This window comes from Niabella aquatica (assembly GCF_054779315.1).
Window position 1 is genome coordinate 72,482 of record NZ_BAAGYM010000015.1, and the last position, 57,671, is coordinate 130,152.

35 protein-coding genes (1 of these 35 cut by a window edge) are annotated in these 57,671 nt (G+C 44.1%); 6 read left to right on the top strand and 29 right to left on the bottom strand.

Annotated elements, in window-relative coordinates; all coding sequences use genetic code 11:
• Positions 1–295 precede the first annotated feature (295 nt).
• Both ACYVBM_RS12875 and ACYVBM_RS12880 read left to right on the top strand, forming a co-directional pair.
• Positions 296–2,413, top strand: a complete 2,118-nt coding sequence (locus tag ACYVBM_RS12875) for a helix-turn-helix domain-containing protein (protein ID WP_460686075.1) — start codon at positions 296–298, stop codon at positions 2,411–2,413.
• 307 nt (positions 2,414–2,720) lie between these two features.
• Positions 2,721–2,999 (top strand): hypothetical protein, encoded by a 279-nt coding sequence (locus ACYVBM_RS12880; protein ID WP_460686076.1) that lies wholly within the window; start codon positions 2,721–2,723, stop codon positions 2,997–2,999.
• 125 nt (positions 3,000–3,124) lie between these two features.
• On the opposite strand, the gene lptB is transcribed toward ACYVBM_RS12880, so the two are convergent.
• The 4 genes from lptB to carB all read right to left on the bottom strand — a co-directional run bounded on the left by lptB (position 3,125) and on the right by carB (position 9,192).
• On the bottom strand, positions 3,125–3,949 hold the full coding sequence (gene lptB / locus ACYVBM_RS12885) for an LPS export ABC transporter ATP-binding protein (protein ID WP_460686077.1): 825 nt from the start codon (positions 3,947–3,949) through the stop codon (positions 3,125–3,127).
• 69 nt (positions 3,950–4,018) lie between these two features.
• Positions 4,019–5,551 carry a GH3 auxin-responsive promoter family protein gene (locus ACYVBM_RS12890; RefSeq protein ID WP_460686078.1) on the bottom strand — a complete coding sequence of 511 codons (1,533 nt, stop codon included), beginning with the start codon at positions 5,549–5,551 and terminating at the stop codon, positions 4,019–4,021.
• A 117-nt stretch (positions 5,552–5,668) separates the two neighbouring features.
• Complete coding sequence (gene idi, locus ACYVBM_RS12895; protein WP_460686079.1) at positions 5,669–6,217, bottom strand: isopentenyl-diphosphate Delta-isomerase; 549 nt, start codon at positions 6,215–6,217, stop codon at positions 5,669–5,671.
• A 125-nt stretch (positions 6,218–6,342) separates the two neighbouring features.
• On the bottom strand, positions 6,343–9,192 hold the full coding sequence (carB, locus tag ACYVBM_RS12900; RefSeq protein WP_460686080.1) for a carbamoyl-phosphate synthase large subunit: 2,850 nt from the start codon (positions 9,190–9,192) through the stop codon (positions 6,343–6,345).
• A 404-nt stretch (positions 9,193–9,596) separates the two neighbouring features.
• Between carB and ACYVBM_RS12905 the strand changes: the two genes are divergently transcribed.
• Together ACYVBM_RS12905 and bcp are read left to right on the top strand one after the other, a co-directional pair.
• Positions 9,597–11,639 (top strand): peptidoglycan DD-metalloendopeptidase family protein, encoded by a 2,043-nt coding sequence (locus ACYVBM_RS12905; RefSeq protein WP_460686081.1) that lies wholly within the window; start codon positions 9,597–9,599, stop codon positions 11,637–11,639.
• A gap of 35 nt (positions 11,640–11,674) precedes the next feature.
• A complete protein-coding gene (gene bcp, locus ACYVBM_RS12910) occupies positions 11,675–12,136 on the top strand; it encodes a thioredoxin-dependent thiol peroxidase (RefSeq protein ID WP_460686082.1) in 462 nt (153 codons plus the stop codon).
• A 675-nt stretch (positions 12,137–12,811) separates the two neighbouring features.
• Here the strand turns inward: bcp and bglX (ACYVBM_RS12915) are convergent.
• The 23 genes from bglX (ACYVBM_RS12915) to ACYVBM_RS13025 form a co-directional block, all read right to left on the bottom strand.
• A complete protein-coding gene (gene bglX, locus ACYVBM_RS12915; protein WP_460686083.1) occupies positions 12,812–15,094 on the bottom strand; it encodes a beta-glucosidase BglX in 2,283 nt (760 codons plus the stop codon).
• Positions 15,095–15,281: 187 nt separating this feature from the next.
• Positions 15,282–15,950 carry a GDSL-type esterase/lipase family protein gene (locus tag ACYVBM_RS12920; RefSeq protein WP_460686084.1) on the bottom strand — a complete coding sequence of 223 codons (669 nt, stop codon included), beginning with the start codon at positions 15,948–15,950 and terminating at the stop codon, positions 15,282–15,284.
• Positions 15,951–16,108: 158 nt separating this feature from the next.
• Entirely contained in the window at positions 16,109–16,666 is a 558-nt protein-coding gene (locus ACYVBM_RS12925; RefSeq protein ID WP_460686085.1) for an REP-associated tyrosine transposase, read from the bottom strand.
• A gap of 138 nt (positions 16,667–16,804) precedes the next feature.
• On the bottom strand, positions 16,805–18,580 hold the full coding sequence (locus ACYVBM_RS12930; protein ID WP_460686086.1) for a family 43 glycosylhydrolase: 1,776 nt from the start codon (positions 18,578–18,580) through the stop codon (positions 16,805–16,807).
• Positions 18,581–18,742: 162 nt separating this feature from the next.
• Positions 18,743–20,974, bottom strand: coding sequence for a beta-glucosidase BglX (bglX, locus tag ACYVBM_RS12935; RefSeq protein ID WP_460686087.1), 2,232 nt, complete (start codon positions 20,972–20,974; stop codon positions 18,743–18,745).
• A gap of 256 nt (positions 20,975–21,230) precedes the next feature.
• On the bottom strand, positions 21,231–22,952 hold the full coding sequence (locus ACYVBM_RS12940; RefSeq protein ID WP_460686088.1) for a GMC oxidoreductase: 1,722 nt from the start codon (positions 22,950–22,952) through the stop codon (positions 21,231–21,233).
• Between the two features lie 734 nt (positions 22,953–23,686).
• Complete coding sequence (locus tag ACYVBM_RS12945) at positions 23,687–24,955, bottom strand: glucoamylase family protein (RefSeq protein WP_460686089.1); 1,269 nt, start codon at positions 24,953–24,955, stop codon at positions 23,687–23,689.
• The gene (locus ACYVBM_RS12950) at positions 24,939–26,294 is read right to left on the bottom strand and encodes a glucoamylase family protein (RefSeq protein WP_460686090.1); all 1,356 of its coding nucleotides are present in this window, start codon (positions 26,292–26,294) and stop codon (positions 24,939–24,941) included. Before ACYVBM_RS12950 ends, ACYVBM_RS12945 begins: the two co-directional genes overlap by 17 nt.
• Positions 26,295–26,593: 299 nt before the next feature.
• Positions 26,594–27,607: a family 43 glycosylhydrolase gene (locus ACYVBM_RS12955; RefSeq protein WP_460686091.1), complete on the bottom strand. Its 1,014-nt coding sequence runs from the start codon at positions 27,605–27,607 to the stop codon at positions 26,594–26,596.
• A gap of 30 nt (positions 27,608–27,637) precedes the next feature.
• Positions 27,638–28,069: a DUF3788 family protein gene (locus ACYVBM_RS12960; protein ID WP_460686092.1), complete on the bottom strand. Its 432-nt coding sequence runs from the start codon at positions 28,067–28,069 to the stop codon at positions 27,638–27,640.
• Between the two features lie 14 nt (positions 28,070–28,083).
• Positions 28,084–30,060: an alpha-L-arabinofuranosidase C-terminal domain-containing protein gene (locus ACYVBM_RS12965; RefSeq protein WP_460686093.1), complete on the bottom strand. Its 1,977-nt coding sequence runs from the start codon at positions 30,058–30,060 to the stop codon at positions 28,084–28,086.
• A gap of 107 nt (positions 30,061–30,167) precedes the next feature.
• Positions 30,168–31,679, bottom strand: a complete 1,512-nt coding sequence (locus tag ACYVBM_RS12970) for a family 43 glycosylhydrolase (RefSeq protein ID WP_460686094.1) — start codon at positions 31,677–31,679, stop codon at positions 30,168–30,170.
• Positions 31,680–31,779: 100 nt separating this feature from the next.
• On the bottom strand, positions 31,780–33,351 hold the full coding sequence (locus tag ACYVBM_RS12975; protein ID WP_460686095.1) for a RagB/SusD family nutrient uptake outer membrane protein: 1,572 nt from the start codon (positions 33,349–33,351) through the stop codon (positions 31,780–31,782).
• Positions 33,352–33,375: 24 nt separating this feature from the next.
• The gene (locus ACYVBM_RS12980; protein ID WP_460686096.1) at positions 33,376–36,681 is read right to left on the bottom strand and encodes a TonB-dependent receptor; all 3,306 of its coding nucleotides are present in this window, start codon (positions 36,679–36,681) and stop codon (positions 33,376–33,378) included.
• Positions 36,682–36,875: 194 nt separating this feature from the next.
• Positions 36,876–38,015: a FecR family protein gene (locus ACYVBM_RS12985; RefSeq protein ID WP_460686097.1), complete on the bottom strand. Its 1,140-nt coding sequence runs from the start codon at positions 38,013–38,015 to the stop codon at positions 36,876–36,878.
• Positions 38,016–38,154: 139 nt separating this feature from the next.
• A complete protein-coding gene (locus ACYVBM_RS12990) occupies positions 38,155–38,742 on the bottom strand; it encodes an RNA polymerase sigma factor (protein WP_460686098.1) in 588 nt (195 codons plus the stop codon).
• A gap of 570 nt (positions 38,743–39,312) precedes the next feature.
• Positions 39,313–40,392 carry a family 16 glycosylhydrolase gene (locus ACYVBM_RS12995; protein WP_460686099.1) on the bottom strand — a complete coding sequence of 360 codons (1,080 nt, stop codon included), beginning with the start codon at positions 40,390–40,392 and terminating at the stop codon, positions 39,313–39,315.
• 70 nt (positions 40,393–40,462) lie between these two features.
• Positions 40,463–42,322, bottom strand: coding sequence for a hypothetical protein (locus tag ACYVBM_RS13000; protein WP_460686100.1), 1,860 nt, complete (start codon positions 42,320–42,322; stop codon positions 40,463–40,465).
• A gap of 131 nt (positions 42,323–42,453) precedes the next feature.
• Positions 42,454–43,971, bottom strand: a complete 1,518-nt coding sequence (locus ACYVBM_RS13005; RefSeq protein ID WP_460686101.1) for a RagB/SusD family nutrient uptake outer membrane protein — start codon at positions 43,969–43,971, stop codon at positions 42,454–42,456.
• A gap of 17 nt (positions 43,972–43,988) precedes the next feature.
• Positions 43,989–47,435 (bottom strand): SusC/RagA family TonB-linked outer membrane protein, encoded by a 3,447-nt coding sequence (locus tag ACYVBM_RS13010; RefSeq protein ID WP_460686102.1) that lies wholly within the window; start codon positions 47,433–47,435, stop codon positions 43,989–43,991.
• A 158-nt stretch (positions 47,436–47,593) separates the two neighbouring features.
• Positions 47,594–48,616, bottom strand: coding sequence for a FecR family protein (locus tag ACYVBM_RS13015; RefSeq protein ID WP_460686103.1), 1,023 nt, complete (start codon positions 48,614–48,616; stop codon positions 47,594–47,596).
• A 134-nt stretch (positions 48,617–48,750) separates the two neighbouring features.
• Positions 48,751–49,335, bottom strand: coding sequence for an RNA polymerase sigma-70 factor (locus ACYVBM_RS13020; RefSeq protein ID WP_460686104.1), 585 nt, complete (start codon positions 49,333–49,335; stop codon positions 48,751–48,753).
• A gap of 195 nt (positions 49,336–49,530) precedes the next feature.
• On the bottom strand, positions 49,531–50,856 hold the full coding sequence (locus tag ACYVBM_RS13025) for a sensor histidine kinase (protein WP_460686105.1): 1,326 nt from the start codon (positions 50,854–50,856) through the stop codon (positions 49,531–49,533).
• Positions 50,857–51,133: 277 nt separating this feature from the next.
• Here ACYVBM_RS13025 and ygiD point away from each other — a divergent pair, with 277 nt between their 5' ends.
• Positions 51,134–51,970, top strand: coding sequence for a 4,5-DOPA-extradiol-dioxygenase (ygiD, locus tag ACYVBM_RS13030; protein ID WP_460686106.1), 837 nt, complete (start codon positions 51,134–51,136; stop codon positions 51,968–51,970).
• A 37-nt stretch (positions 51,971–52,007) separates the two neighbouring features.
• Here ygiD and ACYVBM_RS13035 read toward each other — a convergent pair whose 3' ends face one another.
• Positions 52,008–53,180 (bottom strand): redoxin domain-containing protein, encoded by a 1,173-nt coding sequence (locus ACYVBM_RS13035; RefSeq protein WP_460686107.1) that lies wholly within the window; start codon positions 53,178–53,180, stop codon positions 52,008–52,010.
• A gap of 75 nt (positions 53,181–53,255) precedes the next feature.
• On the bottom strand, positions 53,256–54,728 hold the full coding sequence (gatB, locus tag ACYVBM_RS13040) for an Asp-tRNA(Asn)/Glu-tRNA(Gln) amidotransferase subunit GatB (protein ID WP_460686108.1): 1,473 nt from the start codon (positions 54,726–54,728) through the stop codon (positions 53,256–53,258).
• Between the two features lie 601 nt (positions 54,729–55,329).
• On the opposite strand from gatB, the gene ACYVBM_RS13045 reads away from it, so the two are divergent.
• Positions 55,330–57,671, top strand: partial view of an SdrD B-like domain-containing protein gene (locus tag ACYVBM_RS13045; protein ID WP_460686109.1) — the 5' portion only. The gene runs 247 nt beyond the window's last position; the window shows 2,342 of its 2,589 coding nt (coding positions 1–2,342); it begins with the start codon at positions 55,330–55,332; its stop codon lies beyond the right edge, outside the window.

Sequence of the window (57,671 nt, forward strand, 5' to 3'; positions counted from 1 at the left end):
GCTCACCTGGTAGAAAAAGAAGGTGTAAGCAGCGACAGGTTTATCTTTAGTTCCGGCCAGGAAGGTGGTGATTGTGATGCGGTAGACATTCGTGCTGCTGCTCCCGGAGAAGATGGTCCGAACACTGTAGCTCCTCCGCACCCCAATCTTCGTAAAAACTAATTGACTTTTTGCAATAAACAGAACCGCCTCAGCTTTGGGGCGGTTTTTTTATGGAAGAAACTTTAGGGGTAGTATTTTTCAATGAAATAGTAGCATCTTTACATAATCAATGTAAACCGGTAAAGCGTATTTCTTGCAACATCTTTTTGAACTAATAGAACACACTAACCGCAGCTTGTTCCTCACCGGCAGGGCGGGAACAGGTAAAACCACCTTTCTTCAAAATTTCACACAAAAAACATCGAAGAAATTTGTTGTTGTGGCGCCTACCGGTATTGCTGCCATTAATGCCGGCGGTGTTACTATCCATTCCATGTTTGGCCTGCCATTAACCACTTTTGTTCCTTCCACCGATTTTGTAGACCGGAATGTGGCGATTAATATTCCCAACCTGCTGCCCCACTTCAAATACAGGCGGGATAAATTAAAATTACTGCGAACGCTTGAGATACTGGTAATTGATGAAGTATCCATGCTGCGGTGTGATGTGCTGGATATGCTGGACCTTGCTTTAAGAAGCGCCAGGAAGTCGCAGCAGCGCTTTGGTGGCCTGCAAGTGCTTTTTATAGGAGATTTATACCAATTGCCGCCTGTTGTAAAGCAGGAGAACGAAAAAGTGCTTTATAGTTATTACAGGTCGCCTTTCTTTTTTGAAGCCCGGGCGTTGGAAGGGCTGGATCTGTTAACCGTTTCTCTTACAAAAGTATACAGGCAAACCGATGAGGTCTTTCTGCATCTTTTAAATGCCATAAGAGATAATGATATCGAAAAGGTGAACTTTGACTTGCTGCACAGCCGGTACCAGCCTTTTTTTGAGCCCGAGGAGTTTTGTGTTCACCTGGTATCTCATAATTATATGGCCGATGCCATTAATAAAGAGAGACTGAACCGGTTGGAAGGAAGGAGTCGGGTGTATAAAGCGATAGTATGGGGCGAGTTTAAGCCTCATTTATATCCTAACGACGAAGCGTTGGAGCTGAAAAAGGGTGCGCAGGTGATGTTTATAAGAAATGATACGGAGGAAGAAAAAAGGTATTATAATGGTAAGCTGGCAACTATTGTAGATCTGGATGAAAATGAAATAAAAGTATTGCCACAGGATGAAAAGGAAACACTTACCATTACACGCGAAAAGTGGGAAAATAAAAAGTACTACGTAGACGGGGAAAATAAGATAGCAGAAGAAGTGGCAGGCAGTTATGAGCAGTTTCCTTTTAGGCTGGCCTGGGCGGTAACCATTCATAAAAGCCAGGGACTTACATTTGATAAAGTTATTATTGATGCGGGCCGGTCATTTACCAGTGGGCAGGTATATGTGGCCTTAAGCCGTTGCAGGACATTGGAAGGTATTGTACTAAAGTCGAAGATCCCTCCTCATGCCATTATCAGCGATGAACGTATTTACAGCTTTCAGAAGCAAACCGACGCCAATGATAAAATAGCAGGTATCGTGGCTTCGGAGCAATACGCTTATGCCGGGAACAAGCTGCTTCAGCAGCTGGATATACAGCAATTGATCAGTGAGGCTGAAGATTGGAAGCAGGCCATTGGAGACAGTAGCGTGCTGGATAGTGAAAAAGCCCTGCAGTATGCGGAAACTGTAATCACGCAGTTAAAAGAGCTGGGGGCGGTTTTTGAAAAATTTGCTGCCTGGTTACTCCATCAATTAAATCAATACACAACGTTACAGGGAAGCTGGCAGGCCATAGAAGAAAAATGTAAAGGCGCCGTGAAGTTCTTTTTAGATCACATCAGCGAAAAGGTCTTCTTGGTTATTAAAGAATGTTATGCTGAAACGAAGGGTGCTAAAGGGCTGAAGGCATACAATGAGGTATTAAAAGGTTTTATAGAAGTAGCCGCTTCCTATCTTTCTTCATTGAAAGAAGCAAAGCTTTTAGCCGTTGTTTTATACGAAGGCGCTGCGATCTCCGTAAAAACAAAGGTTCCTAAAAAGCCCGCCCATATTGTTACCTATCAGCTTTTTGAAGAAGGCAAAACTCCAGCCGAAATTGCGCAGTTAAGAAATATTACCGAAAGTACTGTATGGGGTCATCTTGCCAGGATGGCCGGCGCAGGCGTGCTGGATATAGAAAAGCTGTTTCCCCGGGAACAGATACGGTTGTTCGAAGACCGGTTCCGCAAACATGCATTTAAAAGCCTTACGGAATGGAAAAATGCGTTGCCCGGTTCTTTCAGCTATGAGGAAATACGAATATTGCTCAATCATTTTAATTATATCGCAGCTAAATAAAGTAAGTTCCAGATTACATCAATTGATTTTACATTAAATGGCCGCAGCCAGATTATTTAAGCTGTACACCTTTTGCCTTTAAGCTTTGAATGGTACAATCCCTTGATGCCTCTTTACATTTTGTTAAGAAAAACCGGCAGATTTCTAAATAATTAGCTAAATCCTGCACTTATCCTGGTTTTTGTATAGTATTTGTTGAAGAAACAACAGCAGGAATACCACCGGATTTTTATTTAAATCCCTGCAAATACAGGATTTTGTATAGTTGGTATAACCTGTTATCTTTTATAAATAAAAAATGAATACTATGGACAAAATGGAAAAGCTGGAAATGATGGATAAAATAATAAGGGAGCTGGAAGACCTTAAAAACAGTGAAACGGCCGTGCTGAAAAAAGTGGCCCAGGTTGAAGCAGAAAATATAAGCCTGGGCATGGATTTACTCGATAAGGCGCTGCCTGAAATTCATGAACATTCAGACAAATCCGTTGAAGCGATCGATGGTCTTTTAAGTGATTTTACTGCTCACAGAGAACAATTCGTAAAAGATAACCATCTGCAGCCGCAGGAAAGTGCTGTTTCATAACCAAAGTAAGGTAAGGTTTAAGATAAGAGCGGTTGTCTCAAAAGGCGGGTAACGGTCATAGTATTAAACAGGTTTTTGAAAAATATGACTGCCAGACCGATAGAGAGACAGCCGCTTTGTTTTTATCAGGCTCCTCCTGTGGGTATTTCTTCAATTACCTCATCCATGCCCGTCTGTCCTGCAGCCCGATCCTGTTTTGCTTCTTCGTATAGATAATCTTTACGTTTTAGTTCAAAGTTACGTCCCAGATAAAGCTTCCGTACCTGCTCGTTAGCTGCAAGTTCTTCGGCGGTGCCATTTTCAAATATTTTGCCGTCAATTAATAAATAAGCCCTGTCGCAGATAGAGAGGGTTTCGTTTACATTATGGTCGGTAATCAATATACCGATATTTTTAAACTTAAGTCTGGCTACAATGCTCTGGATATCTTCCACTGCAATAGGGTCAATACCGGCGAAAGGCTCGTCCAGCAAAATGAATTTAGGATTTACCGCCAGTGCGCGCGCTATTTCAGTTCTGCGGCGTTCTCCGCCGCTTAATACGTCGCCATTGCTTTTACGTACATGCCCCAGCCTGAACTCAGCGATCAGTGATTCCAGCTTTTCTTTCTGTTCAGTTTTGCTCAGTTTCGTCATTTCCAGCACCGCCGAAATATTATCCTCCACGCTTAGCTTTCTGAACACTGAAGCTTCCTGCGGCAGATAGCCAATACCCATCTGCGCGCGTTTATACATAGGCAACTTTGTAATATTCTCATCATTTAAAAACACATCCCCCTCATCGGGCTTGATAAGGCCTACCACCTGGTAAAAAGAAGTGGTTTTTCCTGCCCCGTTAGGCCCCAGCAATCCTACAATTTCTCCCTGGTGCACTTCAAAGGACACATTATTCACCACGGTACGCTGCCCGTAGCGTTTAACCAGGTTTTTTGTACGTATGATCATTTCCATGATGGCGCAAAAGTAACGCGCTATTTTGATAATAGCGCTATGTGTATATGTTAAAATGAAAAAGTTGCTTCAGTCTTCGTTAAGCGGATGGGCTGGCAGATTGATTTGCAATATTTCTTCCAGGTACTTTCTTTCATTGCAAAGCCGTGGTATTTTATGCTGTCCGCCAAGCTTTCCCTTTTGCTGGAGCCATTTATTAAAGCTGCCCCTGGGGAGGTTATGTACCTGTGGCGGGCTTAAAGCAATGTTTTTATAGCGCTTGGCCTCGTAATCGCTGTTAATATTTTGTAAGGCCATGTCCAGTTCAGTAACAAAGGCCTCAAAGTTACCCGGTTCCTTTTCAAATTCTATGAGCCATTCATGGGCGCCGTTGCTGCTGTCAGAAAAATAAACCGGAGCTGCGGTATAATCATTTACAATGGCCCCGGTTTTCCGGCAGGCCATACTTACTGCCTGGTCGCTGTTATCCACGATCACTTCTTCACCAAAGGCATTGATATAGTGCTTGATCCTCCCGCTTACAATAATTCTATAAGGATCTTTAGAAACAAATTTAATGGTATCTCCCAGCAAATATCTCCACAATCCGCCATTAGTACTGATTACCAGGGCATAGTTGGTATTAAGCTCTACATCTTTCAGCCCGATGGTTTGGGGATTTTCTTTTCCGTGCTCGCTTACCGGCATAAATTCCAGGAAGATGCCATGATCCGTAAACAGCAACATACCATTATCCCCGGGCATTTCATTCGCTGCAAAAAAACCCTCGCTGGCATTATAGGTTTCCAGGTAGTGGATGGGCTTGCCAATAATGCTTTTGAACTGTTCCCGGTAAGGTGTAAAAGATACGCCGCCGTGCATGTATAATTCAAGGTCGGGCCAAACTTCAGCAATAGTGCTTTTGCCTGTCATTTCCAGGAGGCGCTTAAACAAAATAAGCGTCCAGGTAGGTACCCCGCTGATAGACGTTACATTTTCATTAACGGTTTGCAGCGCCATTTTCTCCAGCTTATCCTCCCAGTTGTCCATCAGTGCTATATCCAGGTCGGGTGTGCGCAGCCAATGCCCCCAAAAAGGACTGTTCTGTAAAAGTACTGCGCTCAGGTCGCCGTACTGCGCTTCATTATTGACGGGGTTAATTGTATGGCTTCCTCCCAGCACCAGGCCTTTGCCGGTAAGCATGGCACTGTCGGGATTGAAGGAATAATACATGGTAAGCACATCTTTTGCTGCTTTATAATGGCACTCTTCCAGGGTTTCCTCGCTGATAGGGATAAACTTGCTTTTATCGCTGGTGGTGCCGCTGCTTTTCGCAAACCAGTATACCGGGCTGTTCCATAATAAATTCTGCTCGCCGGCCATCATCCTTTCTATATAAGGCTTAAGATCGTTGTATTCGCAAACAGGAACTGCTTTTTTAAAATCGCGGATATTATAAATGCTGCTGAAGCTGTGCTTACGGCCAAACTCTGTGTACTGTGCCGAAGCTACCAGGTTTTGTATCACCTCTCTCTGCGAATCAACAGGATGACTGCGCCATGCTTCAATACGCCATTGGCGCATACGGGCAAGAGATGATATGGCAGGACTCAGGAAGGCCATTGAAAGTTACAATATTAATATAAAATGATAACAATTAAAAACCTGCCTGGTTTTGCTTTGCGGAAAACTTACCTGTATAGCTCTGCGGAATTTTGTGTACAGCAATACCGGCCGCCATCAAAACAGCAGTTCAGGTGGTGGCTGAAGGAATGCTTCTTTTTCCATTTTCTCAACGATCACCGCAAACCACGGCGTATAAATTGAGGGGTTATGCGCCATTTCTTTTTTCAGATCATCGAAAGCAATATACTGCCAGCCGGCTACTTCTGCGGGGTTAACAACAGGAGTACCTGAAAAGCGACCAAAAAATACGTGGTCCAGCTCGTGTTCAGTAAGGCCGTTATCAAACTCAGCTTTGTAAATAAAATCGAACATTTTTTTCAGGCCACAGTCAATGCCCATTTCTTCCTTCAATCTCCTTTTTGCAGCTGTCAGAACAGCCTCACCGGGGTACGGGTGGCTGCAGCAGGTGTTGGTCCATAAACCGCCACAATGGTACTTATCCCATGCACGTTGCTGTAACAATAATTCATTTTTATCGTTAAACAACAGCACCGAAAAAGCCCTGTGTAATAAACCCTTTTCATGGGCTTCTATTTTTTCCATAGTGCCGGTAGCATGGTCCTGCTCATTTACAAGCACCACCTGTTCTGTCAAAAAGTTCATAGAGCGAAGATACGGCTTGTAGGAACTACGGAGACGGGCTGTGTATTAAAAGACTTTGCTTATTAAATTTTTCAGTTTATGATAAAGCAAACAGGTGTTTGCTGTCTTTTTCTAAAAGCTCTTTGTTATTTACTCAAAAACATGCTCCTGTCTTTATACAGCTGCCGGAAATAAGGATCTTTCAGGTCTTTAATAAAGCGGATCGCTTCACCGGTACTTTTCATCTCAGGTCCTAACTCTTTGTTCACGCCCGGGAATTTATTAAAGCTAAACACCGGCTCTTTGATAGCAAACCCGTTGAGCTTTTTCTCAAATGTAAAATCGGTAAGTTTATTAGCGCCCAGCATTATTTTAGTAGCAATATTAAGGTAAGGAATCTGGTACGCTTTGGCAATAAACGGGGTGGTGCGCGATGCCCGCGGATTTGCCTCAATCACATATACGGTCCCATCTTTTATAGCAAACTGTATATTGATCAATCCCTTAATATTTAAGGCCCTTGCAATTTTTTCTGCATAATGTTCCATCGTTGTTACTTCCATAGGAGAGAGGTTAAAAGCAGGCAGCATCGCATGACTGTCCCCGCTATGGATACCGGCCGGTTCAATATGCTCCATCACACCCATTACATGGAAGTTCTCACCATCGAAAATAGCGTCCACTTCCGCCTCCTGGCACCGGTCGAGGAAATGGTCGATCAAAATCTTGTTACCGGGAATATGCTTCAGCAGGCTCACTACCGCTTTTTCTACTTCATCATCATTAATTACAATACGCATTCTTTGCCCGCCCAATACATAAGAAGGACGAACCAGTACCGGGTAACCTACACGGTTGGCTACTTCTATGGCTTCATCCACATCCCATGCAGTGCCGTAATCAGGGTAAGGAATTTTCAATTCTTTCAGCATATCGCTGAATCGCCCGCGATCTTCGGCAATGTCCATGTTGTCGAAAGACGTGCCAATGATCTCTACACCCATATCCTTGATCTTTTCGGCCAGCTTCAGTGCGGTTTGACCGCCCAGTTGCACAATAACGCCTGCAGGTTTTTCATATTCGATCAGTTCCCGTACATGCTCCCAGTAAACCGGCTCAAAGTAAAGCTTGTCGGCCATGTCGAAGTCTGTGCTCACCGTTTCAGGGTTACAGTTCATCATAATGGCTTCATAGCCAGCCTCTTTAATAGCCAGCAAGCCGTGCACACAACAGTAATCAAATTCAATACCCTGCCCGATGCGGTTAGGGCCGCTGCCCAGAACAATTATTTTTTTCTTTTCGGAAACTGCAGATTCATTATGGGTAAGCCCATCGGCGCCAAAAGAAATGCTCGGGCTATCGAAAGTGCTGTAGAAATAAGGTGTTTTTGCTTCAAACTCAGCGCTGCAGGTATCTACCATTTTATAAACCCGGTTAATGCCCAATGCTTTTCGTTTCGCATATATTTCATCTTCTTCGGCTCCTGTTAATATAGCTATCTGGGCATCGCTAAAGCCGTTTACTTTAGCTTCGCGAAGCATATCTGCCGTTAAAGCATCAATACCTAAGCCGCTCAGCTTCTTTTCTATCACGCATAATTTTTGTATTTCTGAAAGGAACCATCTGTCAATGCCGTTGGTGGCTTTGGAGATAGTGCTTACAGAAATACCGGCCATTAAAGCATCTTTGATCCTGAAAATACGGTCCCATTTCGGTGTTTTGATATATTCCTGCAATTCCTCTGCGCGCATCAGGCTTTTACCATAATAACCTAACCCAATAGCATTATTCTCTAAACTCTGACAGGCTTTTTGCACTGCTTCGTTAAAGCTGCGGCCAATAGCCATTACCTCACCTACGCTTTTCATTTGCAGACCCAGTGTGTCGTTGGCCCCTTTAAATTTATCAAAGTTCCACCGGGGGATTTTTACAATTACATAGTCCAGGGCCGGCTCAAAGTAGGCAGATGTGGTTTTAGTGATCTGGTTTTCCAGCTCATCCAGGTTATAACCGATAGCCAGCTTTGCAGCAATTTTAGCAATAGGATATCCCGTAGCTTTAGAAGCCAGGGCAGAGGAACGGCTCACACGCGGGTTGATCTCGATAGCAATAATTTCTTCTGTAGCCGGGTTCATAGAAAACTGTACGTTACAGCCACCGGCAAAATTACCCAGGTCGCGCATCATTCTGATAGCGGTATTACGCATCAGCTGCATGCCGGTGTCGCTTAGCGTCATTGCCGGGGCTACAGTAATGGAGTCGCCGGTGTGCACGCCCATCGGGTCGAAATTTTCTACGGTACAGATAATGCAAACGTTATCTGCATTATCGCGTAAAAGCTCCAGCTCAAACTCTTTCCAGCCTAAAACGGCCTGTTCTACCAGTACTTCATGGATCGGTGAAGCCTGCAAACCGCGGTTCAGGGCTTCGTCCAGTTCATCTTTATCGTGCACAAAACCGCCACCGGTACCCCCCAGGGTAAAAGAAGGGCGTATCACAAGCGGGAACCCGATTTCCTGGGCGTACTCTTTACCTTCGAGGAAAGAGTTAGCCGTTTTAGCGGTAGCTACAGGAACACCCAGCGCAATCATCCACTGGCGGAATTTTTCGCGGTCTTCTGCTTTATCAATGGCTTTTATATCTACGCCTATCAGGCGTACATTATACTGCTGCCAAAGACCCATTTCTTCTGCTTCTTTGGCCAGGTTCAGGGCCGTTTGCCCGCCCATGGTAGGCAGCACCGCATCAATTTCATTTTCCTGCAGGATCTGCTCAATGCTTTCTACTGTAAGCGGCAGCAGGTACACTTTATCTGCCATCATGGGATCTGTCATAATGGTGGCAGGATTACTGTTGATCAGTATCACTTTAATTCCTTCTTCGCGTAAGCTGCGGGCAGCCTGGGTGCCGGAATAGTCAAATTCACATGCTTGTCCTATAATAATGGGGCCGGAGCCTATAATCAGTACTGATTGGATGGAAGTATCTTTGGGCATTTTACCTTTTCTTTCTGTATAAAAAAAACAAATTGCGCAAAAGTAAGCGATTGAGAGGAAAAGGGAGAAGGATTTTTTTTATTTTATCATCGCAGGTGCTATTGTCATCGCAATTGCGTCGTACTTTTCATCATTCGGGTATGTGGCAGCAGTTTTAGCAGGCATAGAAGGAACCGCGGCGGGTACGAAAGAGGCACATTTTTCACAGGCCACTGATGGCCACCTGCAATGCTAGTAAATAACCGCAAAAAAGGAAAAGGGAGCAGAAAAAGTATGCCACCAGGGACAGTTATGTATATGCGGAGTTCTACCCGGCTGTGATAATCAGGCGCTTTCAACCTTCAGCTCTCAGCTTATTGGTTCTTCGCCTTTCCTATCAATTTTCAATTACCTATTTTTGGCGCATGTCGAAGAAGATTTTAATATCCTTAGCATTATTATTGACCGGGTTTGTATCTTTTAGCCAATTGTATAAAAAACCGGTATATCCGCAGAACTATTTCAGATGGGTTACTAACCTCAATCCGGATATTGTTGCCAATATGGGCGAGCTGCGCCCCAATCACTGGCACATGGGGTTAGATGTTCGTACCAACCAGGTGGTGAATCAAAATGTATATGCAGCTGCAGATGGTTATATTGCTTTTGTGGGAATTGAGCCGTTAAGTTGGGGCAGATGGATCATCATCAACCATCCTAACGGGCTATCTACTTTATACGGGCATTTAAATGATTTCAGAAGCGACCTGGAGCAATATGTTACCCAACAGCAATATAATAACGAGTCATGGGAAACACATTTGTCCATTCCTCCAGGTAAGTTCCCGGTAAAAAAGGGTGATTTTATTTCTTTTAGCGGTACTACCGGTGGTTCCGGCGGTCCGCATGTGCATTGGGAAATTATAGATACAAAATCCGGAAGACGGCTCAATCCTACTTTATTTGGTACTCCCATAATGGATAATATTCCGCCTACAATTATAAAAATTGCTATGTACGACAGGAATAATGCCGTATACGACCAGTCGCCTTCCCTTTTTAAATTATCAAAAACCGGGGCAACATATTCAGTAGCCGGTGGAACCATTCATACCAGCCTTAACAAGCTGAGTTTTTCGATCCAGGCCTATGATACCCGAAATGGAACCGGCAACCAGGACGGTATTTACAGCGCCAGGCTTTTTCTTGACAACAGGGAGATCAGCAGCTTTTATATTGACAGTATCGATTATGCGGACAGCCGCTACATGAACTGCCAGGTAGATTATAAAATGATCAGCTCTGGAGGCAGCTGGATGCAGCATACCTCTAAATTGCCGGGCGATTTAAGCGGTGTATATTATGATCTCGGGGAAAACAGTATCATCAGCCTTGCAGATACATTAATGCATAATATAAAAATAGAGGTGGCAGATGCCAACGGAAATATATCAACCATCAATTTTAATGTTAAGAATAACGGGGCTGCGCCTCCTGCTGCAAAAGCCTATGAATGGCTGCCTGGCAGAACCAACAGGCTGATCAGAACTGCTTTTGAGGCCAATATGCCATTAAATGCCTTATATGATAAAATGAATACCGGTTATACAAGTACGCCTTCGGTGTCTTTAAACAGTGTTTCGGCAAGGCATAAGCTGGGTGAGACCTATATTCCCGTGCATAGTAATTACGAGGTAAAAATAAAGCCTGATAAATATATCAGCCCTGAGAACCGTAATCGTATTGTTATTAAACGAACCGGCAGAACAAGCACAATAAAAAAAGCCACCTGGAATGGCGAATGGCTTACAGCGCAGTTCAGGGATTTTGGCATCTTTGAAGCTTTTATCGATAATGCGCCACCAACTATTAACTCATTGGGCGCCGGGGAAATCGTCAACCTCAATAAAGCAGCACGGATCACTTTTACACCCACAGATAATTACGGCATAGCCGATTTCAGGGCAGAACTGGATGGGGAGTGGCTGCGTTTTACCAATGATAAAGGGCGTACCTGGGTATATAATTTTGATAACAGGGTAACGCCGGGGCAGCATACATTAACTGTAACCGTAACGGATATAGCCGGAAATATAACCCGCAAAAGCTGGCAGTTTGTAAGAGGCATTAATCCGCCTCCGGCAACAACTCCTGCCGCTGCATCTTTGGTTGAGAAGGATGAAAAACCGGCTGTAAGAAAAACCACCATACCGCCTAAGACCACAACAAAAACGACGGTTATCAAAAAGACTGATACAAAAACAAGCACAAAAACAGGTAGTAAAACCGCTTCAAAAGCTGCTGCAAATTCAACTGGTAAAAAAACTGTAACCGCTAAAAAAGAGACTACCTCTGGTAAAAAGGCCACCCCAATAAAATCAACACCAGCTACTAAAAAAGCGACTGATAAGAAGCCTGGTGCAAAAGACGCATCCACAAAGAAAACAACCACCACAAAAAAGAAGTAAGTATCCAATCAGAATTATAACTCAGCAATAAATTAATGGCAACACATCTTACCGAAGGACAAAAAGCCCCTTCTTTCACGGGAACGGACCAAAACGGGAGTACAGTATCATTATCCCAATTTAAAGGCAAAAAAGTAGCCTTGTATTTTTACCCGCAGGATCTGACGCCTACCTGTACTGTGCAGGCCTGTAACCTGAGAGATCATTTTTCATCGCTGCAACAGCATGGCATTCATGTAATTGGGGTGAGCCCGGACAATGTGGTCAAACATAAAAAATTTGAAGAAATACATTCATTGCCTTTTCCCCTGATTGCTGATACCGACCATAAAATATTAGCCGATTATGGCGTTTGGGGGCAAAAACAAATGTTTGGCTATAAATACATGGGCGTGCACCGTACTACTTTTTTAATTGATGAGGAAGGAATCATTAAAAAGATATTCTTAAAGCCTAAAAGTAAACAGCATGCCGCGGAAATACTTGAAAATTTTTAAGCCGGCAGCCCGGCCATTATAAATATCCCGGTTATGAATCGATCATCAATGGCCTTAATGGTTAAATAATTTTCCGGGGCTTATACCCCTTCACGTTCAATGCCTGCGGGGCATTGAACCGGAATACTCCTATGTTTACCGATTCGGGCCGCCCATCAAACAACGGTTTGAACGTGCTTTTAGACATTAAAACCTGCTCAATAAGCAATGTCGTAGTGAGGCACAAATAACAGGGAAATTAAGTTCTTTAATAAGACAAATAAGTATCGTCATTCCGATCGGATCCCGCTTGAGCGGGAAAGAGGAATCTCATAAATCTGAGGAGATTTCTCTCTACGGTCGAAATAAAGACAATTAACAATCTCATTTACAATACATTATACTTGCCATTAACAGACTGTCGAACTGTTAACAAATCCTCGGGCGATGGAGATGAATGTACTTCCCCTCAGCCTCAGGACCCTTTTAAAAGTCTGATCCGTATGAGCTTTTAGTTTTGTATCTTTTGATTTTAGCCTTTATATATTTTATTATAACATTATTCAACAACCACCAGCCGAAGCTTCATCTGGAGATGTAAACTGGGCGTAAGCAGAACCGGCCTTGGGCTAAAAATTGGGTGTGTAGCTGATATACGATGTACAATCAGTCATTAACTCACCGGCATATTGGCTGCTACTTCACCCACTCTATTTTTCCTGCTTTCACATCCCGTGAGTTACTGCCGATCATAATTTCAAATGCGCCCGGTTCCCAATCGTATTTTAAATTGCTGTTATAAAACTTTAAATCATTCGGGGTAATATTGAAAGTAACTGTTTTCGTTTCGCCTGCTTTCAACATCACTTTCTGAAAACCTTTCAGTTCTTTTACAGGCCTCGTTACACTGCCCACCATATCCCTGATATAAAGCTGAACCACTTCCTGTCCATCGTATTTGCCAGCGTTGGTTAGCTCAATACTTACTTTTAATGTTTGATTGCCTTTTAAAGAAGTACTGTTCAACTTCAGATCTCCATAATGGAACGTAGTATAGCTGAGCCCATAACCAAACGGGTACAACGGGTCATTGTTTACATCAATATAATTGCTGCGGAATTTCTGGAACCATTTTCCCTCTTCTAACGGGCGGCCCGTATTTTTATGGGCATAATAAAGGGGAATTTGCCCAACATTCTGAGGAAAGCTCATGGTAAGCTTGCCTGAGGGATTGACATCACCCAGCAATACATCCGCAATAGCAGTTCCGGCCTCACTACCTCCAAACCACACATTCAATATAGCCGGTATATTTTTATCTTCCCACGTAAGTGTAAGCGGGCGGCCGGTGAACAGTACCAGCACTACCGGCTTACCTGTTGCCAGTAGTTGCTTTAACAGCTTTTGCTGTGTTTCGGGAATGTTCAGATCGGTACGACTGCTGGCCTCTCCGCTAAATTCTGCCGCCTCGCCCATTGCCGCTACAATAACATCGGCTTTCGCAGCAATATCCAGCGCTTCTTTTTCCAATGCTTCTTCGCTACGCGCATCGCGGTTCAGCCCTTTACCAAACATAGTGGCCCTTTCTTCCAATGCTGCATCGGCGGTAAGATTGCTGCCTTTCGCATACAATACTTCTGCATTGGCACCCAAAACCTGCTTTAACCCGGCCAGTACGGACACCGACCTTTCCTGCTTTGTAGCTACGCTCCAGGTGCCAGCCATGTTATTGGCTGCATCAGCCAAAGGACCTATTAATGCGATCTTTCCAGATTTTTTTAGCGGCAGCACCCCCTCTTCATTTTTTAACAGCACAAAACTTTGTGCGGCAATCTGGCGGGCTACTTTCCGGTTAGCATCTGTAAAAATCTCTGTTTTCGCGCGGTTCTCATCACAATATTTATAAGGATCTTTAAACAATCCCAGCTTATATTTTGCTTCCAGCATCCTGCGGCAGGCTGCATCAATCTCAGCCATTGTTATCTTTTTTTCCTGTAAAGACTTTTTAAGCGTTTTTAAAAAGCCCTCCCCTACCATATCCATATCTATCCCCGCCTTTAAAGCCAGGGCGGATACGGCTTGCAGATCGCCCATGCCATGATCGATCATTTCGTTAATTCCTGTATAGTCAGTAACCACAAAACCTTTAAAGCCCCATTGTTTCCGCAGCACATCTGTAAGCAACCATTTATTACCGGTAGCAGGAATACCATCCACTTCATTAAATGAGGCCATTACACTACCTACACCCGCGTCAACTGCAGCCTTGTAGGGAGGAAAATATTCATTATACATTCTGATATGGCTCATGTCTACAGTATTGTAATCACGACCAGCTTCAGACGCCCCGTATAAAGCATAATGCTTTACACAGGCCAATATGTTATTGCGGGCCTTCAAATCTCCCTGGTAGCCTTTTACCATTGCTTTGGCTATCAGCGAGCCCAGGTAGGGGTCTTCGCCATTGCCTTCCGAAACACGTCCCCATCGCGGGTCACGCGATATATCAACCATAGGGCTAAATGTCCAGCCGATCCCATCGGCACTGGCTTCAATTGCTGCAATACGCGCCGATTGCTCGACCGCCTTCATATCCCAGGTACAGGATAAGCCCAGGGGGATCGGGAAAGTAGTTTCATAACCGTGGATCACATCCATACCAAACAACATGGGAATTTTCATACGGCTTTGCTCTACCGCTACCTTTTGAATGGCTTTTATTTTTTCTACGCCCTTGATATTGAACAGCCCTCCTACAAAGCCCTTCTTTACATTCTGGCCAATATCAGAATTTGTGGCAGTTCCTGTAGTGAATTCACCGGCACTTGGCAAATTTAACTGGCCAATTTTTTCCTCAACTGTCATTTTGCTCATCAGCGATGTGATGAAACTATTCATGGCTGCATCATTATGCTGCGCATAGGAAGCCATTACCCATAAAATAACAAACGCAAAAGAAACCCATACATTTTTTATCATACAAAGCAATTTTTAATTTTTAAAAAACGGTAGCGGTATAGCCCTCTTTACCGGTTTGACTGTTGGTTAACAGGCATGACAGCGGTACACACAAAGAGCTCTCTATTTTAATACCCGCCCCGCAATCCCCTGGAGGAAAGCCCAAAGTAACACAAAGTGCAACAAAAAAAGATTATGCCCCTGATAATTATTTACTTCTTAAATAAGGTCGCATTGCTTTTTTCCAGATCGTATACCCTTTGGCATTCATGTGCAGGTTATCGCCCAAAAAAATATCGCTCATGATACTGCCATCCTCATTCAGCATTAAAGAATAAACATCCACAAATTTTGCCTTTTTATCTTTCAGCAAAAACTGCTTGATCGATTCATTCGCTTCCCTGTACTTAAACTGTAACTGTTTCCGGCTGGGACTGGGCTTCATGGATACATAAACAAACAGGGTGGAAGGATACTTATCTCTTATATATTTATACAGGGTGCGGAATCTTCCCAGTACCGTTTCAACAGAAGGCTGATCGGCGGAAGCAAAATCGTTCTCTCCGCAATACATTACAATCTGCTTCGGCGCATAAGGGAATATCACATCATAACGATAGCGGATAAGATCCAGTAATGTAGAGCCGCCAAACGCCCTGTTCAGAATTTTATATCCCGGGAAATAATCCTGCACATCTTTCCATAAGGTAAAAGAAGAGCTGCCAATGAATAAAATCTGATTGGAAGCAGGAAAAACAGCACTATCCTGCTGCTTAAACTTTTGTATATCGTTCCAGAAAGGGAAGGGTGCCTGGGCCTTAACAGTACCGGCAAAAAAGAGGAATGCTACAACTACTAACCATTTTATTTTTTTCATAAATATCATTTTAAACTTTTTTAGGGTCGCCCGGAGGCGACGGTATATTAGTGTGAGGCGAGGACGCTTCACACAGCAACCCGCTATGCGAGGCGTCCCTGACTGCCGTCAGGCAGTTTCGCCTCGCATAAAGCACGTTGTCGCCTCCAGGCGACACATCATAACAAATAATCTACCTCCATCACACCTTTCCCTGTAATATAATTCGATGCGCTGCTATAAATATAATCTTCCGGCCTCGTAACTAACCCTGCCCTTACAGGATTTTCGTGAATATAATTCAATTTTGTTCTCAAAAAACTTTCACCTGTTATTTCCTCCGGGTGATTATCATTTGTCCAAATTTTAAATTCTTTATTCTGATTTGTTTCTTTTGCATGATACCTGAACATATAAAGCAACCAGTCCTTCCTGCTTTCTGTGCCCGAAGATATTGCTTCAATAAAACTTTTGGTGCAGAATGATTTAAAATCTCTTAAAGTATCGCTAAGGCATCCTACTTTAGATTGCCAGATAACGTGTACATGATTACTCATAATTACATAAGCACCCACCAGCAACTGTTTATTCATCCTGCAATGTGCCATATTCTTTATAAAAATATCGCGGTACAATTGCCTGCTAAAAAGATCTATCCAGCCAACAACCGTAAAGGTCATAAAATATAATCCTTCCTGGTCCCTTATCTTGTAGCCATCTGCAAATTCATAACTCATAGTGTTTCTCTTTTTAGAATCGCCCGGAGGCGATAGCATAATCGTGTGAAGCGAAGACACTTCACACAGCATTTCGTAATGCTATACGAGGCGTCTTCGCCTCGTATAAGCTATGTTGTCGCCTCCGGGCGACACTATTCATTCCACTTTAATCACTTCACTTCTCTCACTCACCCCGTTTTCATTAATGGCCTGTATGCAATAATAATAAGGTTTTAATGCATCCATAGCTTTCATCCAGTATTCATTATTACTGTGCACCATTATACTGGTATACAGTTTGTCCGGATGGGTACCATAAAAAATATGGTAGGCAAAAGCATTATCTACCGGGCGCCATTTTATAAAGGCGCTACGCTTATCTTTTTCTGTTCTAAGCACTATAAAATCTTTTACAGCTTCCGGCTTTGCCCCGTTTCCATTGCCGAACACCCGCAAACCACTAATAGCAAACTTTCCCGTAGGCATGTGTATATTTTCAAGTTTAATAAACCTTGCCTGTACCGGCTTGTCCAGCTGTACATATTCATGTGGAACATCTGCTTTATTATTGCTTTTGTCAACCAGTATCTTCCATTTCTTTCCGTCGACTGATGCATACAGCTTATACTGGTGATACTGGTCTGTAAATTTTCCCAATCGGTTTGAATCAACATCCTGGTCTGCATAATTAATTTGTATGGCATTTACGGTTGAAATATTGCCGAGGTCGGTTTGGATCCATTCTCCTTTATTTCCCGTTATGGCGCTCCAGTAAGTTTTCATCAGCTCATCCACCGCATTATTAGGTACATATCCTCCCAAAGTGGAAGAAACCTGCACTGGCTTGTTATAATTGAGTAACATCCAACCGGTAAAGTAGGGAGATAGTCCTTCTTTACCATAACCATCTTCTATAGCCGGTGAAGGAATATAATGAGGGTAATCTCCAAAGGTAGTGTTGCACCACATAGTGCCATCGGCATCAAAGCCTGTAGGCCAGATACCCAGTCTTCTTTCAAACGTATTTTTTACAGAAATAACCGTAGTGGAAACATGCCAGTACCTGTTATAGTTGTCGGTAAAGGTAGCACCATGGCCGGCACCTCTCACAAAGCCCCCCAACTTAATGCTTAACGGGTCGGACTGTGCCTCAAAGGGGCCTAAAGGACCTGACCCCATTAACAATCCATCTGCATAGCCGCTAAACTCTGTGCCTGGCGCACCGTACTGCAGGTAGTATTTATCCTTGTATTTTGTCATATGGCTGCCCTCAATGAAAGGATCTAAAAAAGTATTATCCATATGCTCACCAAAACGCTGCCAGCCGAAGCGCCAGGGCTCCAGCAGGTACATTTCTTTTCTTGCACCCTGGGGTTGCATGGTTGTTCTGTCCAGCTCTACGCCATACATCGGAAATTTATTGCTGCTGCCGTTATACATATACAACCGGCCGTCATCATCTGTAAAGAAAGAGGGATCCCAGCCGCCGATGTCAAAAGAATCTACCAGCGGCTTCCACTCATTAGCTTTAGGATTGGTGCTCATCCATATGGTGAAATTACGGCTGTAGGTAGAGCCAAATACGAGCATGGTATCGCCAATGATACCAACAGCAGGGGCGCACAACTCATCATACACACCCGCATTCCAGGGACGTAAAAATTTTTTTGAAATAAACTTCCAGTTGAGCATATCGCTGCTCCACCAGTAACCCCATTGGTTGGTGCTGAACAGGTAATAATCACCTTTGTAGTTTACAATTACAGGATCGGCTGTTGCCCGGTGCCTGCCCCAGGTGCTGAAGTTGGGTATAGGGGTATACCCATAATCAATATTAATGGGATTACAATAGGTCGATTGCTGGCCATAACTATTCGCTAACGAAGTGACTATTAGCGCTTTAATAACGAGCCATCTTTTAAGGTATTTCATTTTGAACATTTGAATCATTAGAAGTATATGGGGCGCAACACTTTTTTACTCCGGATGCGGTGACAAATAAATAATCATATTGCGCGCCTTTGCAATGCTAAGAAAAAAAATCCGACCCCGTTTAAACCGGAAGGCATTTTTAAGAGTGTTATCTCCGCTACTTTACTTGTTCCAGGTTATTTTTTTAGTACTTACATTGCCCGAGTGTGCACCTATCATTACCTCGAAGTCACCAGCTTCCCAATCATAGTTTAAATCATCGTCATAAAACTTCAGCAACTCGGTTGTAATATCAAAGCTCACCTCTTTTGTTTCACCTTTCCTGATCATTAATTTTTTAAAGCCTTTTAGTTCTTTTACCGGGCGCACCACTTTACCCACTAAATCCCGGATGTATAGCTGTACCACTTCTTCTCCATCATAATTACCTGTATTGGTAACGGATATGGTTGCTTTCACTATCTGGTCGCCTTTTGCACTGCTGTGGCTTAGCTTCATATCATGATATTTAAACTGGGTATAGCTCAATCCATAACCAAAGCAGTACCTGGGATATAAAGAAAGATCGATGTAAGAAGAACGGTAAAACCTGTCGCTATCTCCATGGGCAGGACGGCCGGTATTGTAATGATTATAATAAATAGGAATCTGCCCTTCGGATAAAGGAAAGCTCATAGGTAGTTTGCCTGCCGGATTATAATCGCCGAACAATACATCTGCAATGGCATTGCCGGCCTGCGTGCCCAACCACCAGGTGTACACAATAGCGGGAACATGATCGGCCGTCCAGTTAAAAATAAGCGGGCGACCCGCATTCATCAGCACTATTACTGGTTTGCCCGTGGCGTAAACAGCCTGAATTAATTTTTCCTGTACGCCCGGCAAGCCAATGCTGCTGCGGCTTTTGGCCTCCCCGCTCATATCCCTTGCTTCGCCCACGCTTAGGATTACTATGTCTGCCTGCACTGCCGTAGCTACAGCCCCGGCAAACATACTGGTGTCTGCATCGTTGATATTGCACCCCTTTGCATATAATAAACGGCTGCCTGTACTAAGTTTATTTTTTACACCATCCCACTGTGTTACAATCCTGCTGCTGTCATCCGGCCATTCCAAACTCCAGAAACCGAGGTTATCTTTTACGGCTTTTACAAAAGGGCCGATAAAGGCAATGGTTTTTGTGGCCTTGCTTAAAGGCAATAGTTGCTGCTCATTCTTTAATAATACAATACTTTTCCTGGCTACATCTCTTGCGATAGCAGCATGTTCAGGATTATCGAAATTTTCTTTGCTGCGGGCAGGGTTGGAAAACTTAAACGGGTCATCAAACAGCCCCATTTTAAATTTCATTATTAAAATTCTTCTCACTGCATCATCTATCAAAGCTTGCGGCACTTTTTTTTCCTCTACCAACTTCCCCAGGTAATCTTTATAACTACGGCTTTCCATATCCATATCGCTGCCGGCGATAATGGCTTTGCAGGCAGCCTCCTTATTATCTTTTGCAAAACCATGCTGTATCATTTCTCCAATGGAGCCCCAGTCACTTACTACAAAACCTTTGAAGCCCCATTGTTTCTTAAGAATATCTCTTTGAAGATACGCGTTGCCGGTGGCAGGTATGCCGCTGATATCATTAAAAGCATTCATAAAGGTAGCTACGCCTGCTTCGGCTGCAGCTTTAAAGGGCGGGAGGTATACTTCCCATAATTGCCGCCTGCTCATATCTACTGAATTATAATCTCTACCCCCTACAGCAGCGCCGTAAGCTGCAAAATGCTTGGCACAGGCCATTACAGCATCTGTACTGCCGGGACCATTACCCTGGAACCCTTTTACGCGGGCTGCTGCAATAGCACTTCCCAGAAAAGGATCTTCACCGGCACCTTCCATTACCCGGCCCCAACGGGGGTCGCGGCTGATATCTACCATTGGCGCAAATGTCCAGTGCACGCCATCGGCGGCGGCTTCTTTGGCAGCAATCCTGGCAGACTGGTAAATAGCCTCTATGTCCCAGCTGGCTGCTTCGGCTAATGGAACAGGAAAAGTAGTGCGATAGCCGTGGATTACATCCTGGCCAAATAGTAAAGGAATTTTCAGGCGGCTTTTTAAAGCTTCCTTCTGTAATTCAACCGTATGCTCAATACCTGTGATGTTCAGCATAGCGCCTAACATGCCCTGCTGTATCTGCTTCACCTTATCATCGTCTTTAGTGATAGGCCCGGTATATGACCAGTCGCCGGAGTATTGATTTAACTGGCCCACCTTTTCCTGCAAGGTCATTTTTTTCAGCAATGCTTCTGCTCTTTGTTCGGGAGATAACTGCGCCGAAATACCCACTGTGAAAAGTGTGCTACACAGCCAAAGGATCCCTTTTTTCAAACTTCGTTGCACGATTATTTATTTTTAAAAATGAAAAGATAATGCTTAACATAATTTATCAGCATGATAGTAAAGCAACCAATGCAACCATACCTGATGGTACCCATTCTCCATTTTTAATATGATTTACTTTATATATCAATACTGATGCTAACTAAGTCGCTCGTTTCAGCTTTACCTGCGAAGCGTGCCGAAAGGACTGTTTTGAACCGTTCATTTATGGTATTCCTATTGCGCTTTCAGCTTTGCTGCATAAACAGGGGCGCTGCTACAGGTTTCCTTTCTTCAGTTGCTGTACGGCATAGTCTGCAGCTCTTGCTGTAAATGCCATATACAAAATGGAGGGGCTTTGGTTACCCGTGCTGGTCATGCAGGCACCATCGGTTACCAATACATTGCTGCAATGATGCAGTTGGTTATACCTGTTGAGCATGGAGGTTTTAGGGTCGTTGCCCATACGAACGCCACCCATTTCATGAATATCCAATCCAGGTGCCTGTTTGCTGTCTCTTACCTGGATATCTTTTACACCGGCAGCGCTTAGCATCAACTCGCCCTGCTCCAGGAAGTCTGCCACCATTTTATCATCATTGTCATCGTAGTCTACCGAAGTAATTAATAAAGGAATACCCCATTCATCTTTTTTATCTTTACTCAACCGCACGTGGTTGGATGCTTTGGCAATGGTTTCGCCCTGCATGTACATGTATGCGCTCCAGCGGCCCGGTTCGCTCATAGCTTCTTTATACTCTTTGCCGATGGTTACATCAAGGCCGTACTCATTAAACATTTCCCGGCCTGCGCCGGAATATATTGTATACCCGCCCACAAAATCAGCATCCCGTTGTTTCACATTTCTGAAATTGGCCACAATACATTCTGCCGGCTTGGATACCTTATAATATTTATCTTCAAAACCATCAATATATCCGTTCATACTGCCCCGATAATTATGAAAACAAATATATTTACCCAGTACACCACTGTCATTTCCCAAACCATCCGGGAAACGATGTGATGTTGAGTTTAACAGGATGAGGTTGGTATTTAAAGCAGAGGCATTGACGAAAATCATTTTTGCAAAATATTCAGTCGCCTTATGTGTTACCGCGTCTATGACCCTTACTCCTGAGGCTTTTTGCTTTTGCTCGTCGTAAATAATGGAGTGCACCACGGCGTGAGAACGTAATGTAAGATTACCGGTTTTTTCTGCCCAGGGCAATGTAGAGGAGTTGGAGCTGAAGTAACCACCAAACGGGCAGCCACGCATACATAAATTGCGGTTCTGGCATTGCATCCGCTCCTGCGCTTTATGTATATCTTTTAATTCTGTAATATGCGCCCAGCGCCCTGAAACATAATGGCGGCCAAACTTTTCTTTTATTACTTTCTGCAGATGCTGCTCTACACAGTTGAGTTCATAAGCCGGCAGAAACTCTCCATCCGGCATAGATTCAATACCTTCTTTATTGCCACACACGCCGATAAATTTTTCTACATGGCTGTACCAGTCTTTGATGTCATTGTAACCAACAGGAAAGGAAATGCCATAACCATAACGTTCGGGCGCAGTAAAATCGTATTCGCTCCAGCGGGCGCAGGCACGCCCCCATGTTAAGGATTTGCCGCCTACCTGGTAGCCGCGTATCCAGTCGAAAGGTTTTTCCTGGATATAAGGATGGTCATTGTCTTTTACAAAAAACTGCATAGTAGCTTCGTCATATCCTGCCGCCCTGGAAATTAAAGGGTTTTCTTTTTTCACCGCTTCTGTAATCCAGCCCCGGTGCGACATTTGCCAGCGGGGCAGGTTGGCAGTTGTATAATCCACAATATGCTTCACGGCTCTTCCCCGTTCCAACACCAATGTTTTCAGTCCCTTTTCGCAAAGCTCTTTGGCCGCCCATCCGCCGCTGATGCCACTGCCAATAACAATAGCATCGTAAGTATGTGCTTCTTTACCCGAAGCATTGATGTTGAGAAGATGAGTCATGATTATTTATTTTATAAATGGAGTTAAAAATTTATATCAACGCGTTTTTTAAACACCTGTTACCCATACTGAAAGCACTGGTGCCTGTAACCAGACACACGATCGCAAACAATAATACACATAAAACGGGCGCTGGTCTTCGCAGCAGATTTTTCCATTCCTGTAAAAATCAATACAGAACATGGTACCGGCAATTAACACAAGAGCCCCGCTCTCTTAAACAATCTTAAAAAAATAACAAGCTATCCACAAGTTCGGCATTTTTATCCAGATAAGCCATCGACTACGGGGCAAATGCATCCGGTTTTGAAGACTTTTATGTTTTATATCAGGCCTTGTGGAGTTCTCAGCATACCAGTCCTTACTTTTATAATCCTTTCCACCCTTCAGGCTTGTTGCAATGATTATACAAAATGTATGGCAACCCGCTTAAACCCTGAAAGGAGGACATTATTTGACCCGTTACCGATTATACCATTTAAGCGTGTGTTTTTTTCATATTACAATACCTGCTACAAACTTACGATTGGCCTGGCGAATGACGCACCTGCATACATCCGATTCTTTTCAATGGAAGAATAAGGAATTCTGTGTTAAGAGTCTCGGTATACTATGATTGAATGTACGTACCGTGATACCGGTTAAAGTTTAAAAAATCTTTTGAAACCACCCTTGCCTATAGCCAATGGGCTCACGGATTACTATTTTTAATCCCCCTAAACGATGTTACGATCTTATTCAAAGTAAGTACTGGTAAACCCCAATTTTTTTAAACCATTTTGTATGTCTGGCACACTCATAAATAAGTTCCATAGCAGACCTGTCCGGTAATTCTCTATCATTATAATAGTGATGCCCTGGTTAATCGCCAGGTAAGAATCAGCATACCAGTTGTGCGTTTCATTAAAGCTATCTGTAAAGCCATAGCCGCCGAAAATTTTATCGCCCAGGTTTTCATAAAAATGCCGCAGGGCGGCAAGCGATGCTTTTGGCAGATAAGGCATACTGGCCAGGGAAGCGGAGCAGCATATAGTACCGTTGTTCTTTAGAGGAGACTGTTCGTGATATGTTTTCTTATAATCGCAGGCAGATAAACCCCAGGACCGTCTGCTGTAGCCTTTGAAGCCGGAAGGATTATCTACACAATAGCGGTAATTGATGGTAACATGTGCCAGGTTTTGTTTTCCATAATCTGCATAGGCATCTTTTAATCCCCGCGGATCTAACCCGGCAAAACCGAAATGCGCAAAGAACAACGGGCCGCCTAAATCGGGGCCCAACGGGAGCACGGTATTATAGAACTTCTTCCCGTTTTTCAAACCGCCGTTGTGTGCCCAACCGTTATCATATACTTTTTTAGATATACTGTATTCAGGCGATGCAGCGGCCAGTATATAAGTAATTAGGGCCTCATTATATCCTTGAATCCGGAGGTTCATTTTCCACTGATGTTGTGGGCTCCAATGCCAATAAAGTACATCACGGCCGCGTGTAAACCAGCTCCATTCTACGTTTTCCCAAAGTGCTGAGATGCACTTCCTGATCAATTTTTCTTCTTTACTTCTCTTCGAAAAATACTGCCGTGCCGCCAGCAAACCCTGAAACAGCAAAGATGTTTCTACTATATCTGCACCATCATCTTTTTTGCTAAAAGGTATAGTTCGCCCGGTGTTGCCATCCAGCCAATGAGAGAAAGCTCCATGGTATTTTTCTGCTCCCTGCAGGAATGAAAGTATTTTTTGCATCCGGGCTATTGCGTCTACCCGTTGAATCCACCTGCGCTCCACAGCCACCAGGATGGCCATAATGCCAAAGCCAGAGCCTCCCGTAGTCACCACATTTTCATAATTCTCCCTGCTACGTTCCCGCGCCATACCCGAATTAGGCTCAGCATATTCCCAGAAGTATTTAAACGTTTGGCGCTGCACCAGCTCCAGCAATTCATCATCGCTCACTTGTGCTTCTTTGTTTTCCCCGGAAGCGCTTTTACTGATGGTACTCACTTGTAAAACCCAGCTTTTTCAATCCATTTTTTACTTCGGTACAATTCATGAAAAGATCCCATAACAATCCCGTCCTGTAATTTTCTATCATTACTACAATCGGGCCCTGGTCGATAGCAAGATGAGAGCTTGCATACCAGCTTTTGGTTTCATTAAAGGCATCTGTAAAACCATACTCCCTCCATATTTTATCACCAAGCTCATTATAAAAATAGCGCAATGCCTTCATAGATTTATCGGGTGTGTAAGGAAAAGCAGACAAGGCCGCTGTTGGAGTAATAGTACCATTATCATTGACAGGAGAGTGCGCGTCATAACCGTTAGGGTCATCGCTGGCTGTAAGTCCCCAGCTATTTTCTCCATAACCTTTGAAGGCTTTAGGATTATCCACACAATAAGAATAGTTAATCAGCGTATGATTTTGATTTTGCTGCCAATAGTCTGCATACTGGTCTTTTAAACCTTTGGGGCTAAGGCCAAGAAATGAATAGTGAGAGAAAAACAATGGTCCGCCATAATCAAAACCCAAAGGCAACATATAGTTATAAAATGTTTTACCGTTTCTAAAGAAGTCGCTTTGCGCCCAGCCCCGGTGGTACACATTAGCGCTCACAGGATACCTGGTTGAGGATGCAGCCAGCACATAGGTAATCAAACATTCGTTAAAGCCACGTAATGGGAAATTCATTGCCCAGCCGTTATAAGGGCTCCAATGCCAGTATAATACTTCGCGGCCATCACGCGTAAACCAGTCCCATTCTATATCGTTCCACAAACCATTAATACGTCCACGCAGCTGCCGTTCTGTATCATTATCTGCATTGAAGTATTGCCTTGCACAAAGCAGCCCCTGGAATAAAAAAGCATTTTCTACCAGATCAGCACCATCATCCTTCCGGCTAAACGGAATGGTTTTCCCCGTCTCACCATTCAGCCAATGCGGGAATACACCATGATAAGCCTCTGCTTTATAAAGAAATTTTACCATTTTTAATAAAAACCGGGCTGCTGTATCTCTTTCAATCCATCCCCTGTTTACACCTGTAATAATAGCCATGATACCAAAGCCAGTGCCACCGGTAGTTACGACTTCCTGTCCGTAGTTAAAAGTTTCGTTACTGCGTTCGCGGGCCATACCACTTACGGGGTGTGCAAAGTCCCAGAAATAGCGCAGGGTTTGTTTTTGCACCAGATCCACCAGCGCAGAGTCAGAAATACGCTTATCGATCTTTAAGGTATAGGGTATAGATGCCGTTTTTTTTACAGCAGCTTTTTGGGCATTTGAATTCAATGGTGTGAACAACCATAAGAATACAAATGCAAACAAATAATTTTTCATGGCGGACTTTTTACTATTGGATATAATACAGACAGGAGCCACTGTTAAATGTGTACCGCTCCCTTAATTATTACCGCAAATATGGTAAAAAAGGATGGGCTATCCAACAATAACCAGTATCCAAGGAAAGGCCAGATAAATTATTGTTTCGGTCTATTGCCTACTTATCAACTTATCTGAAGTGATTATATTACTATTGTGCATTTCTCCGAACCGGTTTAAAAGAGATCTTACTTAATATCCTTTCGCAGACTATACTTACCAAAGTTAATCACCAAGAGGGCGATAGCCCCTATTATTTATTCTATTACAGGCCAGCCCTGTTGATCCCAGTCTATTTTTTTGATATGCAGTTTTGAACGCCCGTTGTCATTTCCATCATACCCGTGAAATACAAGATAGTCATTACCCTGATCGTTAACCACTGCATTATGACCAACACCGTGCCAGCGATCATTTCCCTTTACAACCAGCCGGCCGCCACCTTTGGCCATATCAATGCTTTTATCATCTAAATAGGGGCCTGTTATTTTTTCAGATCGTCCTGCGATCATTTTATAAGTGCTCCTCACGCCTTTGCAGCAATAATCAATAGAAGCAAAAAGATAGTAATACCCGTTCTTTTTAAAAATAAACGGCGCTTCTATGGCATTGCCTCCGGCGTCTTTAGGGTTATCTTCTATTGCAGGCGGATTGGGATCTCCCGGTGCTGATTTCCGGCTGGCAATGGTTGGAATTTCACTTACCTCCGCTGCTATGGAAAGCCGGTCTTTGCTTAGTTTCACTAACTTCAAACCATCCCAGAAAGAACCGAAGCTCATGTAAGCATCGCCTTTTTCATCGTCAATAATATTAGGATCAATGGCATTCCAGTTGGTAATGCCGGGATAAGATTGGATCACACGCCCATGATCGATCCATTTAAACCCCGGCGCAGCAGGATTTAATGTTTTATTGGTGGTTACCCCGATAGCCGAAGTGTTCTTTCCAAATGCTGATACGGAATAATACAGGTAATACAACCCTTTATGAAAATAAATATCAGGCGCCCATATATGTCCTTTAAACCCGGGAATGGTATCCACAGCCCATTGCGGCGCTTTATCAAAGACCGGCTTTTCACGTTGCCAGTGCTGCATGTCTTTAGATGACCATACCGATATACCAAAACCCGTTGTAAAGAGATAATAGGTATCGCCTTCTTTCATCATCACCGGGTCATGCACTCCTACATCATTTGTTTTGATAAGTTCCTGGGCCTCCAGGCCGGCTATCCAATAAAGAAAAGCCAGGAGTAAGAAAATATTTTTCATTGAAATAGAGGAAATAAAGATGCATTAAAATTAAAGCTGACTGATCTTATACTGCAGTACCTCTCTAAGATCAGTTAACTGTTCCTTATCACTGATGTCCATTGTCAAAGGCATCAGTTTACCTATCGGCGCAGCCTTGTCAAAACCGGTTTTAATTTCGTCGTTAACACGCAGGTTTTGAATGCCAGCGCCGGTTTTTGATGTAAAATAAAAGCCGAGTTTAATCAACTTTTCCCATACAGAAAGCCATACCACTGTTTTCTTTTTATGCTGCACCTTACAAAGCCATGCATTACCGTCTTTATAAAACTTCCACTCTTCTGTAAGATTCATTTCATCAAACAACTGCTGAACATTTCGGTAAACAGCCAACAATTTTTTACCCATCACATCGCTTAAAACATCATCTGAAGGCGCTGTGTCTGCATTTTTTAATAACTGTATGGCATTGGCCTGATCCATTGTATGGGTATACTTTATTTATACTTACATCTCAACACGGTCAATGAATAAGGTGCTAATGTAGTTTGTATTTTTCTGCCCTTCAAATTAATGTTTGTTGTAACCGGCGCTATTTCTTTGGGTTTCGCGATGGAGTTGACCTTTTCCAGATCGCCGGTAGCTAAAACCGTTACTGAGGCCTGTCTCGCCAGGCTCTTCACTCCCTGTACAGCAAAAGCCACTTCCCTGGCAGACGGATTGTAATTTACGATTTTTATAACTACTTCTCCCGTAGCAGCATCCACAACAGCCGAAGCAAAAAGGTTATCTTTGCCATCCACTATGCTGCCATTAGCTGTAAGCGGAACAATATCGGTACCTTTATTTAAAGAGAACAGTTGCTGCACATAGTAATTAGGTGTACCATATACATTCAGATTATCTACCCAGATCAGGTCGGGCGTCCACTGCCAGCCATCCACATGTGCAAACAGCGGCGCATAAGAGGCCATGCAAACCACATCAGCATTGCGTTCCAGGCCGGTTAAAAAAGCCGCTTCAGAAATGGCAGTTTTCCAGTTGTTCTTATTATCGGGTGAAACTGTCTTATCGCTTTGAGCTGCATATTCACCGGCAAAGATCTTAGGCCCGTTACGATCATAATGATCATAGCGGTTTACATTTTGCACAAACCATTCCGGCACGCGGTAATAATGCTCATCAATAATATCGGCTTTTAATTTACGCAGCTCCCCATTCAGATACTCAAAACGCTCGCCATCAGGATCGGTGCCGGAGCTGTACACTAATTTTATTTCGGGATATTTTGCCTTAATGGCTTTTTCAAAAAGCTTTAATCTTTCCACATATTGCGGACCCCAGTTCTCGTTACCCACACCTAGCATTTTTAAATGGAAAGGTGCAGGATGCCCCATATCGTTTCTTACTTTGCCCCATTTAGTGGTAACAGCCCCATTGGCAAACTCGATCAGGTCAAGCGCATCCTGTACATACTGAGCCATTTGATCCATAGGCACCAGTTCCGCTGTATTAAACTGGCAGGCCATGCCGCAGTTTAAAATAGGCAGGGGCTCAGCGCCGATGTCTTCTGCCAGCTGGAAGTACTCAAAAAATCCCAGGCCGAATGTCTGGTAATAGTCGGGCGTTGGCCTGTGGGCAAATTCGGTGTTCCAGCGGTTCACGATCAATTCACGTTCTTCTACCGGGCCAATGGTTTTCTTCCACTGGTAACGTACACTTAAATCGTGCCCTTCTACGATACAGCCGCCCGGAAAGCGGATGAAGCCGGGCTTCATATCGGCCAGTTTTTGTACCATATCCGCGCGCAGGCCGCCTGGGCGGTTCTTCCAGGTATCCTGCGGAAACAAAGAGAGCATATCCAGGTCAATTACGCCATTACCGGTAAACCCTACCCTGAATTTTCCTTTTAGTACCGTTTGGGAAGCGGCCAGCTCAACACTTTGTTGATGCCAGCCTTTGCCAGTGTTTTGCGGTACAAGATCGGCCGAGCCAATCACATTGCCCTGATCATTTAATAATTCCAGGTATATCTTCACGCCAGGTTGCACCTGCTGATACATCACCGAAAACGTATATTTCAAGCCTTCCTTAAATCCCATACCGCGAAAGCCTTCATTTACCAATGCTGCGGCTCCTTTACCCGCGTTCGATACATTTACGCGAAGGAACCGCGGATTGCTGGTTTTTTGTGCGCCGCGGTTCAGCACCTGCATATCGCCTTCTTGTATACCTGTTCCCTCCGGAGTCCAGCCCATCAATGGCTTGTAAAATTCAAAAGACCGGTTCTTTATCATTTCTGCATAAATACCCCCATCTGCCCCCATATTAATGTCTTCAAAAAATACGCCCCACATATTGGGGTTGATCTTCCCTTTAACCGCTTTCACATTCACATCAAACTGAAGCTCCTGGGTATTTCCAACATATCCGGCAACGATTGCTGCCACACAAAACAAAAGTTTCTTTATCATTATTATTTCTATTTTATTGAACCATCTGCAAAATATATGGCATCTTCATTGCGTCGCACCCTGCAGCTGCAAAATAATATCGGGCAGTTTATAACAGGCCTTTTAGATCAATTCACTTTTTTGAACCAAAGTCCCAGGCCACCACCATTATACCCTGTCATTACAATAGTCGATTCCTTCTTTTTTTCCCAATCCCTTTCGCGCGACACATGCAGCCTGTCTACAAACAAACCACCGGCCCAGCGCATCTCGAGGCGCGATGTAGCAGCATCGTACACCCAGGTATTATTAGGGTCGCCAAAAATGGTACCATCAGCATGAAGCATAGGATTAGTATCTACCGCCTTGTTGATATTGGGATCAGTTTGGGTTTCGGCATAGCCGGGCACACGTACATACCCGTGTACCACCTGCTCATATTCCCCTATCAGCTCATCTCTTGTTACAGCCGTTTGCGGCACATTGGCATAACGCTCCGGGCTTACCACAGGCCAGCCATTTTCCATCCAGAACATTTTGCGTACGTGCATCACCATATAATATTTATCTACAGCCGGGCGGCCCTGTGTAGCCATAAAATACTGTCCCTGCTCATTTTTAAACACTGAACAATGCGCTGTTCCCTGCCAGCCGGCATGCCCTTTAAATGCATAGGGGCCTAATACAATCTGGTCTGCATGGTCTGATTGTGTATCGGCATTTTCCCCGTTCCAGTCTACAAAGGGGCCTGCAGGGTTATCAGACCGGAACACACGCACATTATACTTGGTATCTATCCAGTCATAAGAAACAAACAGGTAATATTTTTTCTGATCGGCATTGTAAATAATTTCCGGCGCTTCTAAATTACCATTATACACACCATTGGTTCTACCACGGCGTACAATACGTGTACCCAGATCCCCGGTGGTAGCAGCCAGCCCGGTAGAGGGGTTGAGCTTTACAACAAATAAACCATCCCATGCAGAGCCATAGTACATATAATGATCGCCGGCAGGTGTCACTACTACAGAGGGATCAATAGCATTAGTTCCCGAACCTTCGGTTTTTGAAGTAACTGCCAGCCCTTTTTCTGTCCATGGTCCATCTAACGAACTGGCAGTAAGCAAACCTATAGCACTTACCCTGAAACCCGAAGATGCCAATGAATAGTACAGCCGGAACTCGCTGCCCACTTTCATAATATACGGGGCCCAGATACCATCATTGGGTGTGTAAGTATTGTTTATTCCTTTAATATAATCCACCGCCTGCTTAGGCAGGCCATCTACTGCCCAACCGCGGAACTCCCAATCTACCAGGTCCCTGGAACGGCGCACCATGATGCCGGGTTTTAATTGCTGGCCATAAGCCACATCAGTGCTGAAACAATAGTACCATTCTCCCTCTTTAATGACTGACGGATCGTGCAGGTTGTAAGGGCCCCATTGACCGGTAAAAGCATAGCTGGCTATGTTTCCATAAGTATCGTTAATGTTATTCACACTAAAAGGCTTGGGTTCAAAAATACCGGGGTCGGTTTCGGTAAGGGCCTGGCTGTCGAAACTGTTTTTGGTACAGGACCCAAAGCCAGAAAACATGATGAATCCTATAGTTGTATATAAAAGTATTTGCTTCATGGTAATTGTTTTGCTTCTCCTGAAAAATTTAAGTTACTCTTTGTTCCGGTGCGTAGGTACGCAAACCAGGATTCAGAAACTTATTGGTCGGACCAGGTTTTTAATTAGCGCTGTTCGGCGAAAGATTTTTGTTATTGTTCAATTCGCTGAAAGGAATTGGTAAATATTCCTTGCCGGGCTTCCAGCTGTTAAAGTCGGTATCGTTTTGCTTTAACTGGGCCAGCTTTGCTGCATCATACAGCCAGCCCCATCGGATAATATCATTAATACGCTGCCCTTCGATGGAAAATTCAAGTAACCTCTCGTGCGCAATCTGGTCACGCATTTGTTCCTGCGTCATATTCGGCTTTACTGTGGCCAGATCCCTTAAACTGGCACGGCTGCGAACCTGTTGAATATAGGAATAAGCCTCTGCAGTACGGTTCAGCTCGTTAAGCACTTCGGCATACATCAGCAAGATGTCAGCATAACGAAGCACCCGATAGTTGATGCCACCAGACTCGAAAGACTCTTTCTGATGCAGGCCCAAACCATCGTAAGTATATTTTCTTACATAAATAAGGCTGGTACTGGTATAAGGCCACGCCAAACCATATACGGTGGTAGAGTTATCGGCAGGCTCATAGGATGTAATGCTTGCCAGTAAGCGCGGATCACTTTTACCATCAACGGTTTGTTCAGATTTATAAGCATTATACAAAGATCGTGTAGGCTCGTAATCACTATAACCACCCCAGGTTTCACCAGGAGGTGCATAAGTTACCGCTACGGCACAGAACTGGCGCCAGTTGGCATTGGGTTCCCCTGTCCAGTTCCCATCAGTACCCCCTTCAGCGCTGAACTGCACTTCAAACAACGACTCTGCATTGTTCTCATTTGCCGTATTGAAGTTGCTGCGGTAACCGGGCATTAAAGCATAAATACCGTTTAGCTCGCCACCGGCTTTTACAAATTTTTCAAGCTGGGCAGCTGCTGCTGTATACTTCTTTGTGTACAAATATGCTTTTGCCAAAAGCCCTGCTGCTGCACCTTTGGTAGCACGGCCCTTTTGCCCGGCGTCAGGCCCTGAAACGCCGGTATAGGTAACCGGCAATAAGGTTTCGGCCTGCCTGAGGTCTTCAATAATCTGGTTCCAGACAGCTTCAGACGTGGCCGTTTCAGGATAATATTTATCAGCAGTGCTTTGCGGTTCGGTGATCAAAGGCACTTTCTGAAATGTATTAATGAGATTGAAGTAGGCCAGGGCCCTTAAAAAGTAGGCCTGCCCTAATACACGGTTCTTATGGCCTGCCTGAAAAAGATCGTCTGCAATGCCAGGCACATATTGCAGTACCTGGTTAGCCCGGTTTACAATAATGTAATGATCGCGCCAGATCCATTCCACCGGGGCCGAATTGCTGGGTATAGTAAACCGGCCCACCAGTTCCAGGTCGCTCCAGGGGCTGTTACCCTGCATATCATCGCCCCGGCTATCGCTGAGACCGGGAAAAGAGCGTGTATACGTACCTTCCAGCGCCAATGCATTGTACACGGCAATAATGCCGGCATCTGCATGGGCAGGTGTTTGCCAGAATGTTCCGGTAGTGGGATAATTGGGATTATACAGATCCAGCTTTTTATCACAGGCAATAAGCACCGCCGAAGCCAGAATGAATATGAATAGTCTTTTCATTTTTTACAATTTTTGATGAACACTTTAGAAACCTACCTGGATACCAAAAAGAATGGTTCGGGGCTTGGGAAAAGAGCCGTTGTCTAAACCGGGAGTAAATACGCCGTACGCATAATCGGGATTGTACGCCTTATATTTCTGGAAGGTGTACAGGTTTTGCGTAGTAATATAAAAACGCATATTAGACACATAACGGATGCTGTTCAGGGGCAGGGTATAGCCTAAAGAAACCGTATTGACGCGCAGAAAAGTACCATCCTGCAGCCATCCTTCCCGGTCAGAGCTTTCCCAGTTCCGGTTAGGGTCGGCCCATATCAGGCGTGGGATATTGGTTTCTGTATTTACCGATGTGTAACGGCTCAGCATATCCTGGTGGTAGTTAGCATCACCGCCGCTGTGCATAAGGTCGCGGTACAGGCGGCTGTTGATAAGATATTTACCGGCACCTGAAGCAAAAAAAGTGAAATCAAAATTTTTATAGGCGGCATTGAAAGTCAAACCATAATTAAATTTGGGCAGGCCGCTTCCGAGGTCGGTGCGGTCATCATCATTGATAAACCCGTCATTATTAATATCCTTATAAATAACGTCTCCTACCCCGGCGCCGTCAAACTGTCGGGGATGAGCATCTACCTGCTCCTGTGTTTTAAAAATACCTTCCGTAATGAAACCATAATGGCGACCCACCTCCTGGCCTACTTCGGTACGAAAAGCGCCGTCTATCCTTGCTTTTACATTATTACCAAGGTTGAGCACCTTATTTTTTATGGTAGTGAAATTGGCGCCTACATCGAAAGTGAAATCGCCCTGCGATTTATGATACATCAGCGCAAACTCAAAACCGCTGTTACGCAATGAACCGGCATTTACAATCGGCGCGGCATTGATAGAGCCTACCGTAAGCGGAATGGGAATAGGCACTAAAATATCACGACTTTCGCTGTTGTAGTATTCTGCCGAAAGATCAAACCTCCGATTGAACAGCTGGGCGTCAAGGCCAATATTAGCGGTGATGCGCTCTTCCCATTTCAGGTCCGTAGTTACCACGCTCGTTTGCGTACCGCCCAGCATGCGCTGCCCGTCGAAAGTATATACCACCGAAGGATTGATCACCGCCTGGTACAAATAATCACCAATATTTTCATTGCCCAGTTTACCCCAGCTTGCCCGCAGTTTCAGATCGGAAACGATCCCATCGGTTTGAGGGAAGAAACTTTCGTTGGTCAAACGCCAGCCGGCGGCAAATGCGGGGAAATAACCTACCCTGTATTGAGGAGCAAACCGGGAAGAAGCATCACGGCGTAAAGTGGCCGTTAATAAATACCTGTCATCAAAGTTATAATTCAGCCTGCCGAGATAAGAGGCCAGTGCGTTATGCAATTCCAAGCTATTGGCATTGGTTTCCTCGGCATTTCTTAAAGAAGCGAAGTGCTCATCCTGGAAGCCCTGGCCTGTTGTTTGGGTAAGCCAGTAAGCGTTTTTCTGGTACATCTGCCCTAACAGGAAAGAAAGATTATGGCTGTTTACATTCAAATCGTAAGTAAGTGTATTTTCAATTAACTGGTTTTCGTATTTCCGGTTGTTATCAGTAAGACGATTAATATTATTGATAAAGAAATAACCCAGGTTAAACTTGGGCGTGAAGGTGTAGTCCCTGATCTGATTAACATCATAGCCCAGGTTCAGCCTGTATTTTAAATTGTGCCGTGCTGATCTGATCAGCGCTATTTCCGACCATAAGTTAGTAGTAAGCCGGCCAACAGTAGTGTTGTTTTTGATCAGGCTGTTAAAGCCTATACCGTTCAAAGAAATGGCATCGTGCAGATCGCTGGATGTACCCCCATAACCACCCAGCCGTGCAGCGTCGTACAGCTTCATGGTAGGGATGGCAAATACCAGGTCATTGATCAACGGAGGTCTGCCTCCGGCAAGGATACCGTCTCCTGTTACTAATGCGTTTTCCTTTGAATGCGCATAAGCCACTGTCTGGCCAAATTTAAAACGCCCTCTTTCCTGCGTGGTATTGATGCGGCCGGTATACCGCCTGTAATCGGGACCGTTACCTACAAAAGTTCCTTTGTTATCGAACAGGTCAAAAGAAATGTTATAGGTATTATATTCACCCCCTCCGCTCAGATTCAGGTTATGATTTTGCCTGGAGCCATTTTTAAGGCCTTCTTTCTGCCAGTTGGTATTGACATCGGTAATAAAGCGCGGAGAGTTCGGGTCATTACCCGGTGCCAGCGGTTTATTACTCGAGTTGTAACGCGCTTCATTGTTCAGCGCCTGGTAATTGTGCGCATTGGTAACCGGGATGATCTGCCATACTTTATCAACCCCGTAGTAGGCGCCGTACTCCACTTTCATCGGTGTGTTTTTCCTGCCTTGTTTAGTAGTGATGATGATAACACCATTTGCTGCCCGTGAACCATAAATAGCGCCGGCAGACGCATCTTTTAACACCTGCATGGATTGAATATCGTTAGGATTCAACTCACGTGGTACGCCGCTCAAGGGAATGCCATCCACCACATATAATGGATCCGAATTACCAAAGGTAGAAGTGCCCCGCAGCTTTACCTGCGGAAAAGCGCCGGGCTGCCCGTCGCCGGTAACGGAAATGCCTGCTACCCGGCCCTGAAGCATATTACCCACATCATTGGTGGATAATTTTTTTGCATCCGTCATTTCAACAATAGCCACGGCACCGGTAATATCTTTTTTCTTTTGAGCACCGTAGCCTACTACTACGATCTGCTCCAGCTTATTCTCGAGCGGAGTAAGCACAAGGTTCAGGTCTTCTGTACCGGTGATACTTATTTCCAAAGTCTGGTACCCCACATGACTGACCTCCAGCACCTGGCCGGTTTGTACATCTATCGCAAATCCTCCGTTTATATCGGTTTTGGTGCCAATATCCAGGCCTTTTATACGTACCGACGCACCGGCAAGCGCTACCCCGTCCGTATTGAGCACTACTCCTTTTACGGGCGGGGCATATACTTTTTCCTCCTGATCGGTACTACCATCTGCAGTATGGTTTTTTTGCAGAATGATTGTTTTGTTTTCGATGATAAAGCCGAGGCGGGTATCCTTTAATACGAGCTCCAGGTATTCTTTAAACGGCATGTTTTTAACATTCACGGACAGCTTATTATCAGTGGTTAACATATCCCTGTTGTAAATTATATAGTAGCCGGTTTGCTTTTCAACCGGTTCAAGGGCCTTTTTCAGGGAAATATGACTGCCGCTGAACGTAATTTTCTGGGAGTACCCTTTTGCCCCGGCATGCATACAAAACGCCAACAACAATATGGCCGTTATCCTCATAATACGTATGTTTTTTTTCGTGAGAACGGAATTAGTAATGGCTGCAATCCCGCTTCTGCAAATCGTTAATAATTGCATACTTTTGAATTGTTTTAAGCAATAAATGAAAGATGGTTTACTTCTGTTTTTTTGTTTGAAACAAATAGCCGTCGTGCCTGGCCGCATGACGGTTTTTGCTTATAGCATCTGCTTTTTTACTTTACATATAAAATTTTGTTTTTTAAGGTGAATGTTACGCCCATGGCTTTAAGGGCTGTTAGTACCTGCGACAGGCTGAGGTCCCGGCCCATTCTTCCTCCGAATACGATCTGCGGCACTTCTGCGGTGTACACAACTTTTATATCATACCACCTGGACAGCTCCTGCATTACTTCGGGTAAGGATACATTCTCAAAATCAAAAACACCATTTTTCCAAGCCGTGATGTGGTCTACATCTGCCTTTTCCACTAATTTCAGATCTTTCGTTTTTGTATGAGCCACCACCAGCTGCCCAGGCTTCATCAGTATGTTCTTAGCTCCTGATCTGAAACGAAGCGATCCCTCCACCAGCGTAGTGGCAGTCTTATCCTGATCATTGTATGTATTGATATTAAAGCGTGTGCCCAGCACCTGCACCTCTGTATTTTTAGTTATCACCCGGAAAGGTTTTGCTTTATTTTTAGCTACTTCAAAAAACGCTTCACCACTCACGGTAACACGGCGCTCCTTCCCGTTAAATACGGCAGGATATTCAATAGCGCTTGTAGCGTTGAGCCAAACCTTTGTTCCGTCTGATAATACTATCTGGAAATGCCGGCCACCGGGTGTTACTATTTTATTGATCCCGGCTGATTGTTCTGCTTCACCGGCTTGTGCATATACCAGCTCATCGTGATGCAGCCGGATAGGCTGCCCCTGTTCGTAAGCAATGATACCTTCTTTAGCACCATCAAGCACTAGCTGCCTGCCATCAGCAAGCGTGAGGATAGCACCAGACTTTGCAGGCTGCACATCGTTGTGCACGGAAAGTTCTTTTGCCAATGCATCTCCGGGTACTCCTTTTTGTTTATTGCTAAAGTACAGGTACCCCGCTGCCGAAACAATGATCAGCAATACGACCGCAGCCCTGAAAATACGCATCACCGGTACCCGCCTGTTTAATGGGGTTAAAGACCGGGCCTGTGCTGTTTCAGCGCGTAAATTTTCCCATACAGCCCACATATCATCAGACAATGCCTCCTCTGTACCGGGAGTATTCAGCCAATCAAGCAGAGCCTGCTGCTCTTCTGCTGTAGCAATTCCGTTCAACCATTTTTTGTAAAGCGCTGAGACCTCTTCCGGCAAGCTGTTCATTGATGTATTTTATATACAGGACAACACCAATGAGTAAAAGGGGGAGTGGCGGAAAAAATTTTTTAGTTCCGAAAGCGGCTGTATTATACCTAACAGGAAACGGGCTTAGCGGTTGATGGCAATTGGCTTTATAAGAAGGCTAAACAAGCTGGTGTATAAAAAAACATGCGTACAACAAAATATCTGCATGCTGAAGTACGTAAAACTTTATTACACGGTTCGCGGATTGCAAATGGCTTTTTACGGTTTCCCGGCCTATATTCATAGCGGCGGCTATCTGCTCATAGGTAAGCTTCTTATAGCGGCTCATGATCCATATTTGCCTCTGGCGGTCAGAAAGCTGGCTAATGGCCGCTTCCACCAGCTGAAGCTGTGCGCTATGTTCATCTTCCAGGCCTTGCATAGCATCTTTGTGCAATAGACTCCATTCCCTGTTTCTGGCGGTTTCCCTGAGCTCCCGCTTCATTACATTGATAGCCTGATGCTTACAGAGCACAAAGAGGTAGCGATTGAGATCCTGGATGCTACAGGCCGTTTCTCTTTTTTGCCATAGCTGCATAAAAACATCATTTGCAATTTCAGATACCCAGTCTTTCCGGCTGGTATGCTTCGAGATAAAATGATACACTAATGCGTGATAATGCTGCACGATGCAGGCGAATGCTTTTTCATCGCCCTGTGACATACGTAGGACAAGCTCTTTTTCGTTATATATGATCTTTGTCACAGCCGGATTTTAAATTTTCATCATGGCGCTGCTAAAAAATGCCTCTTTAAAGCGATCTCTGAACCTTCATCGCAGCAATCAATCCCAAACAAATATAAATGTTATTTTGACTTTTATTATTTTTTTTTGAATTGTTTCACAAAAAATTCAGACTGTGGTAATGTAAGGCCGGTATAGCTGCGAAAAGATACCGGAACCTGTTTAGGCTGGACAGCAATTCCCATTACCGATATCTCAATGAGTTGAATATAACATTTTGCTGTATGCAGGGAGTTGTGTTAAGGTGTCAAAACTTAGGGTAGGAAAACAAAAGGGGCTGTCTGTGGCTTGGAAACAAGACCACTCTTTTGAGTTTGCATTTGGCAACCTGTAAAAAATAATACATGAAATTGCAGCTTGCAATGGCAATGTCTGCTAAGAGAAGATTGTTTTTACAGGGCCTGAAAAAGAATTGCACCAGCCAAAAGCTGATGCAATATTGAATTTTTTAAAGTTTTTAACACTCGTGGCTTGGTTTTCAACATAGAAGACAGCCCCTTTTTTATTACAGTGCGGGGGCGGTATGCCCAATTATTTTTTCTGAAATACTCTTACATAATCAATTTCATAGGTGGCAGGCAATACCGATTCATCTACGCCCTGTGCACCGCCCCAGTTTCCGCCCCAGGCAAGGTTCAGCTTCAGGTAAAACGGCATATTGAAGGGCCAGGTGTCTTTATTCCCTGTCTTATCATTCTGAAACGTGAAATATACTACTCCGTCTATATATCCCTTTATAAAGTCGGTCGTCCACTCAACTGCATATACATGAAATTCATCCTGCGCCGTGGGAACAAGTTTCTGAGCTGTTTTTTGCGTATTGATAGTATGATTATATGCTTTGCTATGGATAGACGCATGAATTTGATTAGGATCGTAGCCAACGTGTTCCATAATATCTATTTCACCATCATCGGGCCAGGCGGTAAAGTTTTTCGGCATCATCCAAAACGCCGGCCAGGTTCCTTTTCCTTTGGGAAGCTTTAAACGCGCCTCAAAATAACCATACGTCCAGCTTTTATTGGTATTCATGCGAATGGAATAGACGGTTCCGTTTATTTTCTTTGCGGTAAGGCGAAGGATGCCGTCTTTTACGGCCGCCAGCTGATCCCCATCCTTGTCTCCGCTGACATAAGTTTGCAGCTCATTATTTCCCCAGCCTCCGCCACCGGTTTCATAGAACCATTCGGCGCTCGGCTTAGTGCCATCGCTAAATTCATCATTCCAGACCAGGGTATAGCCTTCCGGCGTATTCACATTAACGGCGGGTTTACCTTTCTGTGTTACAGGAATGCTCACCCGGTTGCTTCCTGATTTAACGATTACCGAGCCTTCACGTGCATCAGTCGTTGTATTGGCAGCAATCGTTACTGTTACTTTCCCTGTTGCATGAACAGAGCCTGCCGGGCTGCAGGTGATCCAGTTTTCATTGCTATATACCGCCCATTCCCGTTCGGCTGTAATATCCACCGAGGAGACAGATTCGCCATAGTCTGCGTTGATCTGGGAAACAGAGCAGGTAATATTGCCTCCTTCTGTTTTCACATTATTACTGTTTTTGTTGCAGCACAGTGAAGCAAGCGCCATTATAGATAAAATAAACAGGTTCATTGTCCTCATATTTTTATTTTTAAAAGCATGTGCGGCAAAACCAGCATGCCGCACATGCATGATCATCTTTTTATTGGTTGCAGGTGGATTCTTTCAGGATGATATTGCTGATGGTAATTTCGGTATTCGCCGGGTTTCCGCCAAAGTCAAAAACCAGGTTGACCTTATCTATATCTATACCATCCATAGCAGGCACTTTAAGCACAAAATCTTCATAGGCAGTCAGGCCCACGTTTTTGGTAAAGAAAAATGTATTATCATCATCTACCTTAGTAAGCTTAACAGTTACACCGCTGATATTCTTTGATGCGTTCAGTACACAATAAAAATCGTATTTATTGGCGCTGCTGGTGCTGATATTCGTTGTTTTGAAATGTACCTGTGCCTGCCATTGTCCAAATGTTGCTTCAGGAAGTGTGATCTTATACGAATTCCCATTGGCTGCCAGTGCAGGATCGGCGATCTGAGCCCATCCCGGAGCGTAGTAGAAGAAGTTCGTATAATTTACCGTTTTCCATTTGTTGCAATCTGAATTCGGAAGCCAGTTTACATTGTCTTCTCCGGGACCTTCAATAACCGTACCATCATCGCAACTGTGTTCTTTCAGCACAACGCGGCTCATGGTCACCACCGTTTCAGCAGCATTTCCACCAAAATCAAGCACCAGGCTCACCTTATCCATATCAATTCCAGGCATGTCGGTTTTAATAAAGACATAATCTTCGTAGGCCTTTAGCTTGATCTTTTCCTCGAAAAAGAATGTACCATCCTCTCCTGTCTTCACCAGCTTAACAGTTACATTATTGTGGTCTTTAAAAGCATTGAACACGGCGGAAAAGTCGTAATTTTTCGTTGCCTGGGTGGTCATGTTTGTCAGGTATTTCACCTGCGCCTGCCAGGTTTCGCTTGTTGCTGTGGGCAAAGTGATCTGGTAAGCGTTGCCATTGGCCGAGAAACCGGGATTACCGATCTGATTCCATCCGGGAGCGTAATAGAACTCGTTGGTAAAGGTGGCCGTTTTCCAGAAATTACAGTCGCTACCAGGATCATAGCCTCCTACTTTGGTATCTCCTCCCGATGTCAGGATATAATGCCATGCAATAGATCCGTTGTCGGAAACGAGCTCAAGCTTATTCGCTGAAATGCCTACTACCTTATACTTTGGTGTTTGGTAGGCCTCGTTGTTCGCAAGATAAGGGAACAGTGTTTGCGAAGGGAATGTCAGGTACACATCTGTGCCTTCGCCAATAAAATTATAGGTGGTTGTTTGTTCTGAAACGGGAGCCATAAAATCTAATCCGTTATTTGGGTTATGCGCACTGAACAACGAACTTTCTTTATTAACATACACCGTGCCCCCGGCACCCGGGTTGTAGGTATATTTCATATTGTTTGTAAACGTCAGCACGTCATCATATAGTCCCCAATCGGCTTTCTCGTTAGGCAATGCGCTCCACCATTCTGTACCATCGCTGCCAGAAGGGCCGCAGGCCAGGTGCGCAGGTTCTTTTCGTGCGATGGACCAGGTTTTGCTTTCTTTACCGGCTATGAGTCCGATATATTTATCGAAATCTACCAACGAATTATTAATGGTAAACGTTTTGGTAATGGCTCCATCGCTGATCCCATTAGCGTTCCCGATCCTGATATTCACGGAGTATGTGCCTGCTGTATTGTAAATTTTGGTAAACCCGTTAAGCGTGGAATAAACGGTTTTACTGTTTTCCTCGAAACTCCATACAGGGTAAACACCTTTATTTTTAAGGGTAAAAGTGACCTGGTTAAGTTCCTGGTTCACCGCAATATCCACATCAATATCCGTGGCCAGGGGAATTTCTCCTTCCACAGGATGAGCAATATCTTTTTTACATGCCGCGAAAGTCAGGAGCATAATCAGCAGGCTTCCTAAATAGCTATATATATATTTCATCTGTTTATTTTTATTGATTTTAGTCAGATGGAATGCTGCATAAAGAATATATTCATTCCTTTCGGGTATGAAAATATTCCAGATACTCCTTAGGAGGATATGCGCATTTCATAATACGGTCAGTGCTAAGGTTAATAATTATTTTGCGTCAATGTGCCTCCTGCCGCGTCGATCTCTGACTGCGGTATCGGCAGATACTTCTTGGAAGCCGTCCACGCAGTTGTGCGATACGCCCCATCGGGCACCAAGTACTGAGCGGCATAGCCAGAACGGATCAAATCCCAATAACGCTTCCCTTCGCCTAAAAACTCCAACCGGCGTTCTTTGATGATATTTTCAACGGATGGGGAAATTGAGTTGAGCCCCGCCCGGGTACGTACTTTGTCCAGATAGGTCTGGGCATTTCCGCTCCCGGAGGCGCCGCGCGCGATCAGTTCGGCCGCATTTAATAAAGTTTCCGAATAACGGTAAACGCGAAAATTGTTATTATAGTTCAAATCAGCATCGGCAGAGTGATTGGCATTTCCTCCTTTCCTGGCGATATACTTCTTTAAAAAGAACCCCTGATCCTGGTAACGGCCCTGATAAGAGGCTCCGGTTTGCGCCGCATATTTCGCAAAGTTCAGGATACCACCATCACGTCTTTGATCGTTCTCATCATACAGCGCATATGCATCCGCCTTAACGGGTTCAAATCCCCATCCCGGGTCATAATCTGGACTGCCCGCCAAGTTATTTATACCAATAAACTTAGGATATACCGATCCCCCGTCGTTGGTGGGGTTGTTCCAGGAGCGCACGGCATTGCGGCTGTAATAGTTAATTTCAAAGATAGACTCTTTCGACCATTCACCGCTTTCCTCCCATAGCCCGGCAAAATTGCTGACCAGGTCATATTGTCCGGACCTGATGATCTCTTCCATATATTGAAGTGCCTGGCTAAACCGTGGCTGGTCGTTTTGATACATCACTACTTCGGCATACAGCATATAGGCCATAGCCAGCGATACGCGCCCTTCTTTCCCACTGCTTACCTTCATCGGCAGCCCGCCATTGGTAATGGCGTCCTCCAAAGTGGAAACAATACCCTTGTACACCTCGTCGGCCGTATTTTGCTTAGTGAGATAAGGAAACTCCAGGTTCTTTTCGTAATAAGGAATGTTTCCCCACAGCTTCCACAACCAGGTATAATAAAAAGAACGCAGCACTTTGGCTTCAGCCAGGTACAACGCTTTTGATTGGTCGGAAATGCCTTTCACATTATCCATATACTGCATCACATTATTGGAGCGGTTGATACCAGAGTAAAAGGTTGTCCACAGATCGCTGACCACCGAAGTAGGCAGCGCCGCGTAATTAGACATGCGGTGGAGATAGATACAGTCGTTGGCATCTGCGCCGCCTACATTAACGTCATCGGCCATTACGTCTGATACTAACCCGATGTGGGTGTATTGCCCCCACGCGTAGTCAAACCATTGCAGGGGATCATAGGCCGCCACCAACGCCTCAAAAATGCGGGGCTCGGTGGTATAATATTCGTCAATATATAATTTATCGGGCGATTTCACGTCCAGAAATTTATCCGAGCAGCCGCTATATATAAAAGCTGCAAGGATTATTGTAATTATATAGATTACTCGTTTCATTTTTTTCCGTTTTGTTTTTAAAAGGATAGGTTCAGCCCGAAAGTAAAAACCCTGGCTTGCGGATATACGCCGCGGTCAATTCCAAGAGAGGTGCCACCCGAAGATATTTCGGGGTCGAACCCTTCGTATTTGGTAAGTGTGAGCAGGTTTTCTCCCGAGAGAAACAGCCTGAGCTTAGAAACGAAAAACCTGCGCGTTACCTGCTCCGGAAGCGTATAGCCGAGCACAAGGTTCTTTAGCCTCATATAAGACCCGTCTTTTACGAACAGATCTGAAGACAACCAGTTTCCATTAGCATCGGTAAATGAAAAGCGCGGGATGGTATTTGATGTTCCCTCGCCGGTCCATCTGCCAAGCATATATACTGGTAGGTTGATGTATGATATGTCGACCCTGCGGGTAGCATCGTAAATATCGTTGCCAAGCGTGCCCTGAAGCATGAAGCCGAGGTCTAAATTTTTCCAGGTTACGCTGGTGTTAAATCCAAATGTCCAGTCGGGGCTGCCTTTGCCGATCATGGTACGGTCGGCATCTCCAATGCCGTTAGCGCCGTCTAAATCTACAAAACGCACATCGCCGGGAACAGCTTTGGGCTGTATCAGCGTGCCATCGCTGTAGGCATAGCTATTTATCTCATCCCAGTTCTGGAAAATGCCATTGGTTTTGTAGCCATAAAAATAGGGGAACGGGTAGCCGTTTTGCGCGTAGCTGATGGTACCTACTGTCTGATAATAATCGTAGTTGGCAAACCCTTTTTCATTTCCGAGCCGCACCAGATTGTTCTTAATGTAAGAGGCATTAGCGCCCAGACGCACGCCCCAATCCCCTGCTCTAAACCGATAGGCGGCTTCAAACTCCACCCCTTTGTTTTCCATCTCACCCACATTGCCGATAGGTTTTGCTTCGCCCACATAAGAGGGGACGGGCATGGTCATGAGCATCCCATTGGTTTTTTTGATAAAATAATCCACAGACAGGTTAAACGCGTTCCTGAACAAACCCATATCCAGCCCAACATCTGTCTGTACCGATTGTTCCCACATCAGCGAAGCATTGGCCAGTCCGCTGGGTTTTGTACCTACATATATGGTACCATCCCCGGTTCCGAAAACATAATTGTTGCCAGAAGAGGTTAACGCCACATAACCAAATGCACCTATGCTTTCGTTCCCGTTTTTACCCCAGGAGCCCCGTAATTTCATGGAAGATAACCATTGGGGGCGGGCGTTCATAAACTGCTCATTGGTGATGTTCCATCCCACAGAGAAGGAAGGGAAAGTAAAATAGCGTTTATTAGGGCCAAAGTTGGAAGAACCATCCCTCCGTACAGTGGCCTGGAGCATGTAACGCTCGTCGTAGTTATAGCTCAGGCGGGAGAACAACGATGCCAGTGTGTGCGGTGTAAACGCTCCGCCATACACGCTCATATCGCCGTTGGCAGCCGTTCCGGTGGTAAAGTTAATATTGGCCTTACTACCGTCTTCTTCTATCATGTAGCGGTTTGCCCCGCCTATATTACGTCCTGTTGTTTTTTTGGCCGACTGGCCTACCATCGCTTGGATATTATGCCTGTCCAGGAAGCTTTTTTCATAAGACAATACATTTTCCACCTGCCATACAAAACCGCGGTTCATACTCGACCACACGCTGGATTCCTCCTTATGATTGGACTGCCCCAGATAATATTTAGGTGTCCAGCCGTCATTTCCCCAAAACGCCAGGTCTGTTCCAAAAGAAGACTTAAACTTCAGGTTGTCCCAGATGGACAGCTCGCCCCAGAAATTGGAGATAAACTTATCGGCATTGCCTTTATTGCCCGGAAGCGCAAGCTGCGCCAGCGGGTTGGTGATTTCGTTATAGTCTCCCCCGGCGATGGTAAACACCCGGCCTGTTCTGGGGTCTTTCACTGCATTCGGATGCCGGGCAAGCGCGGCTTCCTCGTCTTCTTCGTACAAGCCCAAAAGCGGGGAGAACGCCAGAGCGCTTCCTAATGGTGAGCCGTACTCGGAGTTGGTGGAAATGCCCGTGGATTTTATCCGGGAATAGGAAACATTCACCCCTAAAGAGAACTTGTGCAGGAAGTTCCGCTCTTTAGTGTCCAGCAGGTTGAAAATAGTGTTGGACCGTAGCGTCATACGGTTATAGTTGGAGCGGTCCCAGTTGCCCCCTACAATACCTTCCTGGCTATAATACCCTGCCGAAAGGAAGTAATTGACTTTCTCGCTTGCGCCGCTAACGCTGAGCTGATGGTTGGACATTGGTGCGTTTTTGTTAAACACCAGGTCCTGCCAGTCTGTGCCCGACCCATAAGAATAGGGGTCGGCATAGCGGGGGCTTTGCCCGGAATTTAGCAGCCCTTCATTTATGAGGATAGCATATTCTGTGGCATTGAGCACTTCGCGTTTTTTCCACCGGTTTTGAAACCCTTTTGAAAAATCGTAGTTTACCTGCGGCTTTCCGATGACTCCTTTTTTGGTTGTTACCAGTATAACGCCGTTAGCGGCCCTTGTTCCATAAACAGCACCCGAAGCCGCGTCTTTCAATACTTCAATGGAGCTGATGTCGGTAGGGTTCAGGTAGTCTATGCCTCCATCTATCGGCATCCCGTCCACGATATATAGCGGGTCGCTGTTGTTGATGGTGCCTATCCCCCTTATCCTTACCTTGGAGCCTTCGCCCGGCTGGCCGGAAGATTGCGTAACCATTACACCTGAGACCATCCCTTTCAGGGCATTGTCCACCCGTACGGGTGATGTATTTTTTAAATCATCGGCCGATACCCTGGAAATAGCTGCCGTTACCACGCTTTTCTTTTGGGTACCGTAACCTATCACCACTACTTCGTCAAGGCCCTCTATAGCAGCGACCAGCCTTATCTCAACCGAGGTACGGTTGCCCACGATTATTTCCTTCGTTTGATAACCAACCGCGCTTATAATAAGTACCGCCGCATCTCCAACGGTTATGGAATATTCCCCGGCATCATTGGTAGCCACGCCGTTGACGGTTCCCTTTTCTGTTACTGAGGCTCCCGCTATAGGATTGCCTTTTTCATCCGTTACTTTACCGGTGACCGGAAGGATCGCATTTTCACTGGGCTTTCCTATAACAACTACCAGCCCGTTATTAATCTTTTTGTAGGAAAAATAAGTGTTAAGCAATACGGTTTGCATGATGTAATCGATGGTGGCATTTTTAGCTACCACGTTTACTCTCAGATCGCTTTTTCGCACTTCTTCATTATATACAAACCGATAATCATACTTTGATTCTATTTTCTTGAGAATCTCGGGTATGGTAGCTCGTTCTATATCCAGGTTAATCCTCTGCTGCGAGGCGCCTTCAAAAGCCATTACCTGAAATGAAGTAATAAGAATTATAAAAACCGCCAGCTTCATTTTTAGAATAATTTTTATAAGCAGTGGGGCTGGGCAAAACCCGGCAAGGCAATTATATTTTTTCATATATTGCAATAGTTTAAATGATAGAATAGCTGCTGTCGCAAGCAGTGATGCTGTCTTAATCCGGCGGAAAATGGTTGCAACATTTTCCGCTTTATTTTTTTTGCTTAAGTTTTTGTATTCATTGTAGTGCAATCGTTTTTTGTTAGAAAATATAGTTTTTAGTAAATAATTACCCGGTCCTTTTCTATATGGTATTTAAAACCGCCTACCGCTTTTAAAGATTCAAGCACATCTTCGAGCGAATCGTTTTCAAAAGTTCCGTTGTAACGTATGCCATCTGTGCTATGGCGAAGCTCGATGGTAACATTATACCAGCGTTCCAGTACCGGCAGCAGGTTTTCGATCTTCTCCTGCTCAAAAACCAGCCTGTTTCTTGTCCATTCTGTTTCTACAACCGGCGTATTTTTTTTATTAGCAGCAATATTCAGCAGCTCAAAGTTTTTGATATCTTTCCTGAGCGTGGCCGGCCCGCTGTTTTCAGGTATTATATTTTGTATAATAATCTTTTCATTCGGCTTCAGCATTATCTTTTCGTGCTTTTTATTTTTCAGCAATACTTCTACAGCTCCTCTTAATAAGGTAGTTTGGGTATTGGCTTCATTAGGGTAGGCCCGCACGTTGAAGGCAGTGCCCAGTACTTTTACGTCGAGCGTGGTGGTGTGTACAATAAAAGGGCGCGAAGGGTCTTTTGTTACATCAAAATAAGCTTCTCCTGTGAGCGTAACTTCACGCGTATTGCGGCCAAACTCTTTATCGTAAATGAGCTTTGTATCTGCATTTACCCATACTTTAGTGCCATCGGGCAAAACCAGGTTGGTTTTGGAGCCTTTTTTCGTGGAAACAATATTCGCTACCTTTTGCAAATCTGTACCTGTATGAAAAAAATAAAATGCTGCCAATCCTGCTACCAAAACCACCGAAGCTGCGGCCAGCCATACTTTGATCCTCCGGTACCTGCCGGTTAAAGCAGGTGGTTCTTCCCGCTGATACATTTTTTGATGTAATTGCTTTAATGCATCATTTACCGCATCATCACTGATCTCGTTTTTATAACTAAGTGAACTGGCAAATATTTCATCTATGCCTTCTGACAGCAGCAAATTACGATCATTCTTCCTGGTAAGCGCCGATAACTCTAACTGCTCTTCAAGCGTCAGCTCCCCGGCTTTTTTTCTTGTCAATAGATATATTAACCTTTCGTTGTTCACCTGTATAAAGTATAGCTTACAAACAAAGACGCAGTACAGCGAGGTTTTCCCCCAAAAGGAAAAAGATTTTTTTTGAACAGGGCAATAACAGACAGGAAGGACCTGTTTTAGGAGGCCCCCTTTTTGCGCTCTTCTATCATTGCAGTTAATATGCCGGACAGCTTTTTCATGGCAATCGTCATTTGGTTTTCTACTGTTTTTACCGATACTTCAAGCAATTGTGCTACTTCGGCATATTTAAGTCCGTCTTCTTTAATGAGCTTAAATATCAACCTGCACTTGGGTGGAAGGCTGCTGATGGCTGTATTAATCTGATGAAAGGTTTCTTTATGGATGAGCCTTAGCTCATGATTGCTTAATTCATATACAAAATGTTCCCCGGCCTCTTCAATGCTGATGCTTTTCCTGAGGTCCTTATACCCTTTGCTGCGCGTATAGCTGATGGCCCCATGTTTTGCGGCTATATACAAATAATGAGCAAGGTTTCTGACGGTAGGTAACATTTTACGGTTTTGCCAAAGCTTCAGCATTACATCCACACAAATTTCTTCTGCAACAGGTTGATCTTTCAAAAGCGCTGTTGTATAAGAAAGCAGTCCCGGATAATAGATTCTGAACAGCTCATCAAAAGCCTGCTCATCACTATTTTCGGAAATAGCGTGTATGAGATAAGATAATCGTTGAGGCTGCATCGTTTGACGAAAATAAAATTATTCGGCAATTAATAACGTGCCGGTGACCTTTTTATTACAATCCTTCAAACTGCAGCGGCTTCATGTAGGCCAGGATGTTCCCGTATAATGCTCCTGGCCGCATTTGGCCAGCCTGTAATATCTTTTCCTTAAGTATTGTTTTTTAATGCCTTATAAAAATACAACCCCTCGTAATTAGCAAGCAGCCTCTGCAACTCCCAGGTTTATTTTAGAAAAAGCACCAGGGATAATTACTGCAGGTAGCTCCAAAGAAAAAGTGGTACCCTTATCATGATTGTTTCTGAAAGTTAATTTTCCTCCCAGCATGTCTGTAAATTCTTTACAAAGCATTAAGCCCAGCCCAGTTCCTTTTTCATGAGCCGTACCGCGCCTGGAACCCGGGTTTGTAGAAAAAATATTGGATTGCAGGGCTTCAGGGATGCCTATCCCGTCATCCTTTACTTCCAGCACGCACATGCCATGCTCTGCTCTTGCTGAAAGCCAGACATTACCTCCCATGGGTGTGAATTTAATACCATTGATCAGCAAATTCCGTACGATAAGCTCAAGCATCTGGCTGTCTGCTTTTACCTCTGTATTTTCAGGCAAATCAACCCATAATGAAATTTTCTTTTTGTGGCTTATATGCCGCGACAATTCGATCACAGGCTGCAACGTTTCTTTTAAGCGGAGGTTACGCAGGTCTGCCTGAAAATTATACCCCTGTTTTTTGGTCCAGGCAAGTATATTGGAAAGCAGTAATGAAGTATTTTTTGTCATCGCAAGAAGCTGTTCGTTCATCTCCTTTTTTTCTTCTTCCTCCATATCAAAATCCACCAGTAGCTCCAGATACCCCTGTAAAGAAGCTAATGGTTCTTTTAAATCATGACCCAGGATAGATAACAGTTTATTTTTAGTATTATTAGCTTCCTGCAGGGCAGCAGTTTGCGCAATCAATTGCTTCCTTTGCTCATTGTACGTTCTGCGCACATATGCTGCAATTAAAAATGCAAACCCGGCCGTTATAAAATAAGTCGCCACAAGATCTATATACCTGTCTGTAACAGAAGGGTAAGTTGTTTTAATAGCGCCGGGAGCTAAAAGCTCCAACATTATAAGTCCAGAAAGCAGCAGGATATTAACAGGCAGCCATATAAAATACTGCCTGGTAGGAGCGGTTAAAACCGAAACCAGGAAGGCCAGCAAAAACATTGCATAGCTTGGGCCATTTGCGCCAGAATTGTAATAATAATTAGCAGAAAGGCCAAGGCACAAAAACACCTGGAATATAGCAGCCGACAGCTGATGAACTCCTTTAAATCTTGACAGGTAATATAAAACACCTGCAATGCTTGAAATAATAACCAGCGCCAGCGGCAAATGCGGAATATGAAGCCCATATGCAACCGGAACACTTATTAAAATGCATAATACAAGCAGTACACATACTGCATGGAATATACGGACTTCAAGGGCAAAAGTATTTTCATTACCTATTAACCATTTCCAATAATAAGTCATACCACATTGTTTAAAGGGGCAACGCAGATTTCTTCAGAATGGGCAGCACGTAATGAAAAAATTAATGCCTGCTCCTTGCTAAAGCTTAATTCTGGTTCATAAAGATAAAGATTTTAAAATCATATTTTATTTATGCACCACATAAAGGTCACTTCTTTATATATTTTTTTAAATATTATATGGTAAGCAACCCGACAAAAAACCTTTTGTATTCTCTTAACCCAGTTTAATAATCTTCAAAATCAACTGTTGTAAGTTTGCAACTTACAGCTATAATATGACAGATATTTTTACATTCAGAAAATTCACAGAAGATCTAAAGGAGCAGGATCAGCCTATGCCGGTATTGTTTATAGGTCATGGCTCTCCTTTAAACGGCATAGAAGACAACGAATTTTCTAAACGCTGGGCTGCTATTGCCAGCACTATTCCCACCCCCGCAGCCGTACTGGTGATATCTGCGCACTGGTTCACCCGGGGAACCCGTATCACAGCGATGGCTTTCCCTGAAACCATCCATGATTTTGGAGGTTTTCCACCTGAGCTGTATGCAGTGCAATATCCGGCTCCCGGAGACCCTTTGCTGGCAAATGAAACCGCGGCGCTTTTGCACGCTGCCCATCCGGTACTGGATCACGATTGGGGCCTGGATCATGGCGCATGGACAGTAGTAAGGCATATGTACCCCGATGCCAACATTCCGGTTTTACAGCTAAGCATGGATTATACCAAAGGCCCGCAGTATCATTACGAATTAGCGAAGGAGCTATACTCCCTACGTAAAAAAGGCGTTCTTATTTTAGGCAGCGGCAACATGGTTCATAACCTGGGAATGCTGGCCTGGGATAAAATGGATCTTCCCGGCTATGGCTATGATTGGGCCATTCAGATAAACGATACTTTTAAAAGCCTGATCGGCTCAGGCAAGCATGATCTTTTGATCCGTTATGAAACATTGGGCAAAGAAGCGCGCCTGGCCGTTCCTACACCAGAGCATTATTTACCGCTCTTATACACATTGGGCCTGAGAGACAGCAAAGACCATATTTCTTTCTTTAATGATAAGGCAGTAGCCGGATCTTTAACGATGACATCTGTACTGATGCAGCATTAAAATCACTCCGGAACCGCGTTTAAACAGCCGCCAGGGCTTATTTCAGCAGTTCTGCCAGCTTGTGTTCCAGCTCAGGGCCACGTAAACCCTGCGCAATTATTTTTCCTTCCGGATCTACCAGCACGTTGAAAGGAATGCCCTCAAATCCATATAAAGCAACTACTGAAGACTGCCAGAATTTAAGGTCGCTTACCTGTGGCCAGGTCAGGTTATCATCTTTAATGGCTTTTAACCAGGATTCTTTCTTTTCATCTAATGAAACACCGAGAATTGTAAAGTTCTTATCTTTAAACCTGTTGTAAGCAGCCACTATATTAGGGTTTTCCATACGGCAGGGCTTGCACCAGCTGGCCCAGAAATCTACCAGCACATATTTTCCTTTAAATGAGCTCAATGCCAAAGGGCGTCCATTGGCATCGGGCATTGTAAACTCTGGTGCCGGCCTGCCTACCAGGTTTCCTTTACCCGCATTATCTATTTGCGCCTGCAGGTCTTTTTGCAGGGAAGCCAGGCCCGTATGACCGGGATCTTTCTTTATTGCATCAGCAATAGTGGAGCTTACCTGCTCATTACTAAGCGGTTCCAGTCCAACAGCAGGATTGTTAGCCGATGACTGGTAATATCCTAAAACAAACATGGTTAGCGCCACATTGTTCGAATTTTTGATTTCACTTAAAGCAAGATCTTTTAAATAGGATGATGCTTCGGCCCTCGTTTTTAGCAAAGGAGCAATCAGGCTGTCTGGTTTGTTAAGCTGATGAAGGCTGTCTATTTTAGTGGCCTGAACATAAATGTTTTGAAGCTTTTCATTAAAGGAAAACATAAAAGTTTTCATTTTTTCACTGGCCGGAGAGCCCTTTACTTCATATTTTTCAGAGAACTGGTTGTTTTCTTTACTCATCACCACATTTATCTCTACCGATGGCTGGTCATTGATCACTGAAGCTACGGGGTACATACCCTGGTCTAACCTGATGTTATAAATAGCCGATTCTCCGGTTTCGGTTTCTATGGAAAAAGTACCATCGCTCTTTAAAACAGCCGAATCGACAATAGTGGGCCTCATCGTACCAATAGGCACTTCTTCCAGGTACACCATTTTGCCATTGGCATTAATTATTTTCCCTGAAACGGTGAAACTGTTTTTGTCTTTGTTGTTGCAGGCCAGCAGCGAGAGAATCACTGATGCTGTAAAGAATATTTTTTTCATTGTTGATATTTTCAGTCCATTGACGATAGACCATTGTAATTTGACGCTATGGACTATGAGCTATTGACTATGGACTTACTTCAATTTTTCCAAAATAATTTCATTGGTCTTTTTCGGATCAGCCTTGCCTTTAGTACGCTTCATTACTTCACCTACAAACAAAGCCAGCAACCCTTTTTTACCTTTTTTATATGAGGCCACCTTATCAGCCAGCTGTTCCAATACCGCATCAATGACCGGCTCCAGCGCTGATGCGTCAGACTGCTGTATCAGGTTATTTTTTTCTGCTAAAGTAAGCGGCTCTTCACCCGGGCTTTGTAATAAAAGTTGCATAAGCCGGGTAGATGCTGTTGAAAAACTCAGCTTCCCTTCGTCCACACATTTTATAAGCGCTGCTATTTGCGCAGGTGGCAAAGGAAATTCACTGATCATTTTACCATTATCGTTCAGCCAGCTTTTAACCGGCCCTAATATCCAGTTGGCAATGCTTTTAGCCGGGGTTGCGTCTCCTCCTTCTTCCAGGCCGGAAAAAGCAAGGCATGCTTCAAAATAATCCGAAACCTCTTTTTCTTCCGTAAGTACCTGTGCATCGTAATCCGGCAGGCCGTACTTTGTTGTATATATTTCAACACGCGCTGCAGGTAATGCCGGAAGCGTTGCTTTTATTTCGTTGATAAACGTATCTTTTAAATCAAAAGGTGTCAGATCCGGATCAGGAAAATAACGGTAATCCTCCGCATCTTCTTTGTCCCGTATGGCAAATGTGGTTCCGTTACTGGCATCAAAGCTGCGGGTTTGCTGCCGGATGGGCTTCCCGGCCTCTATCATTGTAATCAATCGCTGTGCTTCAAAATCAATCGCGCGCTTTACATTGCGGATAGAGTTAAGGTTCTTCACTTCCACCTTGGTGCCCAGCTTTTCATCTCCTTTTTTTCTTACAGAAATATTGGCATCGCAACGCATGCTGCCTTCTTCCATATTCCCATCACATATGCCGAGGTAACGTACCAGCTTGCGCAGTTCGCTTACATAAGCAAAAGCTTCATCACTGCTGCGAATATCGGGTTCGGTTACAATTTCCACCAGTGGTGTACCGGCACGGTTATAGTCTACCGCGGTATTGTTTTCATCCACATCATGCAGGCTTTTTCCGGCATCTTCTTCCAGGTGAATGCGGTTTAGCCTTATGTGCTTTTCTCCCCCCGCAGTTTTAACGGTTACATGGCCCCCTTTACAGATAGGCGTGGTATGCTGTGATATCTGGTAACCTTTGGGCAGATCGGGATAAAAATAATTTTTGCGTGCGAAATAGTTTTTATTTTCTATCTCACAATGGCAGGCCAGCCCCATTTTTATAGCATGGCCAATGGCCTGGCGATTCATTTTTGGTAAAGTGCCGGGATGTGCCAGTGTAATGGGACTTACGTGCGTATTGGGTTCGGCACCAAAAGCAATGCTGTCGCCACAAAATAATTTGCTGTGTGTAAGTAACTGGGCATGCACCTCAAGTCCTATCACTATTTCGTATTGATCGTTTATCGTGCTCATTAAAAGCTGTAAAAATAAGGCGGATTTCTTATTTGAGGTCCGAAATCTGAAATTCCGTTTCCGTATCAAAAAAAGCCGGCAGTTTTTAACTACTACCGGCTTCCCAAAAACCTAAACCACAAAACGCTTTTAAAAATGGCTGAAAACGTCAGCACATTGCATCACCAAAAAACTAATATTTAATTAACAAACCAAAACTATTTTTGTTCAATCCAAGTATCCGCGATCAGGTATTCCTGTTATAAAGGAATTTATTTTACTTAGTATATCATTATTGTATAGTTTTTTCGCGCATTAATAACAATCTATTGAATTTCAATACTTAAATCACATATTGAAGAAAAGTTAAATATAATTTGTATATCTTGAACCTAAATAATAACTTCGCATGCAAATTAAATTTTAACAAAATACCCTGAAACAAGATCTTCCAATAAAGATGATCATGACTGCTTATTTATGAAAGATTACCGGAACTTTTCCATAACCACTATCCTATTTTTTTACATGCCGTTACCCTTGCCTTTTTATATACAGCAAGCACCAACGGACTTCTTATACGCTTAAAATCAATCATGTCACTAAATTCAATACTATTATCATGAACGCTCAAGACCAAAATCTTCACTCTTTATTTAGAGTGTATGTAAGCCTTTTACTGTTAACCCTGCTTTTTTTAACCAGTACCAGGGTTTCGGCCCAGGAGTTCCCCTGCGATGGCCGGCTGTACTTTACCAGGCAAATGACCGGAGGCACACGGGTGAGCGCGGTAACGGTTTCCGGTACCAGCACTGTAAACGTTGCTAACGTAGCAACTATTTCAAATTCTAATACAAATGCTACCGTTTATTATAACGGTTATGTATATACACAGGCATGGAGTGTTAATAGCACTAATCAAACAACTTTTACCTTATTAAGGAGCAATTATGCCGGACAATATACCACCAAAACAATTCCTACCAGCCTCATACCTAATGCACAATATAACAATGCCGGTGTTGATAAAAACGGCATTATGTATATATTGGCGACCACGGTTACAGGTTCTGGCAGCAGCGCTACCGTTAAGCTGTACAAAATAGACCTCAAGCAATGGGCTGGTGCAGGATCTGAATTAACGGCAACTTCTGTGGATTGTGCTATGCCTAATGCAAGCGGTGTAATATGGGGAGATATTGCTTTTAATCCCATTACAGGTAAGGCCTATGCGTGGTACCATCCTTCCTCGACCCCTTCCGGATCGCAGCCTACCCGTGGTTTATACGAAATACAGAATATTACCTCTGCCAGCCCAAGCATTGTTAAGGTGGGTAACACGGCTAATTATACAATGGGCTCTCTTTTCTTTGATGAGCGCGGACGTATGTTCGGGTATGGCGTAACAGCAGGTGGTGGTGATCAAAAATATTTCTATAATGTTAATTTGTCCAACGGTCAGCCCTCACAAATAGGTGAATCTGAAGTCTCGGCCCAATCAGACGGCTGTGAGTGTATGTACCGTCTCAGCCTTACATTAACCGGCGGTGATAACGGGAATGGCACGGTGGATATTCCCTCCTGTTCTACTCCTGCCAATTTCAACTTCCAGTTTACAGCCACTAATACAGCTTCGGGAAGCTTCTCCGGTATTACTTTCGATTTCCCGCTGGATAGCCGTTTTTCTTTTGTAGCATCTGCTACAACGCTTAAAACTTTCTTTGATACCCAATTTCCGGGATCTAATAGTGTTGTAACACTTTCCGGCATAAACGGGGGAACCAATAATCATTTATATGTAACAGGCATTTTCGTTAAAGGCACATCAGAAAGCGGGGGAAATGCAGTGGTTACTACGTTTGGCGTTGATGTAAAAATTGCCGATGCCAGCGCTATTGCCAATAATGAAAAAGTACAATTCCAGGCTAATATAGGTGGCCTTACTGCTTATTATGGTACAACAGAAGGATCTTCGGACCCCCTGCTTTTTGGCAAACAGGCTACACAACTCACTTTCCTGAGAACCGACGATTGTAATAAATCCATATCCGGTACCGTATATAATGATCCGGATGGTCCTGCCAATGGTGTAGGCGGCACTGTTATGGAAGGCATTGTTGTAACCATCTACCTGGCTGATGGTACTACACAGGTAGCGACTACAACCACTAATGCCCAGGGTATTTATAGCTTTGCCAATTTGCCCGCGGGCAATTATGTTGTAAAAGTAACCGAGCCCAGCGGCTATGCGCATGTAAGCTCTACTGATGTTGCCGGCAGCCAGGCAGACGGAAGTACGCCGGTAACCCTGGGTACTTCAAACATAGGCAATGTCAATTTTGGTTTACAGCATCGCCCTTCGGCCTACAGTGTAAATAGAGAAGTTACAGGAGCTCCTACACCCGACATTGCCATTCCCTTAACCAACATGCCTTTACAGGGCAGCGATCCGGAAGATCAAAATAATCAATCTGACTGGACCAGCACCAATAACGGGGGAAAGCTGATTATTACAAGCCTGCCTTCTGGAGATGATGGGAACCCCAATGGCTTTGAACTCTCATACAACAGCCATATTATCACTGCTGCTGATATTGCTGCCGGCGGATATGTTATTGAGAATTATAACCCTTCTTTATTGGTACTCACACCTCGTACCCCAGCCGGAAACGTTACCAAAACAACATTTAAGTATAAAACCATGGATTCATTTGGTGCTGAAAGTAACGAGGCCAGTGCTGTTATTACTTTCACACAAGCTTTACCGGTAGTATTCGGAGCCATCGATGCCACTTTCTCAAACGGCGTTTTAAACGTAACCTGGCAGTCGCTCACAGAAGAAAACAACAGTCATTATGATATACAGGTATCGGAAAATGGTGTCGATTTTGTAACCATTGGGTCTGTAAAAAGCAAAACTGAAGACGGTAATTCTTCCCTTCCTATCAACTATACCTTCTCTAA

Excerpts from the sequence above, each read along its gene's own strand:
- ACYVBM_RS12880 (WP_460686076.1), top strand. The coding sequence starts at position 2,721 with ATGGACAAAATGGAAAAGCTGGAAATGATGGATAAAATAATAAGGGAG.
- lptB (WP_460686077.1), bottom strand. The coding sequence starts at position 3,949 with ATGGAAATGATCATACGTACAAAAAACCTGGTTAAACGCTACGGGCAG.
- ACYVBM_RS12890 (WP_460686078.1), bottom strand. The coding sequence starts at position 5,551 with ATGGCCTTCCTGAGTCCTGCCATATCATCTCTTGCCCGTATGCGCCAA.
- idi (WP_460686079.1), bottom strand. The coding sequence starts at position 6,217 with ATGAACTTTTTGACAGAACAGGTGGTGCTTGTAAATGAGCAGGACCAT.
- carB (WP_460686080.1), bottom strand. The coding sequence starts at position 9,192 with ATGCCCAAAGATACTTCCATCCAATCAGTACTGATTATAGGCTCCGGC.
- ACYVBM_RS12905 (WP_460686081.1), top strand. The coding sequence starts at position 9,597 with ATGTCGAAGAAGATTTTAATATCCTTAGCATTATTATTGACCGGGTTT.
- bcp (WP_460686082.1), top strand. The coding sequence starts at position 11,675 with ATGGCAACACATCTTACCGAAGGACAAAAAGCCCCTTCTTTCACGGGA.
- bglX (WP_460686083.1), bottom strand. The coding sequence starts at position 15,094 with ATGATAAAAAATGTATGGGTTTCTTTTGCGTTTGTTATTTTATGGGTA.
- ACYVBM_RS12920 (WP_460686084.1), bottom strand. The coding sequence starts at position 15,950 with ATGAAAAAAATAAAATGGTTAGTAGTTGTAGCATTCCTCTTTTTTGCC.
- ACYVBM_RS12925 (WP_460686085.1), bottom strand. The coding sequence starts at position 16,666 with ATGAGTTATGAATTTGCAGATGGCTACAAGATAAGGGACCAGGAAGGA.
- ACYVBM_RS12930 (WP_460686086.1), bottom strand. The coding sequence starts at position 18,580 with ATGAAATACCTTAAAAGATGGCTCGTTATTAAAGCGCTAATAGTCACT.
- ACYVBM_RS12940 (WP_460686088.1), bottom strand. The coding sequence starts at position 22,952 with ATGACTCATCTTCTCAACATCAATGCTTCGGGTAAAGAAGCACATACT.
- ACYVBM_RS12950 (WP_460686090.1), bottom strand. The coding sequence starts at position 26,294 with ATGAAAAATTATTTGTTTGCATTTGTATTCTTATGGTTGTTCACACCA.
- ACYVBM_RS12955 (WP_460686091.1), bottom strand. The coding sequence starts at position 27,607 with ATGAAAAATATTTTCTTACTCCTGGCTTTTCTTTATTGGATAGCCGGC.
- ACYVBM_RS12960 (WP_460686092.1), bottom strand. The coding sequence starts at position 28,069 with ATGGATCAGGCCAATGCCATACAGTTATTAAAAAATGCAGACACAGCG.
- ACYVBM_RS12965 (WP_460686093.1), bottom strand. The coding sequence starts at position 30,060 with ATGATAAAGAAACTTTTGTTTTGTGTGGCAGCAATCGTTGCCGGATAT.
- ACYVBM_RS12970 (WP_460686094.1), bottom strand. The coding sequence starts at position 31,679 with ATGAAGCAAATACTTTTATATACAACTATAGGATTCATCATGTTTTCT.
- ACYVBM_RS12975 (WP_460686095.1), bottom strand. The coding sequence starts at position 33,351 with ATGAAAAGACTATTCATATTCATTCTGGCTTCGGCGGTGCTTATTGCC.
- ACYVBM_RS12980 (WP_460686096.1), bottom strand. The coding sequence starts at position 36,681 with ATGAGGATAACGGCCATATTGTTGTTGGCGTTTTGTATGCATGCCGGG.
- ACYVBM_RS12985 (WP_460686097.1), bottom strand. The coding sequence starts at position 38,015 with ATGAACAGCTTGCCGGAAGAGGTCTCAGCGCTTTACAAAAAATGGTTG.
- ACYVBM_RS12995 (WP_460686099.1), bottom strand. The coding sequence starts at position 40,392 with ATGAACCTGTTTATTTTATCTATAATGGCGCTTGCTTCACTGTGCTGC.
- ACYVBM_RS13000 (WP_460686100.1), bottom strand. The coding sequence starts at position 42,322 with ATGAAATATATATATAGCTATTTAGGAAGCCTGCTGATTATGCTCCTG.
- ACYVBM_RS13005 (WP_460686101.1), bottom strand. The coding sequence starts at position 43,971 with ATGAAACGAGTAATCTATATAATTACAATAATCCTTGCAGCTTTTATA.
- ACYVBM_RS13010 (WP_460686102.1), bottom strand. The coding sequence starts at position 47,435 with ATGAAAAAATATAATTGCCTTGCCGGGTTTTGCCCAGCCCCACTGCTT.
- ACYVBM_RS13020 (WP_460686104.1), bottom strand. The coding sequence starts at position 49,335 with ATGCAGCCTCAACGATTATCTTATCTCATACACGCTATTTCCGAAAAT.
- ACYVBM_RS13025 (WP_460686105.1), bottom strand. The coding sequence starts at position 50,856 with ATGACTTATTATTGGAAATGGTTAATAGGTAATGAAAATACTTTTGCC.
- ygiD (WP_460686106.1), top strand. The coding sequence starts at position 51,134 with ATGACAGATATTTTTACATTCAGAAAATTCACAGAAGATCTAAAGGAG.
- ACYVBM_RS13035 (WP_460686107.1), bottom strand. The coding sequence starts at position 53,180 with ATGAAAAAAATATTCTTTACAGCATCAGTGATTCTCTCGCTGCTGGCC.
- gatB (WP_460686108.1), bottom strand. The coding sequence starts at position 54,728 with ATGAGCACGATAAACGATCAATACGAAATAGTGATAGGACTTGAGGTG.